Origin of the sequence: Pseudofrankia coriaricola, from assembly GCF_032027725.1 — a bacterium.
Classification (GTDB): domain Bacteria; phylum Actinomycetota; class Actinomycetes; order Frankiales; family Frankiaceae; genus Pseudofrankia.
Genome location: NZ_JASNFO010000052.1, coordinates 56,987 through 114,657, shown reverse-complemented (window position 1 = coordinate 114,657; position 57,671 = coordinate 56,987). Strand labels below are relative to the sequence as shown.

The 57,671-nt window shown below is 72.1% G+C and carries 42 protein-coding genes and 1 pseudogene (2 of these 43 running past the window's edge); 30 read left to right on the top strand and 13 right to left on the bottom strand.

The window, feature by feature from the left end; genetic code table 11:
- From QOZ89_RS27085 to QOZ89_RS27035, 11 genes are all read left to right on the top strand, one after another.
- Positions 1-271, top strand: partial view of an FAD-dependent oxidoreductase gene (locus QOZ89_RS27085; protein ID WP_071048158.1) — the 3' portion only. It extends 1,118 nt beyond the left edge of the window; only the last 271 of its 1,389 coding nucleotides appear in the window; its start codon lies beyond the left edge, outside the window; it ends in the stop codon at positions 269-271.
- Between the two features lie 141 nt (positions 272-412).
- A complete protein-coding gene (locus tag QOZ89_RS27080; protein ID WP_241841643.1) occupies positions 413-1,351 on the top strand; it encodes an MBL fold metallo-hydrolase in 939 nt (312 codons plus the stop codon).
- Positions 1,352-1,898: 547 nt separating this feature from the next.
- A complete protein-coding gene (locus tag QOZ89_RS27075) occupies positions 1,899-3,257 on the top strand; it encodes an FAD-dependent oxidoreductase (protein WP_071048157.1) in 1,359 nt (452 codons plus the stop codon).
- Between the two features lie 35 nt (positions 3,258-3,292).
- Positions 3,293-4,150 carry a thioesterase family protein gene (locus QOZ89_RS27070; RefSeq protein WP_071048156.1) on the top strand — a complete coding sequence of 286 codons (858 nt, stop codon included), beginning with the start codon at positions 3,293-3,295 and terminating at the stop codon, positions 4,148-4,150.
- Positions 4,151-4,223: 73 nt separating this feature from the next.
- On the top strand, positions 4,224-12,887 hold the full coding sequence (locus QOZ89_RS27065; protein ID WP_312626134.1) for an SDR family NAD(P)-dependent oxidoreductase: 8,664 nt from the start codon (positions 4,224-4,226) through the stop codon (positions 12,885-12,887).
- Positions 12,888-13,004: 117 nt separating this feature from the next.
- Entirely contained in the window at positions 13,005-18,539 is a 5,535-nt protein-coding gene (locus QOZ89_RS27060) for an SDR family NAD(P)-dependent oxidoreductase (RefSeq protein ID WP_312626133.1), read from the top strand.
- A 162-nt stretch (positions 18,540-18,701) separates the two neighbouring features.
- Entirely contained in the window at positions 18,702-19,577 is an 876-nt protein-coding gene (locus QOZ89_RS27055; protein ID WP_071048154.1) for a thioesterase II family protein, read from the top strand.
- Positions 19,578-19,613: 36 nt separating this feature from the next.
- A complete protein-coding gene (locus QOZ89_RS27050) occupies positions 19,614-20,399 on the top strand; it encodes a ferritin-like domain-containing protein (protein WP_312626132.1) in 786 nt (261 codons plus the stop codon).
- 29 nt (positions 20,400-20,428) lie between these two features.
- Positions 20,429-21,304 carry an acyl-ACP desaturase gene (locus tag QOZ89_RS27045; RefSeq protein WP_071048853.1) on the top strand — a complete coding sequence of 292 codons (876 nt, stop codon included), beginning with the start codon at positions 20,429-20,431 and terminating at the stop codon, positions 21,302-21,304.
- Positions 21,305-21,352: 48 nt separating this feature from the next.
- Positions 21,353-22,666 (top strand): cytochrome P450, encoded by a 1,314-nt coding sequence (locus QOZ89_RS27040; protein WP_083418618.1) that lies wholly within the window; start codon positions 21,353-21,355, stop codon positions 22,664-22,666.
- A gap of 23 nt (positions 22,667-22,689) precedes the next feature.
- Positions 22,690-24,003: a cytochrome P450 gene (locus tag QOZ89_RS27035; RefSeq protein WP_083418617.1), complete on the top strand. Its 1,314-nt coding sequence runs from the start codon at positions 22,690-22,692 to the stop codon at positions 24,001-24,003.
- 4 nt (positions 24,004-24,007) lie between these two features.
- On the opposite strand, the gene QOZ89_RS27030 is transcribed toward QOZ89_RS27035, so the two are convergent.
- Both QOZ89_RS27030 and QOZ89_RS27025 read right to left on the bottom strand, forming a co-directional pair.
- Positions 24,008-24,784 carry an SDR family oxidoreductase gene (locus QOZ89_RS27030; protein ID WP_071048827.1) on the bottom strand — a complete coding sequence of 259 codons (777 nt, stop codon included), beginning with the start codon at positions 24,782-24,784 and terminating at the stop codon, positions 24,008-24,010.
- 288 nt (positions 24,785-25,072) lie between these two features.
- On the bottom strand, positions 25,073-26,176 hold the full coding sequence (locus QOZ89_RS27025; RefSeq protein ID WP_083418616.1) for a pyridoxal phosphate-dependent aminotransferase: 1,104 nt from the start codon (positions 26,174-26,176) through the stop codon (positions 25,073-25,075).
- 64 nt (positions 26,177-26,240) lie between these two features.
- Here QOZ89_RS27025 and QOZ89_RS27020 point away from each other — a divergent pair, with 64 nt between their 5' ends.
- The 3 genes from QOZ89_RS27020 to QOZ89_RS27010 all read left to right on the top strand — a co-directional run bounded on the left by QOZ89_RS27020 (position 26,241) and on the right by QOZ89_RS27010 (position 28,749).
- Entirely contained in the window at positions 26,241-27,668 is a 1,428-nt protein-coding gene (locus QOZ89_RS27020; protein WP_071048826.1) for an aminotransferase-like domain-containing protein, read from the top strand.
- 146 nt (positions 27,669-27,814) lie between these two features.
- The gene (locus QOZ89_RS27015) at positions 27,815-28,255 is read left to right on the top strand and encodes a hypothetical protein (RefSeq protein WP_131803986.1); all 441 of its coding nucleotides are present in this window, start codon (positions 27,815-27,817) and stop codon (positions 28,253-28,255) included.
- A gap of 56 nt (positions 28,256-28,311) precedes the next feature.
- On the top strand, positions 28,312-28,749 hold the full coding sequence (locus tag QOZ89_RS27010) for a cupin domain-containing protein (RefSeq protein WP_071048825.1): 438 nt from the start codon (positions 28,312-28,314) through the stop codon (positions 28,747-28,749).
- A 130-nt stretch (positions 28,750-28,879) separates the two neighbouring features.
- Here the strand turns inward: QOZ89_RS27010 and QOZ89_RS27005 are convergent, their stop codons facing one another.
- Entirely contained in the window at positions 28,880-29,761 is an 882-nt protein-coding gene (locus tag QOZ89_RS27005; protein WP_071048824.1) for a tetratricopeptide repeat protein, read from the bottom strand.
- 303 nt (positions 29,762-30,064) lie between these two features.
- Entirely contained in the window at positions 30,065-30,919 is an 855-nt protein-coding gene (locus QOZ89_RS27000) for an SAM-dependent methyltransferase (protein ID WP_083418615.1), read from the bottom strand.
- A 469-nt stretch (positions 30,920-31,388) separates the two neighbouring features.
- On the opposite strand from QOZ89_RS27000, the gene QOZ89_RS26995 reads away from it, so the two are divergent.
- The 4 genes and pseudogenes from QOZ89_RS26995 to QOZ89_RS26980 all read left to right on the top strand — a co-directional run bounded on the left by QOZ89_RS26995 (position 31,389) and on the right by QOZ89_RS26980 (position 34,820).
- On the top strand, positions 31,389-32,543 hold the full coding sequence (locus QOZ89_RS26995; RefSeq protein WP_241841721.1) for an acyl-CoA dehydrogenase family protein: 1,155 nt from the start codon (positions 31,389-31,391) through the stop codon (positions 32,541-32,543).
- Positions 32,540-33,511 (top strand): acyl-CoA dehydrogenase family protein, encoded by a 972-nt coding sequence (locus QOZ89_RS26990; RefSeq protein ID WP_071048822.1) that lies wholly within the window; start codon positions 32,540-32,542, stop codon positions 33,509-33,511. Before QOZ89_RS26995 ends, QOZ89_RS26990 begins: the two co-directional genes overlap by 4 nt.
- A 17-nt stretch (positions 33,512-33,528) precedes the next feature.
- A pseudogene (locus QOZ89_RS26985) lies at positions 33,529-33,938 on the top strand (LLM class flavin-dependent oxidoreductase).
- A 63-nt stretch (positions 33,939-34,001) separates the two neighbouring features.
- Positions 34,002-34,820, top strand: coding sequence for an enoyl-CoA hydratase-related protein (locus QOZ89_RS26980; protein WP_312626129.1), 819 nt, complete (start codon positions 34,002-34,004; stop codon positions 34,818-34,820).
- Positions 34,821-34,965: 145 nt separating this feature from the next.
- On the opposite strand, the gene QOZ89_RS26975 is transcribed toward QOZ89_RS26980, so the two are convergent.
- The gene (locus QOZ89_RS26975; protein ID WP_312626127.1) at positions 34,966-36,192 is read right to left on the bottom strand and encodes an acetyl-CoA C-acetyltransferase; all 1,227 of its coding nucleotides are present in this window, start codon (positions 36,190-36,192) and stop codon (positions 34,966-34,968) included.
- A 143-nt stretch (positions 36,193-36,335) separates the two neighbouring features.
- Between QOZ89_RS26975 and QOZ89_RS26970 the strand changes: the two genes are divergently transcribed.
- Positions 36,336-37,631: an acyl-CoA dehydrogenase family protein gene (locus QOZ89_RS26970; protein WP_071048820.1), complete on the top strand. Its 1,296-nt coding sequence runs from the start codon at positions 36,336-36,338 to the stop codon at positions 37,629-37,631.
- A gap of 26 nt (positions 37,632-37,657) precedes the next feature.
- Here the strand turns inward: QOZ89_RS26970 and QOZ89_RS26965 are convergent, their stop codons facing one another.
- On the bottom strand, positions 37,658-38,647 hold the full coding sequence (locus tag QOZ89_RS26965) for a phosphotransferase family protein (protein WP_071048847.1): 990 nt from the start codon (positions 38,645-38,647) through the stop codon (positions 37,658-37,660).
- Positions 38,648-38,683: 36 nt separating this feature from the next.
- Here QOZ89_RS26965 and QOZ89_RS26960 point away from each other — a divergent pair, with 36 nt between their 5' ends.
- Positions 38,684-39,469: an SDR family NAD(P)-dependent oxidoreductase gene (locus tag QOZ89_RS26960; RefSeq protein ID WP_071048819.1), complete on the top strand. Its 786-nt coding sequence runs from the start codon at positions 38,684-38,686 to the stop codon at positions 39,467-39,469.
- Between the two features lie 18 nt (positions 39,470-39,487).
- On the opposite strand, the gene QOZ89_RS26955 is transcribed toward QOZ89_RS26960, so the two are convergent.
- Complete coding sequence (locus QOZ89_RS26955; RefSeq protein WP_071048818.1) at positions 39,488-40,708, bottom strand: acyl-CoA dehydrogenase family protein; 1,221 nt, start codon at positions 40,706-40,708, stop codon at positions 39,488-39,490.
- Positions 40,698-41,813 carry an acyl-CoA dehydrogenase family protein gene (locus QOZ89_RS26950; protein ID WP_071048846.1) on the bottom strand — a complete coding sequence of 372 codons (1,116 nt, stop codon included), beginning with the start codon at positions 41,811-41,813 and terminating at the stop codon, positions 40,698-40,700. The genes QOZ89_RS26955 and QOZ89_RS26950 overlap by 11 nt, the downstream gene beginning before the upstream one ends.
- A gap of 149 nt (positions 41,814-41,962) precedes the next feature.
- Between QOZ89_RS26950 and QOZ89_RS26945 the strand changes: the two genes are divergently transcribed.
- The 5 genes from QOZ89_RS26945 to QOZ89_RS26925 all read left to right on the top strand — a co-directional run bounded on the left by QOZ89_RS26945 (position 41,963) and on the right by QOZ89_RS26925 (position 46,850).
- Positions 41,963-42,760 (top strand): enoyl-CoA hydratase/isomerase family protein, encoded by a 798-nt coding sequence (locus QOZ89_RS26945; protein WP_071048817.1) that lies wholly within the window; start codon positions 41,963-41,965, stop codon positions 42,758-42,760.
- Complete coding sequence (locus QOZ89_RS26940; protein ID WP_312626122.1) at positions 42,757-44,415, top strand: class I adenylate-forming enzyme family protein; 1,659 nt, start codon at positions 42,757-42,759, stop codon at positions 44,413-44,415. The genes QOZ89_RS26945 and QOZ89_RS26940 overlap by 4 nt, the downstream gene beginning before the upstream one ends.
- Before the next feature lie 97 nt (positions 44,416-44,512).
- The gene (locus QOZ89_RS26935) at positions 44,513-44,920 is read left to right on the top strand and encodes a nuclear transport factor 2 family protein (protein WP_071048815.1); all 408 of its coding nucleotides are present in this window, start codon (positions 44,513-44,515) and stop codon (positions 44,918-44,920) included.
- A gap of 133 nt (positions 44,921-45,053) precedes the next feature.
- On the top strand, positions 45,054-45,479 hold the full coding sequence (locus tag QOZ89_RS26930; protein ID WP_071048814.1) for a nuclear transport factor 2 family protein: 426 nt from the start codon (positions 45,054-45,056) through the stop codon (positions 45,477-45,479).
- A gap of 456 nt (positions 45,480-45,935) precedes the next feature.
- Positions 45,936-46,850: a cyclase family protein gene (locus QOZ89_RS26925; protein WP_071048813.1), complete on the top strand. Its 915-nt coding sequence runs from the start codon at positions 45,936-45,938 to the stop codon at positions 46,848-46,850.
- Between the two features lie 87 nt (positions 46,851-46,937).
- On the opposite strand, the gene QOZ89_RS26920 is transcribed toward QOZ89_RS26925, so the two are convergent.
- The 3 genes from QOZ89_RS26920 to QOZ89_RS26910 form a co-directional block, all read right to left on the bottom strand.
- Positions 46,938-48,536 carry an AMP-binding protein gene (locus QOZ89_RS26920; RefSeq protein WP_312626116.1) on the bottom strand — a complete coding sequence of 533 codons (1,599 nt, stop codon included), beginning with the start codon at positions 48,534-48,536 and terminating at the stop codon, positions 46,938-46,940.
- Positions 48,537-48,721: 185 nt separating this feature from the next.
- The gene (locus tag QOZ89_RS26915; protein ID WP_312626114.1) at positions 48,722-49,492 is read right to left on the bottom strand and encodes an SDR family NAD(P)-dependent oxidoreductase; all 771 of its coding nucleotides are present in this window, start codon (positions 49,490-49,492) and stop codon (positions 48,722-48,724) included.
- Positions 49,489-50,094 (bottom strand): hypothetical protein, encoded by a 606-nt coding sequence (locus QOZ89_RS26910; RefSeq protein WP_071048811.1) that lies wholly within the window; start codon positions 50,092-50,094, stop codon positions 49,489-49,491. Before QOZ89_RS26910 ends, QOZ89_RS26915 begins: the two co-directional genes overlap by 4 nt.
- A gap of 304 nt (positions 50,095-50,398) precedes the next feature.
- Between QOZ89_RS26910 and QOZ89_RS26905 the strand changes: the two genes are divergently transcribed.
- The 5 genes from QOZ89_RS26905 to QOZ89_RS26885 all read left to right on the top strand — a co-directional run bounded on the left by QOZ89_RS26905 (position 50,399) and on the right by QOZ89_RS26885 (position 55,700).
- Positions 50,399-51,565, top strand: coding sequence for an Rv3169 family protein (locus tag QOZ89_RS26905; protein WP_312626112.1), 1,167 nt, complete (start codon positions 50,399-50,401; stop codon positions 51,563-51,565).
- Positions 51,562-52,770: a cytochrome P450 gene (locus QOZ89_RS26900; protein WP_312626110.1), complete on the top strand. Its 1,209-nt coding sequence runs from the start codon at positions 51,562-51,564 to the stop codon at positions 52,768-52,770. The genes QOZ89_RS26905 and QOZ89_RS26900 overlap by 4 nt, the downstream gene beginning before the upstream one ends.
- Positions 52,771-52,821: 51 nt before the next feature.
- Entirely contained in the window at positions 52,822-53,922 is a 1,101-nt protein-coding gene (locus QOZ89_RS26895) for a phosphotransferase family protein (RefSeq protein ID WP_071048808.1), read from the top strand.
- Between the two features lie 55 nt (positions 53,923-53,977).
- The gene (locus tag QOZ89_RS26890) at positions 53,978-54,832 is read left to right on the top strand and encodes an SDR family oxidoreductase (RefSeq protein WP_071048844.1); all 855 of its coding nucleotides are present in this window, start codon (positions 53,978-53,980) and stop codon (positions 54,830-54,832) included.
- A gap of 196 nt (positions 54,833-55,028) precedes the next feature.
- Entirely contained in the window at positions 55,029-55,700 is a 672-nt protein-coding gene (locus QOZ89_RS26885; protein ID WP_071048843.1) for a TetR/AcrR family transcriptional regulator, read from the top strand.
- A gap of 150 nt (positions 55,701-55,850) precedes the next feature.
- Here QOZ89_RS26885 and QOZ89_RS26880 read toward each other — a convergent pair whose 3' ends face one another.
- Together QOZ89_RS26880 and QOZ89_RS26875 are read right to left on the bottom strand one after the other, a co-directional pair.
- Positions 55,851-57,194, bottom strand: coding sequence for an ABC transporter substrate-binding protein (locus QOZ89_RS26880; RefSeq protein ID WP_312626108.1), 1,344 nt, complete (start codon positions 57,192-57,194; stop codon positions 55,851-55,853).
- A 324-nt stretch (positions 57,195-57,518) separates the two neighbouring features.
- Positions 57,519-57,671, bottom strand: partial view of an amidohydrolase family protein gene (locus tag QOZ89_RS26875; RefSeq protein ID WP_198543235.1) — the final stretch only. The gene runs 765 nt beyond the window's last position; the window shows 153 of its 918 coding nt (coding positions 766-918); its start codon lies off the right edge, out of view; its stop codon occupies positions 57,519-57,521.

The window sequence follows — 57,671 nt, the reverse complement described above, 5'->3', positions numbered from 1 at the left end:
TTTCTACCGCGAGGCCGGCCGCGTGGTCGACACTGCCTGGCAGACCTCGACGGGCGCCGACCTCGCGCATCCCGCCGTCGAGGGCCGGCGTACCACCCGCGGCCGGCTGATGAACGCCTATGTGAAGCGGATGCTGATCGCCTCGCACGTGGACCCGGTCGTCGCGCGGACGTTCATGCGGCAGATGCACATGGTGGACCCCCGGTCGGCCCTGCTGCGGCCGGGCATGGTGTTCCGCATCCTCCGGCGCGGGAAGCTGCCGGCCCAGTAGGTCCGACGGTGTCGGCCCTCGTCGCCGTCGGCGACACACCTGCGCGACATACCTGCACACCTGCGCGGCACATCGGTCGACGGCACATCTGCCGACGCCGCGTCCCGCCTCGGCGAGGCAAACCTTCGTCACCGCCCACATGTGGCGGTGGTCGCATTACCGGAAATGACGTCAGTGGACCAGCGATTGGATGTCATGATGCGCCTGACTGTGCTTGGTTGTCGTGGTGGGGTGCCCTCCGAAGGCCATCCCAGCTCGAGCTATCTCACCACGACGCCAGGGGCGCATATCCTGCTGGACTGTGGCCCTGGCGCGGCGACCGCGTTGGGCGCGGTACTCCGGCCCCGGCAGCTCGGCGCGGTCGTGATCAGTCATCTTCATCTCGACCACTGTTATGACCTGCTGCCGATCGGCAGGCTGCTCATGGCCCTCCGGATGCGCGGCGACCACGGGGTTCCGAAAGAGGTGGTCGACGGCGCTGGCGCGGAGGCGGACCCGCCGATTCCGCTGTACGTACCCGAAGGCGGCCGTGCCCTGCTCGACCAGCTCATCCGCGTCTTCCCGATCCCGACGCTGCCGATCCTGGAAAGGGCGTTCGAGGTGGCCTTCGATACTCGGGAGTACAGGCCGAACGACTCCTTCGTGGTCGGCGACTGCGAGGTGAGCCTTCATCCGTTGCGACACGCCATTCCCAACTGTGGAATCCGGGTCGAGAGCGAGGCCGGAACCCTCGCCTACACCGGGGACACCGGAATGACCGACGGGTTACTGCCGCTGGCCCGCGACGTGAACGTGTTCCTGGCCGAGGCGACACGGGCGACCACCGACAACGGTGCGCACGGGCACCTGAGCGCGACGGAGGCCGGGCGGGCGGCCGCCGAAGCCGGTGCCGACACGCTGATTCTCACCCATCTGGTCTCGGCGGCGCCCTCCTGGGTCGACGCCCAGCGGGAAGCCGCGCAGTCCGTGTACGGCGGCCGGGTGCTCACGGCGGAGCCGGGCGCCGTCTTCGATGTCCGCGCGCCGGAAAACCCCTCAACCGTGCCCGGTGAAGATCCGGCAGACTCTATTCTGACCTGACCCCGCCAACAGGCAGCTACCTGGTTCACCCGTTCTATTAAGCTGCGATTCTCCTGGGTCGCGTATGCTATCGGCGCGGCTGTTCGACGAACATTGACTCCTCGTAGGACAGATCGAAGGATGACGGCGAGATCGTGACCTGGCCAACAGCCCCGATCATAGCACTCTCGATCACTTCAATGCGCCGGCCGCCGAGCCGGTGACATCCCAGTAGACATAGTCGGACCCGGGTCCCGGTAAGGATCTGGAACGGGTTCCTGATTTACCTGCGGCCGGGTGATCCGCCCGGGTGATCCGCTCGAGCGCGGTCGATTCAGTCAGTTGCCGCCGATCGGCAGCTGGGACGATGCCTCAGGACGCCCCGCTCCTGGGCAAACGGTTCTGGTCAACCGGACATACCTGGCCGCCTCTATTTTGGCCTGCCCGCGACAGCCGCCGATGTGGTCGGCATCGCCTTGTCGGGCCCTGTCCAGGAATTCGGCCTCCGTTCGGAGAAACAAACGGCTGTGGCTCCGGCCGCGGCATGTCCTCGTGGGAAGGTGACCGCATGACCAACGATCCTGACGTGATCGTGGTGGGTGCGAGCGTTGCCGGCTGCACCGCGGCCGCGCTCTTTGCCCGCGCGGGAGCTCGTGTACTGCTCCTGGAAAAGCATTCCAACATCGAGACGTACAAGGTGCTCTGTACGCACACCCTGCAGCCCTGCGCGGTGCCCGTGATCGACCGCCTCGGGCTGCGGCCTCGGCTCGAGGCGGCCGGCGCGGTGCCGCACGTGTCCAACTACTGGACGCAATGGGGCTGGATCTCGCCCAAGGCGGCGCCGGGCGGCACGTTGCCGCACGGGTTCAACCTCCGGCGCAAGATCCTCGACCCGATGCTGCGCGAGCTCGCCGCTCAGACGCCCGGCGTCGAACTGTGGCTCGGGCAGTCGGTGACCGGCCTGATCTCCGAGGACGACCGGATCGTCGGCGTTCGGACCCGGACGACCGGTGGTCAGGAGGCGTCGCTGCGAGCCCGACTGGTCGTCGGCGCCGACGGCCGGGACTCGACGGTCGCCCAGCTCAGCGGCGTCCCCGTGCGGGAGGCCCCGAACAACCGGTTCGCCTACTTCGCCTACTTCCAGGACCTGCAGCCGGGCGACCATCCCCCCACCCAGATCTGGTTCCTGAACCCGGACGGCGCCTACTGCATGCCGAACGACAACGGCATCAGCGTCCTCATCGTCGCGCCGGAGAAGACACCCAAGCACCTGGCGGCGTTCCGCGAGGACGTACCGGGCGCCTTCCACCAGTACGTCCGCGAGCTGCCGGACGCTCCGCCGATCGACGATGTCCCGCTGGTGTCCAAGTACATCGGGATGAACGACATGCCGCTGCGGTCGCGCGGGGCGTTCGCGCCCGGGCTCGCGCTGATCGGCGACGCGGCGCTGTCGACCGACCCGATGTGGGGCATCGGCTGTGCCTGGGGGATGCAGTCGGCGGCGTGGCTCGTCGACGCGCTCGGTCCCGCGGTGCTCGGCGAGGGCGACCTGGATGGAGGACTGGCGGCGTACGCCGGCCGCCATCAGGTCGAGGTCGGCGGCTACCAGCGGATATTCGAGAGCTTCGCGACGGCCCGTCCGCTCAACGCGTTGGAGCGGCTGATGTTCTCCGCGTCGGCACGGGACGAGGCGACCGCCCGCCACGCCTACCTCTTCGGGTCGCGGCTGATCAGCGTGCCGGAGTTCATCGCGCCGCCGGCGATCGCCCGGGCGGTGCTGGCTCAGGACGACCTCGCCGTCGACACGGTCCTCGAGAACCTGCGCGAGGTCGAGTTCCTCAACGTCGACGAGATCAGCAGGCTGGTGCACGCCGGGCCGTCGCTCGTCGACGTCTCCGAGCCGGCGGGGCACGCGGCGGACGCGTGACCCGGCAGGCATCGCGGGCAGGAGGCGAAAGAACGATGGCAGGCGTCCCCGAGTCCGGCGTCGCGGGCGCGAGCCGCGCGACCGACGCCCGCGATGCCGGCGGCCCACCCGTCGGCGTGCGCGGCGGTGCGGCATCGAACGGCGGTGACCTCGACATCCCTCCGATCGACCGGAGCTGGTGGTCGTGGAGCGGCGTCCACGGCGGCCTGACGGTCGCGTTGCTGCTGCGCCACGCACGCGCCCACGCCGGCGGGCTCGACGCCCGCACGGTGCACGCGTCCCTGCTTCGGCCCGTCCAGGACGGCGGGCTGCGCCTGTCGACCGAGGTCGTGCGGCGAGGCGCCGCGAGCGTCGTCACGCGCGCGGCCCTGATGGAGGGCGGCGCGCCGGCCGTGCTGGCGACGACGCTGCTGGCCGCGCGGGCGGCTCCGACCCACCTGCCGACCCGGCCGCCCGCCGTGCCGCCGCCGCGGGACTGCCCGGATGCCGGGTTCACCACCGAGGTGGTCCCCTTCGTCCAGCACCTGCGGGTGCGCATGGCCGGCGACGCGCGGCCGCTGAGCGGCGGGACGGATCCCAGCCTGGTCGCCTGGATGCGGCTCGAGGAGCCGGGATTCGACCCCGCCGAGGCCGCCGTCGTGATGCTGGACTCGATGCCGCCGGCGATCTACGCGCTCACGACCGAGCCGGTCCCGGTTCCGACGGCGGAGTTCTCGGTGCATTTCACCGACGGTCTCGACCGGCTCGGCGAGCGGGACGGCTGGTCGCTGATCGAGGTACGTACCGAACAGGCGAGCGACTCCTGGAGCGTCGACTCGAGCAGCCTGTGGAGCCCATCCGGCACGTTGCTCGCCGTCGGCCGGCAGACCCGCCGAATCCTGCCGGCCGGGTGACGAGTACCGCCGTGTCCACCCCTGATTCCGACTCCGTACTGACACACCTGATCGATCGGAGGTGGCTGTCCAGATGACGACGCAATCCGCGAACCTGATAGTGCGTAGTGCGCCGGGTGGACCGGTGCGGGTCGAGCCCGTGGCCGTGATCGGAATCGCCTGCCGACTGCCCGGAGCCGCTAACCTGGCCGAGTACTGGCGGTTGCTGCGCGAGGGAGTCGACGCGGTCGGCAAAGCCCCGGTCGGGCGGGTCGACGGCCCGGGAACCGTCGGCTCGCCCGCCGGCTTCCTCGACCAGGTCGACCATTTCGACCCTGAGTTCTTCGGCGTCTCGCCCCGGGAAGCCGACTCGATGGATCCCCGGCAACGGCTCGCGTTGGAGCTGGCCTGGGAGGCCCTCGAGGATGCGCGGACCCCACCCGTCTCGGTGCAGGGCACCCGGACAGGGGTCTTCGTCGGCGCCACCGGCGACGACTACGCGATTCTCGCCGCACGTCGCGACAGGAGCCTGACCGACCGTTTCACGATGACCGGGCTCGCCCGAGGCGTCATCGCCAACCGGGTCTCGCACGTCCTGGGTCTTCGCGGTCCGAGCCTGGTCATCGACACCGTCCAGTCGTCGTCGCTGGTGGCGGTTCATCTGGCCTGCGCGAGCCTGCGCTCCGGCGAGTCGGAGCTCGCCCTGGCCGGCGGCGTGCAGCTGAACCTCGCCGCGGAGAGCGCCCTCGCCGCCCAGCGTTTCGGAGCGCTGTCGCCCGACGGGCGCTGCTTCACGTTCGACGAGCGCGCGAACGGCTTCGTCCGCGGTGAGGGCGGCGGCCTGATCGTCCTCAAGCTGCTGTCGGCGGCGCTGGCCGATGGCGACCGCGTGTACTGCGTCATCCAGGGCAGCGCGGTCGGCAGCGACGGCGGTGGTGGCTTCGCGGTAACCGGCGGCGCGAGCCTCGCCGTACCCAGCGCCGACGCGCAGGAGGACGTGCTGCGCCGGGCGTACGAGGCCGCCGGCGTCCAGCCGTCCGCCGCGCAGTACATAGAGCTGCACGGGACCGGCACCCCGGTCGGCGATCCCGTCGAGGCGGCGGCGCTCGGCGCCGTGGTCGGGGCGGGACGTCCGGCGCGGGCGCGGCTACCCGTCGGCTCGGTCAAGACCAACATCGGTCACCTGGAGGCCGCCGGGGGGATCGCCGGCCTTATCAAGGTGGCGCTCGCCCTGGTTCACCGCCAGCTCCCGGCGAGCCTGCACTTCGTCCGGGCCAACCCACGGATCCCGCTGGACCGGCTCGGCCTGCGCGTCAACACCTCGCTGAGCCCGTGGCCGCGGCCCGGCGAGCCGTTGGTCGCCGGGGTCAGCTCGTTCGGCGTCGGCGGGACGAACAGCCATGTCGTGCTGACCGAGGCGCCAGGCGAGCCGGCACCCGCCGGTGGCGACCCGGGCGACGGCGCACTGTCCACCGAGCCGTCCGAACCCGCGGCTGGCACCGCCACTCCGACGCCCGAGCGGTCCGTGCCCGACGCCCCGGCCGTGCCGTGGATCCTGTCGGCGCGTTCGACGGCGGCTCTGCGCGCGCAGGCCGACCGGCTCGCCGCCCTGCTGGACGAGCGGCCGGAGCTGGACGCCGTCGCCGTCGGACGGTCGTTGCTCACCACGCGGTCGGTGTTCGACCGGCGCGCGGTGGTGCTGGCCGCCGACCGCGCCGGGCACCGCGCCGGCCTCGCCGCCCTGGCCGCCGGGCGGGCCACCGAGCACCTCATCGAAGGCACGGCGCCCCGCGAGGAGGCGCCGGTGCTGGTCTTCCCGGGGCAGGGCGCCCAGTGGGACGACATGGCGGCCGACCTGCTCGTCTCGTCGGCGCCGTTCCGCCGCGCACTGTCCGACTGCCACGACGCCCTGGCGCCCCACACCGACTTCTCGCTCATGGACGCCCTGCGCGCCCGCGGGTCCGAGGGCGGCGGCGAGCGGGACGACCACGAGCGCGACGACGTCGTCCAGCCAGCGCTGTGGGCCGTGATGGTGTCACTGGCCGAGGTGTGGCGCTCGATGGGCGTGGTGCCCGCCGCGGTCGTGGGGCACTCCCAGGGGGAGATCGCCGCGGCGACCGTCGCGGGTGGGCTGTCGCTGTCGGACGCGGCGCGCATCGTGGCACTGCGCAGCCGCGAGCTCGCCGGCATCCGCGGGTCGGGCTCGATGATGGCGGTCGAGCTGTCCGCCGAGGAGCTGGCCGCGAGGATCGACGCCGCCGGCGGTGAGCTCCACCTCGCGGCGGTCAACGGCCCACGCTCGGCGGTCGTCTCGGGCACGACCGAGGCTCTGCGGCTGCTGCACGCGGACCTGGAGCGCACCGGTCACCGTACCCGGATGATCCCGGTCGACTACGCGTCACACTCCCCGTTCGTCGAACCGCTGCGGGAACGCCTGATCGACCTCCTGGGGCCTGTCACGCCGCGCGCGGGCGACATCCCGTTCGTGTCGGCACTGACCGGCGGGCTCCTCGACACCACCGCGCTGGACGCGAACTACTGGTACGCCAACCTGCGCGGCACCGTGCGCTTCGACCTGGCGGTCCGTGACCTCGTGGCGCGCGGCCATCGACTGTTCCTGGAATCCAGCGCGCACCCGATGCTGGGCGCCAGCATCCTCGACATCCTGCACGACGCCGACGTGGACGGTGTGGCGCTCGGCACCCTGCGGCGCGGGGAGGGTGGGCCGGACCGTGTCCGTCGCGCGGCGGCGGAAGCGTACGCGCACGGCGTGCCCGTCGACTGGCTGTCGGACTACCCGGCCGGCCCAATCGTCGACCTGCCGACCTCCGCGTTCCACCGGTCCCGTCACTGGCTCGACATGCCACGTTCCGCCCGCACCGCCACGACGTCTCCGGTCGCGACGTCTCCGAGCGAGACGTCTCCGGCTGTGACACCGTCCGCCGTGACGCCCACCGCCACGGTGCCGTCTGCGGCGCCGCGGTCGGCGGACACCGCGAAGGCGGCGCGGGAGCTGGTGCGATCGGCCATCGCCGACGTCCTCGGATATGACGGGCCGGGCGCGGTGCCCATGACGCGGACGTTCCACGCGCTGGGAGTGGACTCGCTGGGCGCGGTCCAGATCCGGGGCAGGCTGAGCGCGACGACGGGCCTGCGGTTTCCCGGCTCGCTCGTCTTCGACTATCCGACACCGGAGCTGCTGTGCGCCCATGTGCGTGAGGCCCTGGACGAGGCGGCGGCCCGCGGCGCGCGGCAGACAGCGGCGGCCACGGAGGCCGACGCGTCGGTCGCCGGTCAGTTGGCCGCTCCCGCCAGCTCCGGCGGCCGTGGCGCCGCGGCCGCGGCGGAGGCGGACGACCCGATCGTCATCGTCGGGATGAGCTGCCGGTTCCCCGGCGGGATCACCAGCCCGGAGCGGCTGTGGGAGGCGGTCGCCGACGGCGTGGACACCGTCTCGGAGTTCCCCGACGACCGCGGCTGGGACGTCGACGGCCTCTACGACCCCGACCCCGACCGCGTCGGGACCTGCTACACCCGCCACGGCCACTTCCTCGAAGGCCCCGACCTCTTCGACGCTCCGTTCTTCCACATCGGACCGCGCGAGGCCGCGGCGATGGAGCCGCAGCAGCGGCAGCTGCTGGAGGTGTCCTGGGAGGCGCTCGAAGGCGCCCGCATCGACCCGTCCACGCTGCGCGGGCGGCCGGTCGGCGTGTACGTCGGCGCGATGATGCAGGAGTACGGCCCGCGGCTGCACGAGCCCGTGGCCGAGACCATGGGCCACCTGCTGACCGGCGTCCACTTGAGCGTCGCGTCGGGCCGGGTCTCCTACGTCCTCGGGCTCGACGGACCGTCGCTCACGGTCGACACCGCGTGCTCGTCGTCGCTGGTGGCGGTGCATCTGGCGGCGCAGGCGCTGCGTTCCGGGGAGTGTGAGCTCGCGCTGGCCGGCGGTGTGACCGTCATGCCCGGGCCGGGCCTGTTCGTCCAGTTCAGCCGGCAGCGGGGACTGGCCACCGACGGGCGGTGCAAGCCGTTCGCGGCCGCGGCCGACGGCACCGCGTGGTCGGAGGGTGTCGGTTTCCTGGTACTGGAGCGGTTGTCGGACGCGGTGCGCCTCGGTCACCTGGTGCGGGCGGTGGTGCGGGGTTCGGCGGTCAACCATGACGGGGCGAGCAACGGGTTGACGGCGCCGAACGGTCCGGCCCAGCAGCGGGTGATCAGGCGCGCGTTGGCCAACGCGAGGTTGTCCGGCGACCAGGTGGACGCCGTCGAGGCGCATGGCACCGGTACGCCGTTGGGTGACCCGATCGAGGCCGGCGCGCTGCTGGCGACGTACGGGCAGGGACGGCCGGCCGAGCAGCCGTTGTGGCTCGGCTCGATGAAGTCGAACATCGGCCACACCCAGTGCGCGGCCGGCGTGGCGGCCGTCATCAAGATGGTCCAGGCGATGGAGCACGGCGTGCTGCCGGCGACGCTGAACGTCGACGAGCCCTCGCCGCACGTCGACTGGTCGGCGGGCGCGGTGTCCCTGCTCACCGAGACCATCACCTGGCCCGACCACGACCGGCCTCGCCGCGCGGGCGTCTCCGGCTTCGGCATCAGCGGCACCAACGCGCACGTCATCGTCGAGCAGGCACCTTCCGCCGTCGACGGGCCGGCCATGGGCGATGACCCAGCCGCGGGTGACGCCGGTGCCGACGGGTCGGACTGTGCTCCCGATGTCGTCCCGTGGGTCCTCTCGGCCACGAGCGAGCCAGCGCTGCGCGCCCAGGCCCGGCAGCTCGCCGACTTCGTCGAGGCCAGTCCCTCGGCCGAGGCGCGGGACGTCGGACTGTCGCTGGCCGTCACCCGCGCGACCTTTGACCATCGGACGGTCGTTCTGGGACGTGAGCGCGCCGACTTCCTGCGCGGGCTGCGGGCACGCGCGGACGGCGAGGCCGCCGAGGAGGTCATCCAGGCCGTCGGGTCCGGTGACACCGCGCCCGTCCTCGTCTTCCCGGGGCAGGGCTCGCAGTGGCGCGGCATGGCCGCCGACCTGTTCGCCGCCTCGGCGCCGTTCCGCCGCGCGCTGTCCGCCTGCCATGACGCGCTCGCTCCCCATGCCGACTTCTCGCTCCTCGACGTCGTGCGGGGGACCGGCGACCCGCGGGCGTTCGAGCGGGTGGAGGTCGTGCAGCCCGCGCTGTGGGCGGTCATGGTGTCGCTCGCCGAGCTCTGGGCGGCGTACGGAGTGCGGCCCGCCGCCGTCGTCGGACACTCCCAGGGCGAGATCGCCGCGGCCACGGCCATCGGCGCGCTCTCACTCGACGAGGGCGCGCGGGTGGTGGCGCTGCGCAGCCAGCTGCTGGCCTCGCTCGCCGGCACCGGGACCATGGCATCCATTCCCGCGTCGGCCGACGAGGTGCGGGGGCTGCTGGCGGGGCGCGCCGCGCGCCTCGACATCGCCGCCGTGAACGGCCCCCGGGTCACCGTCGTGGCCGGTGAGCCCGGCGCGGTGGACGCCCTCGTCGAGGAGTTCGTCGCCAGGGGCGTGCGCGCCCGGCGTATCCCCGTCGACTACGCGTCGCACTCCGCTGACGTCGAGGCGCTGCGCGAGCCGCTGCTGCGTCGCCTCGGTCACGTCGCGGCCAGCGGCTCGGACGTCTCCTTCGTGTCCACCGTGACCGGGGAGCCGATCGACACGAGCCGCCTCGACGCCGCCTACTGGTTCCGCAACCTGCGCGAGCAGGTGCGTTTCGACACCGTCATCCGGGCCCTCGTCGCCGACGGGCATCGGCATTTCGTCGAGGCGAGCCCGCACCCGGTGCTCACGATCGCCGTGGAGGACGTCCTCGACGACGCCGACGTCGACGGCACGGTGATCGGGTCGTTGCGTCGCGACGACGGCGGGATGTCCCGCTTCCTGACCTCGGTGGCGCAGCTGAACACCAGCGGGGGCCGGGTGGACTGGGCCGGCGCCTTCGGTCCGTCAGCCCGGACGGTCGACCTGCCGACCTACCCGTTCGAGCATCGGCGGTACTGGCTGGCACCGGCCGCCGCCGCCGCCGAGAGCGCCGCCGGACCCGGAGGTCCGGCCGCCGGGCACCCGCTGCTGAGCACGGTGATGGACGTCGCCGGCCGCGACGAGACGGTGCTGGCCGGGCGGATCTCGCTGCGCTCCCAGCCCTGGCTGCGGGATCACGGAGTCAACGGGACGGTCCTGCTGCCAGGCACCGCCTTCGTCGAGCTCGCGCTCGCCGCGGCCGGACGGTCGGGGCCGGCGCGCCTGGAGGAGCTGACGCTGCAGGCGCCCTGCGTCCTGCCATCCGACGGCGCGATCGCGATGCAGGTCGTACTCGGCGCGGCCGACGGCCCGGACGGGTCCCGGCCGGTCAGCGTCTATTCCAGGCCCGACGGGGATGCCGGTGACGCGCCCTGGACCTGCCACGCGGTGGGGCGGGTCGCTCCCGCCGGGGCCGGGCCGGCCGTGGCCGACTGGGCGGCCGCCTGGCCGCCACCGGGCGCGGACCCCGTCGATCTGACGGACGCCTACAGCACCCTGGCTGCCCGTGGCTACGACTACGGCCCCGTCTTCCAGGGCATGCGGGCGATGTGGCGGGCCGGCGACACCCTGTTCGCCGAGGTCGCGCTGCCCGGCGGCCAGGAGGCGGCGGGCCGGCGGTTCTCGCTGCACCCCGCGCTCCTCGACGCCGCCCTGCACCCAGTCGTGCTCACCGGCCTCGGCGCGGACGACGCGACGCAGATCCAGCTGCCCTTCGTGTGGCACGGCGTGCGGGTTCACGCCGAGGGCGCCACGCGGCTGCGGGTCCAGCTGACGCCCGAGGGCGAGGCGGGGGTACGGGTCGCCGTCGCGGATCCGGAAGGAGCCCTGGTCGCCCAGGTCGACGCGCTCGTCCTGCGGGGAATACCCGTCGCTCGGCTGCGGGCGCTCGCCGCGATGCTCCGCGACCCGCTGCTGGGCGTCGAGTGGACGCCCGCGGGCGGGCGGGGCTCGGCGGTGCCGGCCGCGCCTGATGCGGGCTGGGTGTATCTGGGCGCCGGGACGCGGGCGCCAGGCACGCCGGGCGGTGCCGGCGGCGCCGCGGCGGCCGACCTGGCGGCGCTCGCCGGTGACGTGCCGGCGGTCGTCGTCGCCGACTGCGCCAGCCCGACGGACCCGGCCCGGCCCGCCGACTCGGTGCGCGAGGCCGCCGAGCGCGTCCTCGCCCTGCTGCAGGGGTGGCTCGCCGACGACCGGTTCGAGCGGTCACGGCTCGTGGTGCTCACCCGCGGAGGCGCGGTGACCGGCGACGGGGCGGGCGCCGCCACGGAGCGGATCGAGCTCGCGGCCGCCGCGGTGTGCGGCCTGGTGCGTTCCGCGCAGACGGAGAACCCGGGCCGGTTCGTCCTCGTCGACGTCGAGAACGACGCGCCGCCCGCCCTGCTGGCCGCCGCGCTGGCGACCGGTGAGCCGGAGCTGGCGCTGCGGGCCGGGGCCGTCAGGATCCCGCGTCTTACCCAGGCACGGCCGACGCGGACCACCCCGAGGTCCGCGATCGACCCGAGCGGGACCGTTCTGATCACGGGCGGCACGGGGACGCTCGGCGCGTTGCTTGCCTGCCACCTCGTCGATCGGCACGGGGTTCGCCATCTCCTGCTCACCAGCCGTCGGGGCCCGCGGGCCGGCGGCGCGACCGAGCTCGTCGCCGAGCTGGCCGAGCGCGGCGCACGGGCCGAGGTCGTCGCCTGCGACGCGGCGGACCGGGCGCAGCTCGTCGAGCTGCTGGAAGGGATACCGGCCGACCGGCCGCTGACCGCGGTCGTCCACGCGGCCGGGGTTCTCGACGACGGTGTCGTCGGGTCGCTCACCTCGGCGCGGCTCGAGGCGGTGATGCGCCCGAAGGTCGACGCCGCGTGGAACCTGCACGAGCTGACGGGCGTGGCCGACCCGCCGCTGCTCGCGCTGTTCTCGTCGGTGGCCGCGACCCTCGGCAACGGGGGCCAGGGCAACTACGCCGCCGCGAACGCGTTCCTGGACGCGCTCGCGCACCACCGGCACGCCCTGGGGCTGCCGGCGGTGTCGATCGCCTGGGGCCTGTGGGAGCCCAGCAGCGGGATGACCCAGAACCTGGACGCGGCGGGTCTCGCCCGGCTGCATCGCTCCGGCATCGAGGCGATGCCCGCTGACGGGGCGCTGAGCCTCTTCGACGCCGCGCTGGAACTCGGCGCGGCGCACGTGGTGGCCGCCCGCTTCGACCTGGCGGGCCTGCGGGCCGGCGGGGACGACGCCGGCGACCGCCCCATCCTGCGGCTCCTGACGGGCGGAAGCTCGCCGCACACCGCCGCCGCCGCGCACGAGGCCGATCGGACGGAGACGCCCGAGACGCCGCCGCTGTTGCTGCGCCTCACGTCGAGCGCGGCCACGGAGCGCAGGCAGGTTGTCCTCGACCACGTCCGCACCACGGTCGCGGCGGTGCTCGCGCACTCGAGCCCGGACGCTGTCGACGTCAGCCGGCCGCTGGCGGCGCTGGGGTTCGACTCGCTCGGCGCGGTCGACCTGCGCAACAGGCTGGGGTCGGCCACCGGGCTGCGGCTGCCGGCGACCATGGTCTTCGACCATCCGACGGTCGCGGCCATCGCCGAGTACCTCGACAGCCGCCTGCCCGCCACCGCGGGCCCCGCCTCGCCCGCGTCCCCCATGCCGGCCAGCGGGATTCCCAACCAGATCGAGGCAGCATCCGACGACGAGATCTTCGCGCTCATCGACAACGAGGCCTGATACCGGAGCCTTCGAGCCTCCGGGTGCGCGCGGCTTCGCCATTGGCGCGCACCCTTCGGCCTGACGGCCTCACCGACGTCGAGATATCCAGCACCGCCGAGACGACGGGTGAACGCCATGGCAGACGAACAGAAGCTGCGCGATTACCTCAAGCGGGCGACCGCCGAGCTGGTCGAGGTCCGCCGCCAGCTCGCGGAACGGGACGGCGCGGGCGGCGCCGAGCCGCGCGGCGACGCGGCGGGCCAGGGCGAGCCGATCGCCGTCGTCGGGATGGCCTGCCGGTTCCCGGGTGGCGTCGCCTCGCCGGAGGACCTGTGGGAGCTGGTCGCCGCCGGCATCGACGCGACCAGCGAGTTCCCGACCGACCGGGGCTGGGATCTTGCCCACCTGTACGACCCTGATCCGGCCAACCCCGGCACGTCCTACACCAACCGCGGTGGCTTCCTCGACGCGGCGGACCAGTTCGACGCGGGCTTCTTCGGGATCAGCCACCGGGAGGCCGTCGCGATCGACCCGCAGCAGCGGCTGCTGCTGCAGACCGCGTGGGAGTCGCTGGAGCGGGCCGGGCTGGACCCGACCCGGCTGCGCGGATCCGCCACCGGGGTGTTCGCCGGGGTGATGTACCACGACTACGGCTCGCGCGTGCGGTCGATCCCGGCCGCCGTCGAGGGATATGTCGGGATGGGCAGCGCCGGCAGCGTCGCCACCGGGCGACTGTCCTACCACTTCGATTTCAAGGGGCCCGCGGTCACGGTCGACACCGCGTGCTCGTCGTCGCTGGTGGCGGTGCATCTGGCGGCGCAGGCGCTGCGTTCCGGGGAGTGTGAGCTCGCGCTGGCCGGCGGTGTGACCGTCATGGCCACCCCGGCCGCCTTCGTCCAGTTCAGCCGGCAGCGAGCGATCGCGGCCGACGGGCGGTGCAAGCCGTTCGCGGCCGCGGCCGACGGCGCCGTCTGGTCGGAGGGCGTCGGTTTCCTGGTGTTGGAGCGGTTGTCGGATGCGGTGCGCCTGGGTCATCGGGTGCGGGCGGTGGTGCGGGGTTCGGCGGTGAATCATGACGGGGCGAGCAATGGGTTGACGGCGCCGAACGGTCCGGCCCAGCAGCGGGTGATCAGGCAGGCGCTGGCGAGTGCCGGGTTGAAGGGCGACCAGGTAGACGTCGTCGAGGCGCACGGGACCGGTACGCCGTTGGGCGACCCGATCGAGGCCGGCGCGCTGCTGGAGACCTACGGGCAGGACCGTCCTGTCGAGCGGCCGTTGTGGCTCGGGTCGCTGAAGTCGAACATCGGCCACACCCAGGCGGCCGCGGGCGTCGCCGGCCTGATCAAGATGGTCCAGGCGATGGAGCACGGCGTGCTGCCGGCGACGGTGAACGTCGACGAGCCTTCGCCGCATGTCGACTGGTCGGCGGGCGCGGTGTCGCTGCTCACCGAGACCGTCACCTGGCCGAGGACCGGACGACCTCGGCGGGCGGCCGTGTCGGGGTTCGGCATCGGCGGCACGAACGCCCACGTGATCATCGAGCAGGCACCGACGGCCCAGACAGCGCCGGCGGCTTCGTCGGCGGGCGTGGTGGCCGGGGCGACGCCCCCCGCGCCGGCCACCACTCCAGCCGACGACTCCCCGGTAGAACCCGCCGCGGTGCCCTTCGTGCTGTCCGGACGCGACGCCGAAACACTGGGTGCCCAGGCCGCGCGGCTACGCGCCCATCTGGGGGAGCGGCCGTCGCTCGAGCCCGCCGACGTGGCTTACTCCCTCGCCACCACTCGCGCGGCGTTCGACGAGCGGGCGGTCGTCGTCGCGGCCGGCCTGGACGACCTCCTCGCCGGGCTGGACGTGCTCGCCCGGGGAGGCAGCTCCCGCGATGTCCGGCGCGGTCGGGCTCGCGCCGTCCGGCCGGTGTTCCTGTTCAGCGGCCAGGGCAGTCAGCGGCTCGGGATGGGCCGTGGACTGGCCGCGCGGTTCCCCGTGTTCGCCGCCGCTCTCGACGAGGTCTGCGCCGAGCTGGACGCCCACCTGACCCGCCCGCTGCGCAGCGTCATGTGGGCGGCGCCCCAGGCGCCGGAGGCCGCCCTGCTCGACCAGACCTCCTACACCCAGCCCGCGCTGTTCGCGCTGCAGGTGGCCCTGTTCCGGCTGCTGGGCTCGCTGGGAGTCCGCCCGGACGTCGTCACCGGGCATTCGGTCGGGGAGATCGCCGCCGCGCACGTCGCCGGCGCGCTGTCGCTCGCGGATGCCGCGCTACTCGTCACCGCGCGGGGCCGGCTGATGCAGGCCCTGCCGGCGGGCGGTCTCATGGTGGCGGTGCAGGCGAGCGAGACCGAGGTCGCGCCACTGCTGGCCGGCGTGGAGGATCTCGTCGGCATCGCCGCGATCAACGGTCCGGACGCGGTCGTGCTCTCCGGAGCGGCGAGCGCCGTCGAGCCGATCGTGAGTCTGATCCAGGGCTGGGGCCGCAAGGTACGGCGCCTCACCGTGTCACACGCATTCCATTCGCCGTTGATGGCGCCGATGCTGGACGAGTTCGGCGACGTGGTGAAGCGGCTGACCTTCCACCCGCCGACGCTGGAGATCATCTCCGCTGTGACGGGAGCGCGCGCCGACGACGGCCTGCGCTCGGCGCGGTACTGGGTCGAGCATGTCCGGTCCCCGGTCCGCTTCGCTGACGCGGTGCTGGCCTGCGGCGCGGGAGACCACGACGTCTACGTCGAGCTCGGCCCCGACGGCACGCTGACGGCGATGGCGCGGGCGTCGCTGCCCGAGGACGCCGGCGCGGCCCTGGTGCCGGCGCTGCGCCGCGACCGGTCCGAGCCGGCCGGCCTCGCCGCCGCGCTCGGCGAGCTGCACGCGTGCGGAGCGGCGCTCGACTGGCCCGCGTTCTTCACCCCTCGCACGCCGAGCGTGGTCGACCTGCCGACCTACGCCTTCCAGGCACGGCGGCACTGGCTGGACGCCTCCGACGACGGTGGCCCGTCCGGGCCGGGAGTCACCGCCGCGGACCATCCGCTGCTGAGCGCCGCCCTCGAGCTGGCCGAACCAGGTCGGTTCGTGTTCACCGGCGAGGTGTCGGCGGGGGCACACCCGTGGCTGCTCGATCACGCCGTCGCGGGCACCGTCCTGGTACCCGGTGTCGCGCTGGCCGAGCTCGCCGCCTGGGCGGGCGGTAGGGCCGGGTTCCCGGTCGTCGACGAGCTGACGCTACAGGCGCCGCTGGTGCTGCCGCCCGACGGCGACGTCAGCATCCAGGTGTCGGTGGACGCCGACGAGCTGCCGGGCCACGCCCGGATCACGGTGTACGCGCGGGCCGGGGCCGAGTCCGTGGACGCCGAGCCGTGGACCGTGGTCGCGGCGGGCTCCCTCGCCAAGGCGTCGGCGGCCCAGCCGGCTACCGACGGGTCACCGGGTGTCGCGGCGTCGTGGCCGCCCGCCGGCGCAGAGCCGGTGCCCGCGGACCGGATCTACGACACGTTGGCCGGGCTCGGACTCGACTACGGGCCGGTATTCCAGGGCGTGCGGGCGGCGTGGCGATCGGGACCGGACGTCTGGACGGAGGCCGCGCTGGACGAGGACGTCGCTGTCGAGGGGTTCGCACTGCACCCGGCCCTGCTCGACGCGGCGCTGCACGGCGCGGTCATCGCCTCGGGCGTCGAGGCCGACGACCGCACGCGCCTGCCGTTCTCGTTCCGCGGTGTCCGTTTCGACCACACCGGCCCCGACGGCGCCGGACCGCGAGCGGTGCGGGTGAGGCTCAGCCGGACGGGCGGTGACACCGTCCGCGTCCAGATCGCCGACGCGGCCGGGCGCCCGGTCGCCGCCATCGAGACGCTGGTGACCCGACAGGTCCGGACGGACGCTCTGGCGGGGACCGGACCCGGCCCCCGCGGCGCGCTGTACCGGGTGCGGTGGAATCCGGTCCCGCCGGCCCAGCGGCCCGCGGTCGACGTCCGCTGGTCGATCGTCGGGGACGACGCAGCAATGCTCGCCGGGCTGCCGCGGAATGTCGAGCGCCATCCCGACCTCACGCGGGCGGCCACGGCCGGCACGCCGGTCGTCGTCGTGGCCCTCACCGACACCTCCACCGGCACCGGCGAAGGCGGCGACGTCGCGGCGGTCACCCACGCGGAGGCGCAGCGGGCGCTAGGCACGGTGCGGGACTTCCTCGCGGACGAACGCCTCACCGCCACCACCCTCGTCATCGTGACCCGCGGCGCGGTCCGGGCGGTGGCGGGCGACCGGGTGAGCGACCTGGCCGGGGCCGCGGTGCGGGGACTTGTCCGGTCTGCCCAGTCGGAGCATCCCGGCCGGATCGTGCTGCTCGACATCGACGACGACGGGGCCTCGCTCGCCGCCGTGCCAGGCCTGCTCGCCCTGGGGGAACCGGAGCTGACCCTGCGCCACGGCACCGCCCACGTGCCCGAGCTGGTCGTCGCGACGGCGTCCGCGCCGGGTGACCCGGCGGCCTGGGATGCCGACCCGGCGGGGACCGTTCTGGTCACCGGCGGCACCGGCGGGCTCGGCGCGACGGTCGCGCGCCACCTGGTGGCGCGGCACGGCGTGCGCCATTTGATCCTCGTCAGCCGGCGCGGCGCGGCGGCGCCAGGTGCCGAGGAGCAGCGCGCCGAGCTGGTCGCCGCCGGCGCCGAGGTCACCGTGGCCGCCTGCGACGTCGCCGACCGCGAGGCCCTCGCGCGGCTGCTGGCCTACGTTCCCGCCGAGCACCCGCTGAACCTGGTCATCCACGCCGCCGGCGTGCTGGACGACGGGCTGATCGCCTCGCTCACCCCGGAGCGGGTGGGCGCCGTCCTGCGGGCGAAGGTCGACGCCGCCTGGAACCTGCACGAGCTGACCGTCGACGGCCCGGGAACCCGGCTGGTGCTGTTCTCCTCCCTGGCGGGCACCCTGGGCAACCCGGGACAGGCCGCCTACGGCGCGGCCAACGCCTTCCTCGACGCGCTCGCGGCCCAGCGGCACGACACGGGCCAGCCCGCGGTCTCGATCGGCTGGGGGCTGTGGGCGGCGGACGCGGGCATGAGCGGTGGTCTCGCGGAGGCCGACCTGGCGAGGATGGCCCGGTCCGGCATAGCCGCGATGGCACCCGAGGACGCGCTCGGCCTGCTCGACGCCGCGCTCGCCGGCTCCGAGCCGGTCCCGTTGGCCGTGGCCTTCGACCGGGCGGCGTTGCGGCGGCGATCCGCCAAGGCCGCCATGCCACGCCTGCTGCGTGGACTCGTCCCGTCACCTGGCCGTCGCACGGCCCCGGCCACCGGAACCTCGGCATCCGTGTCCACCCCGGCGGCCCTGCGGCAGCGGCTGGCCGGCCTCGACGCGCCCGAGCAGCACCGGGTGTTGTTCGGGCTGGTTCGCGGGGCGCTCGCCGACGTCCTGGCGCATCCCAGCCCGGAGACGATCCCGCCCGACGATCCGTTCACCGATCTCGGCCTCGACTCGTTGACCGCCGTCGAGTTCCGGAACCTGCTCGCGGGCGCGACCGGCCTCGTCCTGCCAGTGACGCTCGCCTTCGACCATCCGTCGGTGACGGCGGTCGCCGACCACCTGAGCACCGAACTGGCGCCGCGGACAGAGTCGCGCCAGGCGCCGGTGGGGGCCGGCCAGCTCTTCGCCCTCATCGACTCCGCCGCGGCGGCGGCCTAGAGGGCCAAAGGAGGTGCGAAAATGCTCGTCCTTCGCACCTCCGGAGGCCCCGTCCCCAGAAGCACTAGAGGGCCAAAGGAGGTGCGAAAATGCTCGTCCTTCGCACCTCCGGAGGCCCCCGTCCCCAGAAGCACTAATGGGAGTGGGGCAGTCCGAATGCCTATGACAACCGCACGCGACCTGTGGATCCAGAACTTTCACCCCGCGCCACTCGCCCCCTGCCGGCTGGTCTGTTTCCCCCATGCGGGCGGCTCCGCCAGCTTCTACCACCCGATATCCCGGTCACTCGCGCCCGCGGTAGAGGTGCTGGCCGTTCAGTATCCGGGAAGGCAGTTCCGCCGGGCAGAGAAATGCATCGAGGACATCGGCGAGATGGCCGACCGGATCTGTGACTCCCTGGCTCGGCACGCCGACCGCCCGATGGCCCTCTTCGGCCACAGCATGGGGGCGGTGCTGGCGTTCGAGGTCGCGCTGCGCCTTGAGCGGGCAACGCCCGACACGGTCATCCACGTGTTCGCGTCGGCTCGGTCCGCGCCCTCGGTTCACGGCGGCGAGGCGATACACGAGCGCGACGACGAGGCCCTGCTGGCCCACCTGCGGCAGCTGGGCGGAACGCAGTTGAAGCTGCTCGGTGACACCGAGCTGCTGCCGTTGATCCTGCCGGCTCTGCGTAGCGACTACAGGGCGGTCGACCGCTACCGTCACCGCGCCGGTGAGCGGTTGCGCTGTGCCGTCACGGCGCTGACCGGAGACGCGGACCCCGCCGTCTCGGTCGACGCCGCCCGCGGATGGCGTGACCACACACAGGGGTCATTCGACCTGTGTGTCCTCCCTGGTGGTCATTTCTACCTGGACTCGCAGTCGGCGGCGGTCGTCGAGGTCATTCTCGGCAAGCTCCGAGGTCTCCCCGCCTCGGAGTTCCAGCACGCCGCGGGTCCGCGGGCGGCGGTCGACATCCCCACCCCACGCACCAGACGGCCCGGGGATTCGCCCGGCCGCGGGCCTGGTGACCGGGCCGCGGCCGGGGACCGGCCGTAGCCGGATGAGCCCCGATCTCGACGGAGGTTGAGCCCAATGCACGGTTATGACGTCTTCCGGCACTACGAACGCAAGCGTTGGACGCTCGACGAGCTCCCGTTCGACGAGATCGACCAGGATCTGGTGCGGCCCGAGTACGTGACCATGGTCAAGAGTGCCGTGATGGGTGAGGCGAACTCGATCGCGGCCCAGCACGGCTTCCTCAACGAGTTCGACGACTACGACTTCTCGGCGTTCGTCGCGGTCTGGGGCTACGAGGAGCTCCAGCATCATTTCGCTTTCCGGACCTGGCTGGACGCCGTGGGCGTGGTGATGCCGGTGGCGCCGGTGGAGGCGATGCGTGCGCCGTATGCGCCGGGTACGACGCCGAGCGCGACGCTCGCGACGAACATAATTTCGGAGCTGACGGTCAACCATGTGTACCGGTCGGTGGCCGCGTGGGTCCAGGAGCCGGTTCTAAGCGGGCTGATGACGCGGGCCAGCCGGGACGAGGCCGGGCATGCGCGGGAGTTCCTGCACTACGCCCGCCGCCGCCTGGACGCGCATCCGGGGGAGCTGCCCTCGGTTCTGGAGACGCTTTACGTCTACACGTCCGAGTCGCGGATCAAGCATCCGGTCGGGGTGTTCAAGAGCGGGCTGGAGGAGCTCGCGAACCACGAGACGATCGACACCGCGTTCGAGCTGTTCCTCGCCGGTATCGCCGCCGACGGCGAGCTCGACCGGCTGCAGGACAACATCCGCCGCGCGTTCGCCGCGTTGACGGGGCTGGACGTGAGCACCAACGGCCGCATCCGCCGCCGTCTCGCGGAGGCGCTGGCGTGACCGCCGCCGACCTCGGCCCCGACCTTCCGCTGTCGGCGCGCCCGGTCCCGGTGCGCTCGGTGGGGCTGCCCGCCGACGACCTCGACAGCGCCGTGACCGCCTTCATGACCGCGTCGCCGGTGACCCGTCGCTGGGATGTCGAGCACGACTTCGACTGGGCCGCCGCCGACGCCAATCGACTCACGGAGGGCCAGCGGTCCGCGGTCCAGTTCATCACCTTCATCGAGGACCACCTGCCGGGTTACTTCGCGCTCTACGGCAGCCGGTTCCCGCTCGACGCCGACGTGGACCTCGAGACCTTCCTGGTCAACCGCGAGGTCTATCACTTCACGGTGCGGTGGGCACAGGAGGAGGACAGCCACGCCCGCGCGCTTTTCCGCTACCAGGTGGAGTCCGGGATCGCGCAGGCGTCGTCCCTGCGGCGCGAGCTCGCCGCGGAGGGGCGCAAGCGCTTCAGCCTGCCGCACGAACATCCCGCGGCGCTGTTCGCCTACACGCTCGTGCAGGAGAAGGCGACCCAGATCTACTACCAGAACCTGCGGGCCGTCGTCGGTGACCCGGTGCTCGCCGACGTGCTCGGCCGGCTCAGCCGGGACGAGGCGCGCCACTTCACCTTCATGGCCGACATGGTCGAGGCCTATCTGCGCCGGTACGGCGACGCCGTCGTCGAACCGATGCGCGAGGCCATCGCGCAGTTCCGGATGCCGCTGGCCGACACGCTCAAGGGCTACTGGCGCTGGGCGCTGCGGATCGCCGACACCGCCCGGTACGACCACACCGAGGCCTACGACCACCTCGTGCGGGTCGTGCGGCGCGCGGTCGACGCGCCGTCCGACCGCGTCGACGAACTGGAACGGTTCGTGCGCGCCTGCCGGGTCCTCCCGACCGCAGCCGCGCCGCACTGACCCGAGCCTCCGCCGGCGCCCCGTCCGACCAACGAGAAAGGCCTGTCCGTGGACGATCTCACCGCCGCCGCCCCGACCACCGAAGCCCCGACCACCGAAGGTCCCACCGCCGCGGGCGTCGCTGCGTCGTCCGGTGGGGGTCCGGCCGCGCTCACCGTGGAGCAGGCGGTGGTGAACATCTTCGATCCGGCGTGGCATCACGACACGTTCCCGAACTACAAGGTGCTGCGCGAGGCGGGGCCTTTCGCGCCGGGTCCGCTGGGGATGCGTCTGGTGACGCGATATCGGGAGATCGAGGAGATCCTGCAGGACCCGGCGTGGAGCCACGCCGAGGAGCGCGACACCATGCATCCGGACAGTGACGGTTCGGACCTGCCGACCTCGTTTCTCTGGATGGAGCCGCCGGACCACACGCGTATTCGCAAGTTGGTCAGCCGGGCGTTCACCGTGCGGCGGATCGATGCGACCCGGTCACGGGCCAGCCATCTGGTGGACGAGCTGGTGGACGCCGCGATCGCGGCGGGTGAGGTGGACCTCATCGAGGCGATCGCCTACCCGCTGCCGTTGACGTTGATCGCGGAGCTGATGGGTGTGCCCGTGGCCGATCACGCTGCGGTGCGGTCGTGGTCGTCGGGGCTCTCGCGAGGCCTGGACCCGGACGTTCTGCTGTCCGCGGCGGAGGTCGACCATCGGCAGAGCTCGGCGCGGGCGATCCGGGACTACATCACCGAGCTGGTGGCGCGCCGCCGGGCGGAGCCGGTGGATGACCTCATCAGCGCGCTCGCGCTGGCCGAGGCCGAGGGCGACCGGCTGACCAACGAGGAGATGCTCGCGACGCTGGTCGTACTGCTGGTCGCCGGCCATGAGACCACGGTGAGCCTGATCGGTGGCGCGCTGGATGCCCTGATGCGTCATCCGGACCAGTTCGCGGCGTTGCGGGCCAATCCCGATCTCGCCGGGCCCGCGGTCGACGAGCTGATGCGTTTCTGCTGCCCGGCGCATCTGACCACCCGGCGGGCGGTGCGTGACACCGAGGTGTCCGGGCAGCGGTTCGCCGAGGGCGACACTGTGATCATCCTGCTTGCGTCAGGTAACCGGGACGCGGAGGCCTTCGCCGAGCCCGACCGGCTGGATCTGGCCCGCTACGCGGGGCAGGAGTGGGTGCCACGCCATCTCGGGTTCGGGCGGGGGCATCACTACTGCATCGGCGCGCCGATGGTGCGCCTGGAGGTGGAGCTGCTGCTGCGGGCGCTGGCCCGGCGCGCACCCCGGATGACACCCCTGGCGGACCCGCCGCCGTACCGGCCCAACCAGATCGTGCGGGGGATCCAGGAACTCCGCGTCCAGATCACCGAAGACTGACCAGCTCCGCGAGGGACTGCGACATGACGACCGAATCCAGCGATCTGATCGATGCCGACGTCGCGCCGGAGGCCGGTGGCGCTGTGGGGCCGGCCGAAGTCCCCGGGCCGGACGCCACAGTCGCGGGGGGTGCGCGGGCGCTCGACATCTTCGACTCGCGCAAGCGGTCGGACCCCTACCCGGCCTACCGGGCGCTGCTGGAGGCGGGACGCTTCCACTGGCTGTACCCGGGGTCACCGCGCATCGCGGTGGTCACCCGATACGCGGACTGCATGCGGGTCCTGCAGGATCCGGCCGTCGGGCACGTGTCGATGGCCGACAGCGCCTTCCGCGTGGACACCGAGGCCGACGAGGGGCTGCGGTCGATGCTGCGGGCGAACCCGCCGACCCACACCCGGCTGCGCCGGCTGGTCAGCAAGGCGTTCACCGCGGGGCGCATCGCCCGGTTCGGCCCGCTGGCCCGCCAGCTTGCCGCCGACCTGCTCGACGACGCCGTCGGGCGCGGTGAGGTCGACCTCGTCGGGTCCTTCGCCCGGCCTGTCCCGCTGCGGGTCATCTGCACGCTGCTCGGCGTGCCGCCTCGCGACGAGGTGGTCTTCGGCGACTGGGCGTCCGCGCTCACCCGCGGGCTGGACCCCGACCAGCTGCTGTCTCCCCCGGAACGGATCCAGCGGACCGAGGCGACCCGCGGGTTCGTCGACTACTTCGGCGACCTGATCGCGAAGCGTCGTGCCGCGCCCGCCGACGACCTGCTGAGCGACCTCGTCGCCGTCCAGGAGCAGGATGACCGGCTGTCGGATCGCGAGCTGCTCGACCTGTGCGTGCTGCTGCTGGTCGCCGGCTACGAGACGACCGTCAACCTTGTCGCCAACGCCGTCCTCGCGCTCGCCCGGGATCCCGAGCAGTACGCCACTCTGCGGGCCGACCGCGCGCTCGTGCCCGCGACGATCGAGGAGACCCTGCGGTTCGACCCGCAGATCCAGTATGTGGGGCGCACGGTGCTGGCCGACGTGGACCTTGGCGGGCAGACGCTGCGGGCCGGAGACGGCGTCATCGCCCTGTTGGCCGGCGCCCAGCGTGACCCCGAGGTGTTCCCGGACCCTGACCGGTTCGACATCACCCGCTACGCCGGACCGGCCGCGCGCCATCTCGGTTTCGGACTGGGCATCCACTACTGCCTCGGGGCGCCGCTGGCCCGGCTTGAGGCGGAGATCATGCTGGCGGCGCTGCTCGACCGGGTCGAGCGAATCGAGATCGCCGCGGAACCACTGCCCTATCGGCCGCACCTCTCCGTCCGCGGCGTCTCCGCGCTCCCCGTACGGTTGACCCCCGCCTGACCGCTTACCAGACGCTGTCGCCACGCAGAACGGCGTCCGCGCCGCCATCGACGAAGATCACCTGCCCGGTGACATGGCTGTTCTGCGGGCCGGCCAGCCAGGCCAGCAGGGGGGCGATCTGCTCGGGGCGGGCGTGTCCTCGAAGCGGCATGGGCACGGCCCTGTCCAGTTCCTCGCGGGCGGCGTCGTCATCGTCGAGGTGGCGGGTCATCGCGGTTCGGACGATGCCCGGCGCGACCGCGTTCAGCGGGATGCCAGCGCCAGCCCAGTCGTCGGTGGCGGCGTTGCGCCGGACCCAGCGGGCCAACGCCACCTTGGACGACGTGTAGAGGAGATGTCCCTCGCCACGGTCGACGGCGGCTTGCGCGGCGGTAACGGCGGCCGGCTCGTCCGCGGCGAGGCAGCCGGCCACGACCGCCGGTTCGGCCGGATGCACGCAGGCCAGCGAGTTGACGACGACCGCGGCCGGGCTCGTGCCCGCGGCCAGCAACGGACGCAGACCGGCGATGGTGGCGACGGCGCCGAAGAAATTGACGCGCACCGTCCGCGGATCGCGTTGGGAAATGCCGGCACAGGCGACAAGCGCATCCAGCCGGCCCCCGGTGAGCTGGCGAACCCGGTCGACCAATTCCCCCCGCCCCGCCCTGGTGGCCAGGTCGACCGTGACCTCGGTGTGCTTCAGATCGACACCGATCACGGTTGCGCCCTGACCGAGGAGGAGGTCGGCGGTGGCCCGACCGATACCGGAGGCAGCGCCAGTGACCACGTAGGTGCGGGACATGGACCGTTCCCTTTCCGTCGGCGGTGACGTTGAACGGGAATGAGATCAGCCGTGTGCAGTTAGGCTACATGATAACTCGACATCAATGTGATCGAGAATGAGCTGACGGTGTCGACTGGGAAATCTGGCGCTGCTTTCCGAGGGAGTGCCCGACGTTCGGCCCTGCCTGGGAAACGTTTCAAGATCGGCTCTGCCGTAAATTCGGTGGTGACGGTATTCATCGGAGGGTTCGGGAGCGCCGGCGTCGTCTCCGGCGCCGAAGACCAGTTGCGGGGCCCGCGGGGAGCCTCAGCCGGCGAGGGCGGCGGCGAGCCGGTCGAGTGCCGCGCTGAAGTCGTGGGCCGCCAGGTGGCCGAAGCCGACCCGGAACACCCGGTCGTGCTCGCCGAACCAGGAGCCCGGCGCAACCCGGGTCTCGAGCGTGGCGAGGCGGGCGTAGAAGCCGGCGACCGCGCCGTCCGGGAACCGGTCAGTGGGCAGGCGCAGGCAGCAGATGGCCCCGCCGTCCGGCCGGACGACCTCCACGGGCTGGTCCCGTGCCCAGGCCGACAACTCGGCGAGCGCACGCTCCAGCCGCCGGGCGTGGGGCGCGAGGATCGCGGTCCGCTGGCGCAGCAGGTGCACGGCCAGTAGCTCGTCGAGGGTGGGGCAGGCGATCGTGGTGACGAATTTGGCCTCGCGCAGGCGTTCGGACAGGTCGGCGTCGGTGGTGGTCAGCCAGCCGAGCCGTAGCCCCGGCGCGCCGTGGGCCTTGGACAACGACGAGCAGGTGACGACCCGCGCCGACCGGGCCGCGGCGGACGGCGGGACTGGCGCGTCGCCGTAGGTGGACTCACGGTAGGTCTCGTCGACCAGGACGACCGCGCCGGGCGCGCGGTCGGCCACCGCGGCGAGCAGGGCGCGCACCTCGTCGTCGGTGAGCCGGACGCCCGACGGGTTCTGCGGCGAGGCGACCGACACCAGCCGGGTCCGCTCGGTGAGCGTCTCGGTGAGCGCGTCGAGCGGGAGCCGGTAGCCGTCGTCGAACGACGACGCCACCAGATCCACCCGGGCGCCCAGGCCTTGCGGAACGCCGCGGGCGGGCGGGAAGCACGGCGTGACCAGGGCGACCCGGTCGCCCGGCGCGCAGGTCGCCTGGGTGAGCAGGAACATCGCCTCGATCGCGCCGACCGTCACCAGCACCTCGTCGGCGCTGACCCCGGCATCCGCGGCGATCAGCCCCCGCAGCTCGTCGTCACCGCGCGTGGTGCCGTAGCCGAGCACGACATCCTTCAGCTCGGCCGGTTCGACGAGCTCGCCGAGGCTCAGCGGCGGACAGGTGCTCTCGCCCAGGTCGTAACGCACCGGGCTGTCGATCAGGGCGGAGATGGCGCTGGGCGCGAACGTCGTCATGGCGTCCATCGTCGGAAGGGGCCCGCCGCCGGAGTAGAGCCAATCCCGCTAGATTGGACCGCCGATGGAGCCAATCGCGTGGGTGGAACGCCTCGGCCGGTGGTCGTCGGGTCGCGGGCCGCTGTATGTGCTGCTCGCGGCGCGGATACGGGCGCTGATCGACGACGGCGAACTGCCACCCGGGTCGCGGCTCCCGCCGGACCGCTCGCTGGCGGCGGCGCTCGCCGTCGGCCGCGGCACGGTCGTCACCGCCTATGACCTGCTGGCCGTGGAAGGCCGCATCACGCGCAGGCAGGGCAGCGGAACCCGGGTCGCCGGAGACACCTGCGCGCCGCCACGGGCGACCGCACAGACGCCGGCGTTCCTGCACCTGCTCGAGCCGAGGGACGGCGTGCTCCTGCTGGCATGCGCCGCACCCGACGCCCCGCCCGCCGAGCTGGTCGACGCCTACGCCCGGGCCGTGCCGCGGCTGGCCGACATCACCGGCGACATCGGCTACCACCCGATGGGCCACCCCGCGCTGCGCCGCGCCATCGCGGAGCGCTACCAGCGGCGCGGCGTGCCCACCGCACCCGACCGGGTCCTCGTCACCAGCGGCGGGCAGCAGGCGCTGTCCCTGCTGGCCCGCGCGCTGCTGCGGCCGGGCGACCGGGTACTGGTCGAGACACCCACCTATCCCGGCGCGCTGGAGGCCTTCCGGGAGCAGGGCGCGCTGCCGCGTGGGCTGCCGGTCGGGCTCGACGGGCTCGCGGCCGCGGCCGCCGAGCACCGGTCCGCCCTCGCCTACGTGATCGCCTCCTTCCACAACCCCACCGGCGCGGTCCTGCCCACCCTGCGCCGACAGCGCCTCGCCCGGACCGCCGCCGCCGCGGGCGTCGCCCTCATCGACGACGAGGCCCTCGCCGACCTCGGCTTCCCCGGTGCCCAGCAGCCACCACCGCCGCTGGCAGCCCACGACGACCAGGTGATCACGATCGGGTCGCTGAGCAAGGCTGTCTGGGGTGGCCTGCGAATCGGCTGGGTACGTGCCCCGGTGCCGCTCATCACCCGGCTGGGCCGGCTACGAGCGGTACACGACCTCGGCGGCAACATCCCCGCCCAGCTCGCCGCCGCCGACCTGCTCGGGCACCTCGACGCCATCCAACGCCGCGAGGCCGCGCGGCGACAGGCCCGCCACGACCACCTGCGCGCCGAGCTCGCCCGCCACCTCCCCGACTGGGACGCGCCCGCTGTGCCCGGCGGCCAGACGCTGTGGGTCCGCCTTCCCCGCGGCGACGGCACCTCGTTCGCCCAGACAGCGCTGCGCCACGGCATCGCGATCCTCCCGGGCACCGGCCTGGACGCGGGCGTGGGCAGCCACGAATACCTGCGCCTGCACTTCCTCGCCACGCCGGAAGACCTCAGCGAAGCCGTCCGCCGCCTCACCGCCGCCTGGCGCGTCTACCACCCGCAGCCCCACCGCACCCCCTCCACCCCGACGCTGGCGATCTGACCGCCGACCCGGCCATCTGATCGCCAAGCCGGCGGCGGCTCCGCACGCCCGGGCTCCTCACGACGTAACTGCCCGGCAGGCACGCACCGCCTCCGCTATTCTCGGGGCCGCGAGTGCGGGGCGCGTTCACTTAGTAGCGGGGAGAAATGAGCCAGGAAGCGGGGATCGACCCAGGGGCGCTGATGGGAACCGCGCTGGCCGCCTTTCTCGCGCTTATCCTGGCATCCGGTCCATGGAGAGCCCTCTCGATAATTCTTGGAATTACGCTGACATTGCTGTTGCTTGCAAGCTACCGGGTGGAAGACTGGGGAATTCCACGGGAAACGGCTATAGTGCGTGGGGCCGCGCTCGGCGCGGTATCCGGCCTCTGCGCGGATCTCATCGTCGCCTATCCGCTTCAAGAATGGTGGGCGCGCAGGAACTTCGCCGGCTGCTATCAATCGCAGGACATCGACGGCTGCTTTGCTCATCACACCACGGATACCCTATGGCTACCTTGGCTCGTGGTGTTCGTTACCGTAAGCGGCATATATTTCCACCGTTGGCGGCGTCGGCAGTCGAATCGCCGGTCGGTAACGAAAGAATAGATCAACAGTTCGATGCGTGGTGATCGTCTTTCATGTGCGGATCTGGAGGTCTTTCTATGTCGGACATTGAGTCGACGACCGCCCGGCAGAAGCCGCGATCGGACGCGTGGCGGTCAGCGATCACCGTGGTGCAGGAGGCGGAGCCTCCTTTCATCCCGGCGGGTGCGCACGCGATGACCATCGTCGTCGAGTTCCCACCGGGCGACCCTGGTACCCCTCCGCATCGGCACTCCGGACCGGCCTTCGGCTATGTGCTGGCCGGCGAGATGGTGTTCGAGCTCGAAGGCGAGCCGGCGCGCGTCGTCCGGGCCGGCGAGGCGTTCTGGGAGCCGGGTGGCGACGTCATCCACTACCAGGACGGCAACAACCGCGACGACATCCCCGTGCGCTTCACCGTCACCATGCTCTGCGAACCGGGCAAACCGATGCTTACGCTCGTGGACGAGGGCGAACTCATCCGACGTCAGGACCGCCGAGCCTCGCGCACCAACTGACGGCAGCAGGGCCCGCCGACTGGGAAGTAGCGGTAGGCGGGCGTTCCGTCGGGAGCTGTTCATGCGATTCATGGCGCTCGACCTCGCGGGCATTGGTCGGCCAGCGCACCGGCGCCAGGTGAGCGAACGGTCAGGCACGCCGGGTTTCCTCGTGACGAGCGAGGGCTTCCAGGATTTCGCCGCGGTTCTGGCGGTCGATCGGGGTCGCGCCGCCGCCAGCGATCGCGGCGTCGACCGCAGCCAGCGCCTCGGCGTGCTGGCCGAGGTCGAGCAGGATCGCCGCCTTGATGCTCTGGCCGGTGGCACGGTTGGTCCGGTCTGGCAGCGAGCCGACTCCCGTGCCGTCGCGCTCGATCTCCAGGCCGCGCGTGCAGGCGGCCAGGGCCTCGTCGAGGCGGTTCATCAGGTGCAGGACGACCGCTTTGTCGAGGTGGCCGAGCACGAAGTTCGGCTCTGAACGCAATGTCTGCTCGCAGACGGCCAGCGCCTCGTCCAGCTGGTCACGCCGCAAGTACAGCCGCTCCAGGTTGAGCAGGGTGCCGAGGTGGCCCGGGTCGATTCCGAGGGCCTGGCGGTAGGCGGTGGCTGCCTCGTCTGTACGGCCGAGATCGTTGAGCATCAGGCCCTGGTAGAAGTGCGCGTCGATGTAGCGCGGCCGCAGCTCGATCGCCTCGGTAAACGCGGCGAGCGCCTCGGTGTCGCGGCCGGAGCGGGCCAGCTCGTTGCCTCGCTCGACGAGGTCGATCTCAGCCGGTATGGCCCGGTCCTTGACCTGCGGCCAGTCGGCGGGGTCGGTGAGTGTGCCGAGACACCGGGGGCACAGCGCGGCGTCGAACCACCGCGCCTTCGCCTGCACACACTGGTGGCAGAAGCGGCGTTTGCAGTCGCCGCAGATCATGTGCTGGCCGGCGAACGATCCCGGGTTGGCGTGGGCCACCGGGTTGCCCCCGGGCATCATCGAGACCGAGATCATCCGGTCGCAGAAATAGGCGGAACAGTAGTAGACCGCCACACTCGCCTCCAGCGGTGCGCCGGGACCACCCACCCGATGTGGATGCGGCCCCGCGCCGATCGACGTCGCAAGACTCCCACGCACCAGCAGAGCTTCAAGGTCGGCGTCAGCTGCGCGACAGGCAGCATCATCCCGCGTCCCGCTCCGCCCGGACAGGCGACAAATCACGCCACAACTCGATCGACATCCCGGTCCTTGTCGCCCGCGCGCTGGACGACGGACGCCAAGCAACTCAGGTACGTCCCGCCGGATACGCCCGGCGGGGTGAGGCCGAGAAGGCCGGTGATCGGCCGGCCGCCGCGGCTACGGGACGCGGGCGACCGCACCGTAGACGGCGGTCTCGGCGGCGGTGGGGCGGGGCTGGCTTTCATCGTCGGCGCGCCAGTGGGCGACGGAGGTGATTCCCGGGGGCACGAACTCAAGGCCGTCGAAGAACCGGGCGAACTCGTCGCGTCCGCGGAACTGGAACGTGACCTTTGTGGCTGTGTCGGCGTCGTTTACGCCTGTCGCGGTGCTCGGCGGCATGAAGTCGCTGGTCGCGTGGGACAGCACGACATAGCTGCCCGACGGCAGCTCGGAGACCAGGCGCGACACCACCCTGTATGGGTCGTCGGCATCCGGGACGAAGTGCAGAACGGCCACGACCATCAGCGCCAGCGGCCTGGAGTAGTCCAGCGCCTGGCGGACGTCGGGATGACCGAGGATGTCGTCGGGCCGGCGGATGTCCGCGTCCAGGTAGGCGGTGGACCCGTTCGGGTCGGAGTCCAGGCGGGCGCGCGCGTGCGCGAGCACGATCGGGTCGTTGTCGACGTAGACGACCCTCGCCGTGGGGTTGAACGACTGGGCGATCTCGTGCAGGTTCGGCGAGGTGGGGATGCCCGTGCCGATGTCAAGGAACTGGTCGATCCCGGCCTCGCCGGCGAGGAACCGCGCGACCCGGCGCATGAACGCCCGGTTCTCGATCGCGGCGGTCCGCACCTCGGGGAACGCGGCGGCCACGGCATCCCCGGACTCACGGTCGGCCTTGAAGTTGTCCTTGCCGCCGAGCCAGTAGTCGTAGCGCCGAGCCGGGTGCGCGGTCGAGGTGTCGATCTCGGCCGGCAGCCAGGTGGGGTCGGTCCGTTCCGGCGACCTCGCGGCTGGCTCGGACGGTGACATCCCTACCTCCACGTTTCGATGACAAATCGAACTTAGCGAGCGCTGATCCAGCTTGGTCAGGGCGGTAGCCGGCGTGGTCTGCCCGTTGTGGTTGGCCCGCCGGCCCGCTCCCCGGGCTGGGACAGCGACGGGTCGGATGATCGTGGGGTGGCGGAGCGGGCACGGCGCCGGCTCAGGCGAGGTGTCCGTGATCAGGGGGTCAAGCTCACGTCGGGGCGCGGTGGGCCCTCGGTGGTTCCGGGGTGCTGTTCGGTGCTGTGTTCGGTGGTGTCCGGTCTGGCCGGGTCGAGCGCGCGCGGTCGAGCCTGGCGTATGCCATACTGTCGAAGTCGACGTCGACCTCGACGTTCGGTCGAGATGGGGTGCGACGATGACGGTGTGGCCGGACGGATCGACAGTGAGCAACAGCGCGGGCCGCCGGCGTCGCTTCGAAGCCCGCTAGTCCGGCCGGTAGACGCCGATGCTGGACATGACATCCGGTAACAGTCGTGGCTCGTTCCGCGCCGAGGTGCCTACCTACGCCGCCGCGGTCGAGGCGTGGCTGGCCTCCCGCCCCGCCGCGTTCGTCGCGGCGGCCCGCCCCGTCGCGTCCTATGCGGAGCGGGTCGCCGTCACGTCCGACCTCATGCGCGTCCTGTTCGATGAAGGCTGGGCGCGCTACGGGTGGCCCGAGGCGGTCGGTGGCCTGGGTGGCGACATCCTGCACCGGGCGGCGATGTGGGAGGCGCTGGCGCGGCATGGGCTTCCCGCCATGGCGCTGTTCGAGCACCTGGAGATCCTGGCTCCGACGCTCGTGGCCATGGGTGACCAGGATTTCGTGGCGGGGGTGCTGCCGCGTTTCCTGAGCGGCGAGGAACGCTGGTCGCAGGGGTTCTCCGAGCCCGATGCCGGCTCCGACCTGGCCAGTGCCCGTACGCGCGCCGTCGCGGTCGACGGCGGGTACGCCATCACCGGCCGGAAGATCTGGACGAGCTGGGCCCGGTACGCCACATGGTGCCTGGTCCTCGCGCGGACCGGGACCACCCAGTCACGCCACCGTGGCCTGACCGCGTTCGCCGTCGACCTGCGCTCCCCGGGCGTCGAGGTCAGGGCGATCGAGCAGGCGAACGGTACCGACGAACTGGCCGAGGTCACCTTCGACGAGGTCCTCGTCGGGCCGGACCGGATCGTCGGTGAGCGCAGCGGCGGCTGGCGGGTCGCGATGCACATCCTCGCGCACGAACGCGGGACGTTCGGCTGGTTCCGGCACGGCTTCCTGTACCGCCAGCTGTTCGACAACCTCGCCCAGGGATCGCCGTCGCCGGCGGGGGACACCCTGCTCGGCAACGCGCTGCTCGACCTGGCCGCGGTCCGGGCCAGCAGCCACGCGGGGCTGCGGGCGCATGCCGCCGGCGCCGCGCTTGGTCCCCAGGCCGCCTTCGTGAAGCTGATGCTGGCCGCCGGCGAGCAGGCGGTCAACGACTGGGTGCTGGCGACCGACCCGGACCTGGCGGTCGGGATGCAGGACGACTACGTGGCCGTGCGCCGGCAGGACTACCTGTTCTCCCGGATCGTCACCGTCTACGGAGGCTCGCAGCAGATGCAGCTGGACACCATCGCCAAGCAGATCCTGCGGCTGCCATGACGTCGGTGACGGAACAGGCCGACCGCGAGTTCGTCGACGCCGCCTGCCTCGCGCTGCGCGCCCCCACCGACGGCGGCGACCCGCTCGACGCGCTGGGCTGGTGGGACCTCCTGTCGGAGCTTTCCGACCGGGACGCCCGGGCGGCGGCGCTGGCGCTGTTCCGTGCCCAGGGCCGGGAGCTCTTCGGCTCCGCCGCGCTGGGTGGCCTGATGGCCCAGCCCTTCCTCGTCGCGACCGGCCTGCCCCCGGGCTCGCTGGTCGCGACGGTCAGCCGCTGGTCGCCACGGCGCGGGGAGCGGCTGGTGGTTGTCGGGGATGTCGCCGGTGCGGCCCTGCTCATCGACCGGCCGGGCCACGGCGCGGCGGTCGTCGCGAGCGACCAGGTCGAGCTTCACCCGGTCGCCGTCGCCGGGCGCCTGGCCATGTACGAGGTGGAGCTCGGCCCTTGCATCTGGACGGCCACCGTCGCGGAGCGGACGGCCGAGCCCGCGCGCGCCCGCGGCCGGTTTCTCGGCCGTCTCGCGATGGCCCTGGAGATCCTGGGCGCGGCGGAGGGCGCCCTGGCGCTCGCGGTGGCGCACGCCGCCACTCGAGAGCAGTTCGGCCAGCCGATCGGCGCGTTCCAGGCCGTCCGCCACCTGCTCGCCTGGGCGCGGACCGACTGCGTCGCGCTGGAGGCGGTCACCACCGTCGCCGTCCGCCTGGACGAGGCGACCCCACCCCGTCACGACGAGATCGTCAAGGCCCTGGCGGGCCGCAACGGCCGCCGGGTCTGCGAACGAGCCCTACAGGTGCTGGGCGCCATCGGGTTCACCACGGAGCACGATCACCACCACTTCCACAGCCGGGTGCTCGCCCTCGACGCACTGCTCGGGACATCCGCGGAGCTGACCCACGCGCTGGGTGCCTGGTTCCGCGAGACGGGCACCGACCCGGCCGCGCCCGCGGCCGTGCTGCTGTCGGAGTAAGGAGAAAAGGGGAGAAAGTGCCGGTGTCGAAGGTCGAGCTGGGGCTGAGCCTCGCCGGGATCCCTCGGGACGCGGCCCCGCTCGCCGCGGTGGCGCGGGGAGCCGAGGAGTCCGGATACGGCTCCGTGTGGACCGGTGAGGCGTGGGGGAGTGACGCCTTCACGCCGCTGGCCTACGTGGCCGCGGTCACCAGCCGCATCCGGCTGGGCACGGCCATCGCGCAGATGCCCGCGCGGACGCCAGCCGCGACCGCGATGACCGTGCTGACGTTGCAGCAGCTGTCCGGGGGCGTTTCGTGCTCGGGCTGGGAGCGTCGGGGCCGCAGGTCGTCGAAGGGTGGCATGGCGTGCCCTACCGCACGCCGGTCCAGATAACGCGTGAGTACCTGGCCGGCGTTCGCTGGACCGGCCTGGCCGGGACGCGGTGACTTCCGGGCCGCCGCGGACGGCGCTACAGTGCTCGACCGCGGGCAGTGATCGGGGATGGTGGCGTGTCGCGGGTGTCCAGGTCTGAGGAGTCGACGTCGCGGGACGCGGCGCCGGTGCTGCTGGTCGACCGGTCCGAGGGCGTGGTCGTGCTGCGACTCAACCGTCCCCACCGCCTCAACGCCCTCGACGCGTCGCTGGTGGCCGCGCTGCGCGAGACCTGCGCGGCGATCGCCGACGATGCCGACGTCCGGGTGGTCGTGCTGACCGGGGCCGGCCGGGGATTCTGCTCGGGCATCGACGTACGCGACTTCGGCGGCGACGTCCCGGACGCGGCGGCGCCCGCGATCGAGCGCCTGCGGTTCCAGGAGATGATGGCGGCGCTCCCGCAGGTCGTGCGGGACCTGCCGCAGCCGGTCGTCGCCGCGGTCAACGGGCCGGCGTTCGGCGGTGGGCTCGCCCTCTGCCTCGCCGCCGACGTGCGGATCTGCGGCGCGTCCGCGACGTTCGGCAACGCCGCGATCCGCCTCGGGCTGTCCGGGGCGGAGATGGGGATGAGCTACCACCTGCCGCGCGTCGTCGGCACCAGCATCGCGGCCGACTGGATGCTCACCGGGCGGACGGTCGCGGCCGACGAGGCCCTGCGCAGTGGGCTGGTGAGCGCCGTCCACCCCGACAGCGAACTGTGGGAGCAGGCCATGCGGACCGCCGGGCTGATCGCTTCCCACGCGCCGCTCGCCGCGCGGATGACGAAACGCGCCCTCGCCCAGAACACCGACGCACCCAGCCTCGCCGCGGCGGTCGAGCTGGAGAACCGCAACCAGGTGATCGCCCACGCCACCGACGAGGCGGCCGCGGCGCGCGTGACGTGGAGCGCACGGTGATGGCGGCGGGCGGGGACCGCGGGGACCGCGGGAACTGACCGCTGACGGCGTCGGTCCGGGAACGCGGACCGCGTCCCGCCCGTGACGCCGACCGTGCCGGGCGGCCGGCCGCCCGGCCGGCCGGCACGGTCAGCGTCGTGCCATGTCAGACCCGCTCGATGATGGTGGCGGTGCCCATGCCGCCTCCGGTGCACATGGTGACCAGGCCCGCCGTCAGGTCCCGGCGCTCCAGCTCGTCGAGGACCGTGCCGAGCAGCATCGCGCCGGTCGCGCCGATCGGGTGGCCGAGCGCGATGGCGCCGCCGTTCACGTTGACCCGGTCCGGGTCGAGTCCGAGGTCGTCGATCGTCGTGAGCGCGACCGCGGCGAACGCCTCGTTGATCTCCCAGAGGTCGATGTCGCCGATCGCCATCCCGGCCTTGGCCAGGCAGCGCCGCGCGGCGGGCGCGGGAGCGGTGAGCATGATGACCGGCTCGGACCCGACCGCCGCGGTGGCGTGGATCCGGGCCCGCGGGGTGACGCCGTTGGCCTTCACCCACGCGTCGGACGCCACGACCACGGCGGCGGCGCCGTCGACGACCCCGGAGGAGTTGCCGGCGTGGTGGACGTGCTCGACGTGGTCGGCCCGCGGGTAGCGCCCGAGGGCGAGCTCGTCGTAGGTGCGCGCCTCGCCGTCCGGCCGGGTCGCGCCGGCCGCCGCGAACGCCGGCCGCAGCCGGGCGAGCCCCTCGATCGTCGTCCCGGGGCGCGGGTGCTCGTCGTGGTCCAGGAGCACCGTGCCGTCCGGGCCGGTGACCGGGATGATGCCGCGGTCGAACCGGCCCTCGGCGACCGCCCTGGCGGCGCGGTCCTGGCTGGTGACGGCGAAGGCGTCGACGCCCGCGCGGCCCAGCCCGGCGAGGGTGGCGATGAGATCGGCCGAGATGCCCTGCGGCACGGTGGGGAACCGCGCGCGCAGCGCGGGGTTGTGGCCGTCTATGGTCACCGACCCGGCCGCGAGGTCCCAGCGCGACATCGACTCCACGCCGCCGGCGACGACGAGGTCCTGCGCTCCGCTCGCCACACCGGTCGCGGCGATGGTGACGGCCTGCTGCCCGGAGCCGCAGAAGCGGTTCAGCGTCATGCCGGGCACCGTCTCCGGCCAGCCGGCGAGCAGGGTGGAGAGCCGTCCGATGCAGTCGCCGTGGTCGCCGGAGAAGATGCCGTTGCCGGCGACGACGTCCTCGACGTCGGCCGGGTCGAAGCCGACCCGGCGGGCGAGCGCGCGCAGGCACTGCGCCAGCAGTTCCTGCGGGTGCACGCCGTGCAGCGCGCCGTCGGGCCGTCCCTTGCCGCGCGGGGTTCGCACGGCGTCCACGATCCAGGCGTCCATGTCAGTTGACCTCGTGGTCCCGGCCTAATCCCCGCCCGGCGCCGGTGACGATGCAGGTCCGGCCCTCGCACATGTCGGCTTCACTCATGGTAGACAGCCAATATCGATGTCGATGTTGGTGCAAGCGAAGGGGCTGGGCGGGCATGGCATGGGACTTCTCGACCGATCCGGACTACGCCGAGCTCCTGACCTGGGCCGACGCGTTCGTGCGCGAGGAGTGCGAGCCGCTGGACCTGGTGGTTCGGGAGTCACACGATCTTGGTGATCCGGTCCGCCAGGCGCTCATCCCGCCGCTGCAGGCGATCGTCAAGGAGAAGGGGTTATGGGCGACCCATCTCGGCGCCGAGCTCGGCGGGCCGGGCTTCGGGCAGGTGAAGCTGGCCCTGCTCAACGAGATCCTCGGCCGGTCGGTCTGCGCGCCGATCGTCTTCGGCTCGCAGGCGCCCGACTCCGGTAACAGCGAGATCCTCGCCCGCTTCGGCACGCCGGAGCTCAAGAAGCGCTACCTCGAGCCGTTGCTCGACAACCGCATCGTCTCGTCGTTCTCGATGACCGAACCGCAGGGCGGCGCCGACCCGAAGATCTTCACGACCACCGCGACGCTCGACGGCGACGAGTGGGTCATCAACGGCGAGAAGTGGTTCACCTCGTTCGCCGCCCTCGCGTCGTTCCTGATCGTGATGACGGTGACCGACCCGGACGCGCCGCCGTACCAGCGTCAGTCGATGTTCGTCGTCCCGGCCGGGACACCCGGCGTGAACATCCTGCGCAACGTGGGGATGGGCTACGAGCCGGTCGGCCAGGGCAGCGAGGGCTACGTCCGGTACGAGAACGTCCGCGTCCCCGCCGACCACATGCTCGGCCCGCGCGGCGGCGCGTTCATGGTCGCCCAGACCCGCCTCGGCGGCGGCCGCATCCACCACGCGATGCGCACGGTCGGGCTGGTCCGGCGGATCTTCGACATGATCTGCGAGCGCGCGGTCTCCCGCTTCACCCAGGGCGAGGTGCTGGGAGACAAGCAGCTCGTCCGGCAGATGGTCGCCGACTCGTGGATGGAGATCGAGGCGTTCCGCCTGCTGACCCTGCAGACCGCGTGGAAGATCGACAAGTTCCAGGACTACAAGGCCGTCCGCGCGGACATCTCCGCCGTCAAGGCGATGATGCAGAAGGTGCTGCACGACGTCAGCTCGCGGGCGCTGCAGCTGCACGGCTCGCTCGGCACGACCCACGAGATGCCCTTCGTGCACTACCTCGTCGAGTCGTTCGTGCTCGGGCTCGCCGATGGGCCGACCGAGGTCCACAAGGTCACCCTCGCCCGCGAGCTGCTGAAGGGGTACTCGCCCGCCGAGGGCCTGTTCCCGTCGGGCCACCTGGTGCGCCTACGCGCCGAGGCCGAGGCGAAGTTCGCCGACCGCCTCGCCGGCATCCCCCGGGCCTGATGCGCGCCGGCCGCCGGTCGCGACCGTCAGCCCAGCAGGTCGGCGGCCCGGGTGAGCAGCCCGGGCAGCGCGCCGGCCACCTCCTCGGCCATCGGGTCCGGAGCCGGCCGACGCCGGGAGTGCTTCACGATCAGCGACCAGGTGGCGGCCGACTTGAAGCAGGCGAGTGCCTGGAACCAGCCCAGCGCCGGGACGTCGCGGCCCAGGTGCTCGGCGTAGGCCGCCGCGAGGTCGGCCGGCGTCGGGAGCGCCGCGGCGTAGCGGGTCCGCCGGCGGTAGGTGGCCGGGTCGGCGTTGATGAGGAACCACCCGAGGTCCACCCGAGGGTCGCCGACCGACCAGATCTCCCAGTCGATGACGGCGGTGACGGCGGGGCCCGTGGCCAGCAGGTTGCCGAGGCGGAAGTCGCCGTGGACGACGGCCGGCCGGGCGGCGGCCGGCTCGGTGGCGAGCAGCGCCTTCGCGACCGCCTCCCAGCCGGGCACGAGCGTCGCGTCGACGGTTCCCAGCGCGCGCGTCCAGCGACGCACCTCGTCCGTGAGGCCGACCCGGGGCTCGTCGGCGAGCCCCAGCGCGGCGGGGTCCAGCCGATGCAGCGCGGCGAGGGCGCGGGCGGCGTCAAGCATGCGGTCGGCGACGACCGCCGGATCGTCGCGGTCATCGCCGCCGTCGCGGTCGAACAGCGGCTCGAAGGAGGAGCCCGGCACGAACGACATCACGAAGACCGGCGGTACCTCGGGTGGGTCGCCGGGGTCCTCCCACAGGACCGTGGGCACCGGCACGGCGGTCGCCGCCAGCCGGTGCAGCAGCGACGCCTGGCGCAGCACATCACGGTTGCGCACCGGTTCCAGGCCTGGGGGCGCCGCTTTCACGACGACCGCGCGAGAAATGCCGTCGACGGTCGCGGTTCCCGCGTACGACAGGCTGGACGCGCCGCCGGACAGGCGACGCAGGCCGGTGAGTCCGATGACCGCGAGCCGCGACTCGAGCGTGCTCAGGTCGATTTCTATCGTCATCACTCCCCGTCGTAGGGCTGATATTCGGGAGACAGCATGTCAGGGCTGTGCGAAGGCAAGGTAGCGCTGGTCACCGGGGCGAGTCGAGGACTCGGAAAGGCGATCGCCCAGCGGCTCGCCGCCGAGGGCGCCACCGTGGTCATCACGGCGCGGACGATGGAGCCGGACGACAAGTACGTGGGTTCGTTACGGGAGACGGCGGAGGAGATCAGGGCCGCGGGCGGATCGGCCGTCGCGATCCAGTGCGACCTTTCTCAGAACACCGACCGCGAGCGTTTCTTCGCCGCGGCCGTAGAGGCCGCCGGCCCGCCCGACATCCTGGTGAACAACGCCGCCGTGACCTTCTTACGTACCCTTGAAGGATTTCCCGAGCGGCGCGCCCGGCTGATGTTCGAGATGCATGTGCTCGCTCCGATGCACCTCATCCAGCTCGCCGTCCCGGGCATGCGCGCCCGTGGCGGCGGCTGGATCCTGAACCTCACCTCGATCGCCGGGCAGCGGCCGGTCGGGCCGCCGTTCTCGGAGTTCGACCGGACCGCCGGATTCGGTGTCTACGGCACCGTCAAGGCCGCGCTCGACCGGCTGACCGCCGCCTTCGCCGCCGAGCTGTACGCCGACCGGATCGCGGTGAACGCGGCCGCGCCGTTCCAGCCGGTGTCCACGCCGGGCGCCGGGACGCTCGACCTGGCCAAGGAGGACACCGAGGAGATCGACCTGATCACCGAGACCGCGCTCATCCTCTGCACCGCCGACCCCACGACGACGACTGGCAGGGTCGTCTACACGCAGCCGTTCCTCCAGGAGCTCGGCCGTCTGGTCTGAGGTTTGAGGACCTGGGGTCTAAGCGCGCGGCAGACCGAGCAGCTGGCGACCGATCAGCCCTCGCATGATCTCCGACGCGCCGCCGGAGATGGTCAGGGCCCGGCCCCAGAGGAAGTTGTGGTGCCATCGGTCAGCCACTTCGGCGCCCTCGGCGTCGATCGACGCGGCGGACGCGATGATCTCCATGGCGAGCTCTGTCAGGGCGACGTTGGTCTCGGAGTAGGCGAGTTTGGCGACGGGCCCGTCGCTCGGGTGCTCGTCGTCGACGAGGATCCGTTCGACGGTGTCCCGGACGATGAGCCGGACCTCCTCGACACGGGCGAGCGCGTCGGCGAGCTTCGCCTGGATGTCCTCGTGCTCCAGTGCCGCGCTCCCGTCCGGGAGGCGGGCCGTGCGCGCGAGGGAGACCAGGTCGTCGAACATCCGCTCGAGCTGCACCGCGTTGGCACCGACGAACGCCCGTTCGGAGGCGAGGCCGGACGTGATCACCTTCCAGCCGCTGTTCACCTCGCCGAGCACGTGCTCGGCGCCGAGCCGGACGCCGTCCAGGAACACCTCGCAGAATTCGGCGTAGCCGGTCATCTCGCGGATCGGGCGCACGTCGAGGCCGGGGAGGCCCATCGGCACGACGAAGGCGGTGAGGCCGGCGTGCCGGCCCGCGGCCGGGTCGGTGCGGGCGAGGAGCAGGCCCATGTCGGCCCACTGGGCGTCGGTGCTCCAGATCTTCTGGCCGGTGACGAGGTACCCGTCGCCGTCCGGGTCCGGCTCGGCGCGGGTGCGCAGCGAGGCGAGGTCGCTGCCGGCCTCGGGCTCGCTGAACAGCTGGCACCAGACGTGCTCGCCGGCCCGGATGCGGGGGAGCAGCTCCCGCTTCTGTGTGTCGGTCCCGAACTCGATGATCGCGTGAGCGGCCAGCATTACCTGGTCGAGCGGGCGGTAGGCGTCGCCGCGGATCAGCTCCTCCATCAGCACGAGGTCGTGGATGGGGAGGTGGCCGGCTCGGCCGCCCCACTCGGCCGGCCAGCCGGCGCCCAGGTGGCCGGCCTCGTGGAGGGAGCGCAGCCAGCCCCGGATCGCCTTCTCCTCCTCCGCGTCCCGGGGGACCCGCACGCCCTCGCCCTGCATGGGCACGCCCCGCCCGGCGATGAAGGAGCGGACCTGTGCGCGGTACGCCTCGATGTCGGCGCCCGCCTCGACGACGTTCGCCTGGACGTCGTTCGTCCTGACGTCAGCGGCCATCGGTCCATCCCTCCACGTCAGCGAGTGATCTCTGGGCGGCGCGCGGGTTCGCGGCCAGCCGGGCGTCCTGATGGGCGCGGCGCTCGTAGAAGTGCAGCCCGTACTCCCAGGTGAAGCCGATGCCACCGGTGAGCTGGAGCAGGTCGTGCAGGAGGCGCGGGGCACCGGAGCTCACGCTCACCGACGCCAGGGCGACGTCGCGCCGGGTCTGGCTCGGCTCGTCGTCGAAGCGCCGGGCGGCCTCGGCGACGACGAGCGTCATGCCCCGCGCGCGGACGGCGTGGTCGGCGAGCCGGTGCTGGACCGCCTGGAAGCCGCCGATCGGCCTGCCGAACGCCTGGCGCTGTCCGGCGTAGGCGACGGTGCGGTCCAGCATCCGCCGCACGCCGCCGACCGCGTCCGCGGCGAGCAGCAGCTCGTACAGGGCGACGGCCCGCCGGGCCGCGTCGCCCGGCACGGCGACGCGGTGGCCGCGGCCCGCCACCGGCATGACGTCGGCGCAGGTCCTGGTGATGTCGAAGCGGTGGCGGGACGGGTCGGCGGTCCAGTCGGCCGGGTCGAGGAGGAGCACCAGGTCATCCCGCGAGTCGTCCAGTAACAGCAGCGCGTCCGCCCCCGGCACGCCGTCGACCAGCCGGGCGACCCGCTCGTTCTGGCCGACCCGCCCGTCCCGGCCGAGGCGTCCGAACGCGCAGACGCGCCGGCCGGTGAGGACGCCGGCCAGCAGGGCGTCGGCGACCGGGTCGTCGGCGGCGTGGGCGAGGGCGTGGACACTCGCCGTGAGCCCGGCGAACGGGCCGCCGTGCAGCGCGGCGCCGAGTTCCGTCGCGGCGGCGACGGCGGCGTCGGCCCGCAGGCCGAAGCCGTCCTTCTCCTCCGGTGCGCAGAGGGCGGGCAGGCCGAGCTCGGCCAGCATCGGCCAGCTCGTGCGCCAGTCGGCGTCCACCGCCGGCGCGAGATCCTGACGGGTGGTGCCGAGCGCGCCGCGCAGGGCGTCGCGGAGCGCGACGACGTCGTCGGTGGTGACGACATCGTCAACGACAGTGGTGGTCAGAACGGCGTCAACTCCCGCGCCTGGCTGGGCCGCCGAGGCCGACACAAACATCGACATTGGTATCGAGTTCGATATTCTGGTCGCTATGTGCCCGGCGTCAAGCCGGGTCCGACGATGATCGGGACACGCGACGTCCGGCCACCCGGCCGCGCGGAGACGACGCGGGAGTTCTCGATGTCAGCAGACCACCTAGGAGTGACATGGTCGACGGTCCGAGCACGCCGGGCCCCCTGTTCGTCGAGGCGCGCGGGGCCGTGCGGGTCGTGACGCTGAACCGCCCCGACGCGCTCAACGCCGCCGACGAGACGCTGCACCCGGCGTTGGCCCAGGTGTGGCCGGAGCTGGACGCGGACCCGGAGGTCCGCGCGATCGTCCTCACCGGGGCGGGCACGGCGTTCTCGGCGGGCGGCGACCTCGGCCTCCTGGACAGGATGGTCAAGGACGTCGAGCTGCGTGCCCACATCATGGCGGAGGCGGCGGACATCGTCCGTGGGATGACGTCCGTGCGGGTACCGATCGTCGCCGCAGTCAACGGGCCGGCGGTCGGTCTCGGCTGCAGCCTGGCCGCCATGAGCGACCTGGTGGTCATCGAGGAGCACGCGTACTTCGCCGACCCGCACGTGGCGCTGGGGCTGGTCGCCGCCGACGGCGGGGCCCTGACCTGGCCGTTGCTGACCAGCCTGCTGCGCGCCAAGGAGTTCATCCTGCTGGGCGACCGGCTGCCGGCGCAGGAGGCGCTGCGCCTCGGCCTGGCCAACCGGGTGGTCCCGACGGGGACATCGGTCACCACCGCCGTGGAGCTGGCGACCCGGCTGGCCGCGCTGCCCCCGCAGGCGGTCACCGAGACCAAGGCGATCCTCAACGGCGCGCTGCACCACGCGATGACGTCCTCGCTGTCGGCGGCGCTCGACCGGGAGACGGCGTCGTTCGACGAGCCGGCGTTCCAGCGCAACCTCGCGGCGATGCTGAGCCGGGCGGCCGGCCGGGCGAGCCGGTGAGCGCCCTGGCCGGGCTTCCGCGCGCCCCGGCCGACCGCGCCGCGCGCCACCGTGCGGACGGGCTGTGGGACAACCGCCTGCTCGCCGACGGCGTCGAGGCGGGCGCGGACCGCCGTCCCGACGTCGTGGCGGTCGTGGACAACGACCGCGGGCTCTCCTATGCCCAGCTGGCGACGGCCGTGGCGGCGGGCGTGACCGCCCTGGCCGCGCGGGGCATCCGGGCGGGCGACGGCGTCGTGCTCGTCAGTGGCAACACCCGTCATGGAGTGATCGCCTACCATGCGCTGCTGCGCGCCGGAGCGACAACGATCCTGCTGGACCGCCGGTGCGGGGTCGCGGACCTGCGCGTCGCCCTCGACGCGCTCTCGGCGCGGCCCCGGGTGATCGTGCCGGCGGCCGAGGCCGAGCGGCTCGCCGAGCCGTTGGCCGAGGCGGCCGAGGTCGTGCCGCTGGAGCTGTTCGACGAGGTGAGTGGGCCTCCAGGCGAGCCTTCCGGATCGGCCGAACCTTCCGAACCTTCCGAACCTTCCGGCTCGGCCGGCTCGCGGCCGCCGTCGCCGTGGGCGCGGGCCTGGGCGGAGCCCGACCGCGACCGCGCCGCGGTGGTGCTGTTCACGTCGGGCACCACCAGCCGGCCTAAGGGTCTCGTCCACTCGCTCAACACGCTCACCGCCGGCGCCGACAACATGGCATGGACCACGTCCGCGGACGAGAGCACCGTGGTCTTCCTCGTCAGCCCGCTCACCAGCATCACCGGCCTGTCGCAGATCCACCTCGCGGCGGACCGGCACGCGACCCTGGCGCTGGAGGACCGGTTCGAGCCGGAGCGGACGCTGCGCCAGATGAACGCCGTCGGCGCGACCCTGCTGGGCGGCGCGCCGGTCATCGCCGAGCGCCTGCTGCGGGCCGCCGTGGCCGCCGGGCCGGACGGCGCCGGGATCGGCCTGCGGACGCTGGCGCTGGGCGGCGCGATGCTGCCGCGCCCCCTGCTGGAGCTGGCGACGGACACCTTCGGGATCGAGATCGCCCGGGTCTACGGCTCCTCCGAGGCGCCCACCTTCTCCGGGAGCCTGCCGGGCGACGACCGTGAGCGGCGGCTGTCCGACGACGGCGCGCTCCTGCCGGGCAGCGAGGTGCGCGTCGGCTCCAGCCAGCACCCGCGGGAGGGCCTGTTGCGTGGCCCCAACCTGTTCCTCGGCTACCTCGACGCGGCGGACAACGAGGCCGCGTTCGAGGACGGCTGGTTCCGCACCGGCGACCAACTCGAGCTGCATGACGGCCGGCTGACCGTTGTCGGCCGGCTCAAGGAGGTCGTCAACCGCAACGGCCTCAAGATCTCGCTGACCGAGATCGACGCCGCGCTGGCCGACCTGCCAGGAGCCGTCGAGGCCGCCTCCTTCGGCATGCCCGACCCGTCGACCGGCGAGCGGCTCGCCGTGGCCGTCTGGCCGGACGGCGGCGCCGCCGTCACCCTCGCCGCCCTCGTGGCCCACCTGGTCGCCCGGGGAACGGCGACGCGCAAGCTGCCCGAGCAGCTCGTCCGCTGGGACGCACCGCTGCCCCGGACCGCCTCGGGCAAGGTCGTCCGGTCCCGGCTGGTGATCGAGACGCCCGGCAGGGACAGCGACCTGGCCGCCCGGCTGACGGGCGGCTGACTCCGAGACCCCGGTCGGGTCGCCAGCCCCGCGGCCCGACCGGTCGGAGATCATCACATATGTCGAAGTCGACGTCGATATTTACTACACTGGCGCCGTGACCGGCCTAGCGATCGAGGACCAGTTCGCCGTGCGCGCGACGCTCGCCCGGTACTGCCACCGCTGCGACGACGGCGATCTCACCGGCGTCGTGGCGCTGTTCACCGCCGACGGCGTCCTCATCCACGGCGACCGGACTGCCCGTGGCACGGCCGAGTTGCTGGAGTTCTTCCAGAGCACCCAGAGCAGACCCAGCCAGCGGGGCAAGCATGTGACGGTCAACGCGGTGCTGGAGCACGGTGGGAGGGGCCTGGTCCGGGTGGTGGCCGACTTCGTGTTCCTGCGCTTCGCGGGCGACCGGCTGGTTCCGGCGATCACCGGCCGCTACCACGACGAGATCGTCCGGGTCGACGGCGCCTGGCGGTTCGCCCGGCGCGAGGTACACACCCTGGAGAAACCCGGGTGACCGGCCCGGGCCGGCGCGGCACCTCGCCGAGCCGACGGCCGGCGCCGCAGCCAGCCGCGACGGGCTGGTCGGCCGGGCGACCGGCCGGCCAGGATGTTCCGTACACCTCTGACGGCCGCCAGGAGGAGTTCTGATGCTTCCCTCACCCGAGGACCAGGTGGCCATCGGCGGCCTGCTGGCCCGCTACTGCCTGACGCTCGACCTCGATGACGTGGAGGGCTGGGTCGGCCTGTTCACTCCGGACGCCAGCTACCTGGTGTACGGGCGTTCCTTCGACGGTCATGACGCGCTGCGCGCCATGATGGCCGCGGCTCCGGGCGGACTGCACCTCGGTGGACCGCCGGTCATCGACATGGTCGGTCCGGACGAGGCCCGTACGAGCCGCAACCTGCTCTTCGTCGACCGTTCCGACGGCGTCGCGCGGCACGCCGTATACAGCGACGAGCTCGTCCGGACCCCGGATGGCTGGCGTATCAGCCGCTGCCGGTGCCAGTTCATCACGCCGGACGGTCTGTCCGACCGGCCCGCGCGCCCTAAGAAGCCCGCCCCGAAAGCGTGACGGCCACCAGCCCCGCCCTGACGACGTCGCCCCGCTCCGCTGACGCTTGATTGTGATTTCTGCCCTCCGATGGTCGTGCCCGCGGCCCTTTCACGACCACCGGAGGGTGCGAACGGCGATCACGTCATGGGTGGTCGCGGTAGTGGTCGTCCGGGGTGGGCTCGGACCGGCGGGGACTTCCGCGGTTCGATAGCGACCCGGACGAGAAGGTGCTCACGGCGGTCTGATCCCTCCGGGCGGTCTCGCCAGTGGCGAATGTCGAAGTTGACATCGATATTGCTACATGGGACAGTGTATTCACCGTCAGCCCGGTCAGACGGGACGGCCCTACGGCCGTGGCGGGGGGCCGAGGCGGGTTCAGCGACGCCGGCGCTGCCTGCCCCGGCTCGCCCACCGGTCGTGCAGGCTCCTGGTAATCGCCGCGAGGCGGCCAGGGTGACCGCACGAGGGGAAACGATGAGCACCGATTTCCGCACTGTCGGCCGTGGGCTGTCGAACTGGGGACGTTGGGGGGCCGACGACGAGGTCGGCACGCTGAACCTGATCACACCGGCTCGGGTCGCCGCGGCGGCCGCGCTGGCGCGCACGGGTCGCGTCTTCGACCTCGGCTACACCCTCTCGGCGAACGGTCCGCAGATCGGGTTAGGGGGGCGGGTCAACCCCGTCCATCTCATGTCGATGACCGGGCAGCCCCCGCTCCCCGACGGTGCCGGGATCGCCGACGACTTCGTCTTCATGCCCCTGCAGTGCGCCACGCAGTGGGACGGCCTCGCGCACGTCTCCTACGACGGCCGCTGCTACAACGACGTGCCCGCATCGTCGATCACCGCGCGGGGAGCCGAGCGGCTCGCCATCGACCGGCTGGCGCGGGGCGTCGTCGGACGCGCCGTGCTCGTGGACGTCGCCCGCGTCCACGGCGTCGCCTGCCTGGCCCCGGACCACGGGATCGGCCCGGACGAGCTCGACGCGGCCCTCGACCGGCAGGGCGTGTCGCTGGAGGCGGGCAGCATCCTGCTCGTGCGGACCGGCTGGACCCGGAGGTTCACCGAGGGCTCGGCCGCCGAGTTCATGAGCGGTGAGCCCGGGCTCACGCTGGAATGCTGCCAGTGGCTCCGAGAGCGCGACGTCGCGGCCGTCGCGGCCGACAACTGGGCGGTCGAGCGGTATCCGAGCGGCGACCCGAACGCGATCATGCCGGTGCACTACGTGCTCATCCGGGACATGGGCATGACGCTCGGCGAGATGTTCGACCTGGAGGTCCTCGCCGCCGACTGCGCGGCGGACGGTGTCTACGAGTTCCTCCTGTGCGCGCCGGTCCTGAAGGTCGCGAAGGGTGTCGGGACGCCCCTCAACCCGCTGGCGGTGAAGTAACGCCGGTCCACCGGGCCCCGCTGGCGGCAGCCCGTCGCCGGGACCAGGCGGCTGTCGGCGGGCGGAACGAGCGGGCGGAACGAGTGGTCAGCCGACCTTGCGGTCCGCGCCCGCCCAGTAGCGCTGGCGCAGGGCCTTCTTGTCCGGCTTGCCGACGGCGGTGAGCGGGAGGGCGTCGGCGAACTCGACGCTCTTGGGGGCGTGGTGGGAGCCCTTGCGCTCCTTGACCAGCGCGGCGAGTTCCGTCGCCAGCTCGTCGGACGACACCGCCGTGCCGGCGCGGAGCACGACGACGGCCTTGACGGCCTCGCCCCATTTCTCGTCGGGCACGCCGATGACGGCGGCCGCGGCCACCGCGGGGTGCGTGGAAAGCACGTCCTCGATCTCACGGGGAAAGACGTTGAAGCCGCCGCTGACGATCATGTCCTTCTTGCGGTCCACGATCGAGTAGAAGCCGTGCTCGTCCTGCCGGGCGATGTCGCCGGTGTGCAGCCAGCCGCCAGTGAGGGTCTCGGCGGTCTGCTCCGGCTTGTTCCAGTAGCCCTTCATGACCAGCGGCCCACGCACGCAGATCTCCCCGGGCTCGCCGCGCGATACCTGGTGCCCCTCGTCGTCGAGCAGCGTGACCTTCAGCCACGGCACCGGTCGTCCGCAGGACGCCAGCCGGGACAGGTCGTCCGGGTCGTGCTCCTCCTTGCGCAGCACGAACACCGTCTGGGGCGCCTCCGTCTGCCCGTAGAACTGGAAGAAGACCGGCCCGATCCGCCTGATGGCCTCCCGCAGCCGGGTGGGCGACATCGCCGAGGCTCCGTAGAAGACCGTCTGGAGGCTGGAAAGGTCGGTCTGGTCGAGCCGGGGATGGTCGAGGATCGCGTAGATCATCGCCGGGACGAGGAAGACCGACGTGATGCGGTGGCGTTCGATGGCGTCGAGGACCGCGCCGGCGTCGAACCTGGGGAGCACGACCACGGAACCGCCCTGGTGCAGCACCGGGACGATGAAGGGCGCGCCCGCGTGGCTCAGGGGTGTGCAGACGAGGTGGCGCAGATCGGTCGGCCACTGCCATTCGGTGAGCAGGATCTGCGTCATCGCGGCGCTGCTGCGGTAGGTGGCCATCACGCCCTTGGGCTGCCCGGTCGTCCCGCCGGTGTAGGCCACCGCGGAGATCCCCTCCGCATTGAGGCGGGGCGCGACCAACGGCAGCGGGTCGTGGTCTTCCGCGAGCGCGCTCAGATCCTCGCCGACGTCGCACGGCCCGAACGACAGCAGCCGCTTCAGGGCCGGCACCCGCTCCTGGAGCCGCGCGGCCCGCTCGGCGAAGGACGGGTCGAACACCAGCGTCTCGATCTCGGCGTCCTCGATGACGTACGCGTGGTCGTCGAGCGATCCTAGGGGATGCAGCGAGGTGTTGCGGGCGCCCGCGACCATGTAGGCACCCATCGCGTACAGCACCTCGGGGCGGTTCGTGGAGAGCATGGCGACGCCGCTGCCGGGCCGCACCCCCTTCGCCGCGTAGACCTGCGCGTACCGGCTGATCCGCGCGCTGAGCTGGGCGCCGGTCAGGACGCTGCCCCCGAGGTGGATCGCGGGCCGGTCAGGGTGGCGGCGCAGCGCGGCGATCAGCAGATCAGGAAGGAAGGCGCCGCGGTACAGGTCCGCCGCCTCGTCGGGCAGTGCGCCGCTCATGGTGGTGCGACCTCCTGCTTCTAGGCCCGTCTTCCGCACATGGGTCCGTGACCTGCGGCGATGCATCGATTGATCAACATTGTCAGGCCGCTGACCTGCGGTGATGCGCTTATGTGCGGAGAACAGGTCTAGGCGTGTCACGTGGACACGTGGTCACTTGCTCACGTGGTCACTTGCAAACGTGGTTACTTGGCGGGGAACCGCTGCGCGGCGTCGAGCCGGATGTTCTCCCCGTTGAGATAGGGGTTGCGGACGATCGCCTCGACCAACAGGGCGAACTCGACGGGGCGGCCCATCCGGGGCGGGAAGACGATGCTGGCGACCAGCTTGTCCTTCAGCCCCTGGGAGGCGCTGAGCATGAGGTCGGTGCCGATGGTGCCGGGCGCGATGCCGCACACTCGGATACCCAGCGGCGCCAGGTCACGGGCGAGGGGCAGCGTCATCCCCAGGATGGCCGCCTTCGCCGACGCGTACGCGACCTGGCCGGCCTGTCCTTCCAGCCCCGCCAGCGACCCGGTGTTCACCACGACGCCGCGCTGACCGTCCTCGTCCGGCGCGTTCGCTCCCATCGCGGCGGCCGCCAGCCGGGTCACGTTGAACGTGCCGAACGCGTTCTTCGCCATCGTGTCGACGAACGTCGCCATGTCGTGCGGTGCCCCGTCGCGGCCGACGGTGCGCGCCGGGCGGGTGCCGCCGCCGGCCACGTTGACCACGATCGACAGGGTGCCGAGCGACCGGGCGGCGTCGATCGCGGTCCGCACGTCGGCCTCGGCGGTGACGTCGCCGACGATCGCCGCCGTCGCGGGCCCAAGCTGGGCCGCGAGGTTCCTCGTGCGCTCGCCGTCCCGGTCGAAGATCGCGACACCGATGCCGAGCTCGACGAGGTGGCGGACGGTGGCCGCGCCGAGGCCGCCGGCGCCGCCCGTCACGATCGCCGACGTGTCTGTCAGGTTCATGAGCCGCCTTCCGTGGCAAGGCCCGCCGTCAGGCTCACGCCCCCGCCGTCGATGAGCCTGAGGCAGTGGTCCGGGTCGGGCCGCGAGCCGTTCGTCAGGACCGTCCGTTCGCTCGCGTCGGCGGCCAGATGCAGGACCTCGGACGCCATGAGGTCGCCCGCGAAACGAATGAAGAAGGCCAGCGGGATGGTCGTGAGGCACAGGTCGGCCGGGCCGATGTCCCGCCAGCCCTGCCGCTGGGCCAGCGCGGCGGTCAGCAGCGTGCGCAGCACGCCCTGGCCGGCGATGACGTCGCGCTCGACGACCAGGTCGTCGAGCCGCAGCCAGGTCATCGCCGCGCCCTTCGCGCTGCCCTGGCGGTGGATCGTCTCCACGAGGGCCGCCCGGTCGGTCCTCGTGACGCTTCCGCCCGCGTGCGTCACGAGGGTGAACGTCGGACCCAGCGTCGTCCCCACGCGGTCGGCGTCACCGATCAGCTCGCCGGCGAGACGCTCACGGAGCAGCCGCAGCCCGCTGTGCTCGGGTGTCTCGACCAGTCGTTGCTCGATGAGCCGGAACGCCTGCAGAACATCGTCCTCGTCCGGTCCGGTGTCGGTCGTCATGCGTGGTCTCCCACTGCTCCGGTGCGACGTCAGGCCCGCGGCGGCGCGCCGGGTCGCAACAGAATCTATTGACTGTCTCATGCTGAGTCGATTGATTGCTCCTGTCTCGCCATGCGACCAGGCTTGGCCCGACGGCGCACCAACGCGGGTTCACGTCCCGATCTGGCCGGCGGCTTGCGGTGCCACTGGTTGGTGCCCGTCCACTTCTTGAGGGAGATAAGACATACATGCCATAGTGTGTCGCCATGCGACATGCGTGTCGTCGTGAGTCGCAGTCGCGCTGCGTCGTAAGGGGACAGGACAGATGGCACCTAAGGACATCGGCGCGCTGCGTGGCGCCGACGAGACCCTCAACCATCAGTTAGCGGACACGTTCGCCACCGTGGCGGAGTCCGATCTCGCCTGGACCGAGAAGATCTGGGGCTCGCTGGCGAGCACCGACGGATCCCTGCAGGTCGACTTCGGGCTGGGCAAGTACCACAACCGGGGCATCATCGACGGCTTCGCCGGCGTCTCCCGGGGCCGTGCGCAGTGGACGGTCCGAGGCAGCCGGGAACTGCGGAGCGACCCGGAGGAGACGGCCGTCGGCCCGATCCACTACGAGATCGTCGCGCCGCTGAACCAGGTGCGGTTCCGGCTGGAGCCCAACGACGTCCAGCCCATCTCCTTCGACCTCGTCCTGTCCGGGGTGACGCCGCCGTTCTTCGAGGACCGCAACCTCGTCCGCAACCGTCGCACCGGCCGGGTGGACGTCAACGTCATCCGCTACCACCAGGGCGGCTGGGTGTCGGGCACCGTGACGGTCGACGGCGAGACCCACGAAGTCCGCCCCGAGGCGTGGTTCGGCTACCGGGACCACTCGTGGGGTGTCCGGCAGGCCGTCGGGGCGCCGCCGACGGACCTGATCCGGAGCCGGACGCCGCGACAGGAGACACAGGTCAAGGGCGGCATGAAATGGACGCCGGCCTTCCTGCGCCGGCCCGACGGCTCCTACTACGAGACCGCTATCTTCATCGCCGAAGGCGCCTGGGGATACACCTCCGCCTATCTGAACTCCTCCGACGGCACCCAGCTGAAGATCCGCGACGCCGAGCCGCGCATCGAGTACGACACCCGTACGCGGTTCGTGAAGGGCGGGGAGCTGCGCCTCACGATGGACTCCGGCGAGAAGCGGGTCATCGAGGTCGAGGCCCTGGGCGAGTCCGGCTTCTTCCTGAAGACCGGGGGATACGGCTCGTGGGGTGGGCACATCCACGGGTCGTGGCTGGGAAAGCTGCACCTCGACGGCGAGTACTTCGAGGACTGCTGGAGCGAGGAGAACCTGGGCGTCCTCGGCCAGCTTCGCGACACGCCGGTCCGGGTCCGGGAGGGCGACGCGGTGGGCTACGGCATCCTGGAGAGCCTCATCTACGGCGAGTGGCCCGAGCTCGGCCTGACGGCGGACTCCGACCACCAGGTGTCCTTCGCGTGACGGGCGCGACGACGGCGACGGCCGCCGAACGGCGGGTCAACGTTCTCGACCCCGAGTTCTACGTGGACCCGTGGGACTCGTACCGCTGGCTGCGCGACGAGGCCCCGGTCTTCTGGGACCCGGCACAGAAGCTGTGGGTCGTCTCCCGTTTCCAGGACGTCCTGGCGGTGGAGAAGGACGGCGCCCGGTACTCGTCGTTCTACGGCTCCCGGCCGCACATCGACCTGCGCGAAGACCAGTCCATGATCAATATGGACGACCCGGACCACCAGGCCCAGCGCAACGTGGTGGCCCGGCGCTTCACGCCGCGCGCGGTGCGCAGTCACGAGCAGCATGTCCGCGGCCTGGTCTCGGAGATCCTCGACGCCGTGACACCGCTGGGGGAGTGCGAGGCGATCGAGTCCATCGCCTCGCGGCTTCCCGCCATCGTGATCGGCGACCTGCTCGGGTACCCGCGGGAGATGTGGGAACGGGTCCGGTACTGGTCGGAGCAGATCATGCTGCTGTCCGGCAAGACGTCGCCGGACGGCCCGCCGCACGTCACCCACCCCGGGCTCATCCCCGTCATCAAGGACTTCATCAGGACCACCGCGCAGATCATCGAGGCCCGCCGAGCGGAGCCCCGCGATGATCTCATCTCGCTGTGGGTGACGACCCCGGAGTGGGACACCAGGCGCGTTCTCGACGAGACCATCCTTGTCCTCGACGGCGGGGCGGAGACGACCCGGACCGTGATCGGCACGATGATCCGTGACCTCGCGTTGTACCCCGAGCAGCGGCGGCTGCTGCGGGAGCGGCCCGAGCTGCTCGCGCACAGCGCGGTCGAGGAGTTCATCCGGTGGGTGTCGCCCGTCCTGAACATGAGGCGCACCGCGACGGAGGACCACGAGCTGCACGGGCAGCACATCCGCGAGGGTGACGAGATCCTGCTGCTCTATCCCGCCGCGAACCGTGACCCACGGGCCTTCACCGACCCTGACGTTCTCGACGTGTCGAGAACGTCCGCGCGGCATCTCGCCTTCGGATTCGGTACCCACGTGTGCCTCGGCGCCCATCTCGCCCGCCTCGAGATCCGGGTGATGTTCGAGGAGCTGCTGCGCAGGATGCCGGACTGGGAGCTGGTCGACCCGGACGAGCCCGCGATCCTTCCGGCCACCTTTGCCAGGGCGTACGACCGCATCCGCATCCGCTTCACCCCGAGCTGACCACGGCTCACCCGAGCTGACCGGCCGCGAACACAGGGAGCATGTCGAGCGATGCGAACCGAGGACGCTCTCGAGCGGCTCACCTCATGGTTACGGGAGCGGATCCCGTCCGCGACCGACGTCCGGGTCGAGAATTCCAGCCGCGTCACCTTCGGCCACTCGGCGGAGATGCTGATGCTGGCGCTCGCCTGGCGCACCGGAACCGAGCATCATCGCCGGGATGTCGTGCTGCGCCTGCGCCCGCCGTTTCCGGGCCTGCTGGAGCCGTACGACATGACCCGGCAGTTCACCATCCTGCGGGCACTGGAGAACACCGACGTCCGCGGTCCCGCCGTGCTGTGGCTCGACGAGTCGGGCGAGGTGCTCGGGCGGCCGTTCTACGTGATGGAACGGGTCGTTGGGGACGTCTACGAGCAGGAGACACCGACGGAGTTGGTGGAGCGTCCGGCGACGCTCCACCGTATGACCCAGGCACTCGTCGAGCAGCTCGCCGCGATCCACTCGGTGGACCTGTCCGGTACGGGCCTTGCGGCCCTGGGCGACGGCCGGTCGTATGTCGACGACCAGCTCGACCACTGGACGGCCGAGATGCGCCGGGTCCAGCGCGCCGAGCTCCCGTCGCTGGAACGGCTGCTCACCGAGCTGCGGGACCGGAGGCCCACTGCGTCCGAGCGCGTCACCCTGGTTCACGGCGACCCGAAACCCGGGAACTTCGCGTTCGTCGACGGCGAGGTGACCGGAGTGTTCGACTGGGAGATGGCCGGGATCGGGGACCCGCTCGCCGACGTCGGATACCTCGACCTTCTCTGGAAGACACCCGTCTTCTTCACGAGCCGGCCGTCGGCCCTGACCGCCGACGAGGCGCTCGCGTACTACGAGGAGCTCACCGGCATACCGGTCCGGCATCGAGAGTGGTACCGGGCGTTCCAGTCGTTCAAGACCTGCGTGATTCTTCTCGTCGGCGCCATGCTGTTCGACGCGGGCGACACGGACGACCTCAGGTTCGGCCTGATGGGGATGGGTATTCCGCCCTACACCCGGCGGGCGCTGCGCGGATTCGGCATAGACGAGCCGCTGCCTTCCGGGCCCGTCGAGCCGCGGCCGGAGCGTCTCCTGGCGGTCCGTGGGACCTCCGCGGGCCCAACTCGCTGACCACCATCGGACGTGAGCCGACGAGCCCGCGATCAAGGAAGACGGAGGCATGGAGATGACGAACGAGGTTGACGGGCTGTCGGTGCTGGTCACGGGCGGCGGTACCGGCATCGGCGCGGGCATCGCGCGGCGGCTGGCGGCCGAGGGCGCCTGGGTCACCGTCTGCGGCCGCACGCAGGCCTCCCTGCGGTCCACGGTGGACTCGATCAACGACGAGGCCGGCCGTGAGGCGGTCCGATACGAGATCGCGGATGTCACCAGCGAGCCGGATGTCCAGCGGGTCATCGAGGCCGCGGCCGGCTGGCGCCAACGCCTCGACGGTGTGGTCGCGAACGCCGGCGGCGGTGGCGCGCTGGCGCCTCTACATGCCCAGAAGGTCGACGAGTTCACCCGCGTCCTCACACTGAACGTCGTCGGCACGCTGCTGCTGGTCAAGCATTCGGTTCCGCTGTTCGCCCGGGCCGGCGTGGGCTCGTTCGTCGCCATCTCCTCCATCGCCGGGCACGTCACCCACCCCTACTTCGGGGCCTACCCGGTGGCGAAGGCCGCCGTGGAGGAGCTCATCCGCAACGCCGCCGACGAGTACGGGGCCGCGGGTATCCGGTTCAACGCCGTCCGCCCGGGACTCACGTCGACGGAGATCATGAGCTGGGCGACACCGGGCTCGCCGGTCTACGAGAGCTACGACGAGAACACCCCGCTCGGAGGCGCATCCGATGTCGACGACGTCGCGCAGCTCGTCAGTTTCCTGCTGTCGTCCCGCGCCGGGCGGGTGACCGGGCAGATCGTCAACGTTGACGGCGGCCTCAGCCTGCGCCGGGGCCCGGACTACTCGGCCCTGGTCGCGCCCCGGTTCGGGGGGAGGGACGCCCTGCTGGGGAAGGCGGAACCGGCCCGCGCCGGACCGTGAAACGGGCGACGAGTGGCTGGACGATGCGCGTCGGGTCTCCCGCCAAGGCGTTCCCGCCGGGCGTCGGGCCTGCCGTGCGCGGCGCGGTGCGCGGCGGTCCGCTCCCACCGCGGGCCGTGCGGGCCACGGACTGGTCGGGGGTGTCGGCCCATGTCACGGGGACGGACGGATGCCGCGCCGCCTCTACCATGGCTCCATGACGGTGGTCGCCGAAGAGGATGGCGCGGGACAGCGCACACCAGGATGGTGGGGGAGCGACAGCGCGCTGCTCGACGACGAGGAGGCACGCCGGCGCCTGGTCGCGGCCACGGGTCGCTGCCTCGCGCGGCGGGGCACCAGCCGGATTCGCGTCGAGGAGGTGGCCGTCGAGGCCGGCGTCTCCCGCTCCACGGTCTACCGGTACTTCAAAGGCCGCAATGAACTGATCCTCGCTGTTCTGCTGAGCAGGGTCGACGTCGCCATGCAGGGCGTTGTCAGCTCTCTTCCGCGGCCAGAAGACGCGTCGAGCTCGATCTGTGACGTGTTCCTGAAGTGCACGGACCTGATCAACGGTGACGCCATCAACGAGGCGCTCTTCGCCACGGGAAGCCGACCGCTCGCGGAGTCGCTGGAACTGACCGAGGAACCCATCGTCGACGCCGTGTACCGCCACCTCCGGCCGCTCCTGCGGCAGTGGCAGGAGGGCGGACAACTCGCCGCCGACCTGGACCTCAAGGAGACCGTCCGCTGGATGATGGCCGCGGGCGTCATCATCATGAGCCCCCCGTGGTCCAGCTGGTCGCCGGCAGGGAAGCGGGAGTTCGTCGACAGATACATCGTGCGCGCACTCGTCGGTCCGTACAGCGCGCGGGAGACCAACAACGCCTGATCCGAGGCAAGGAAGTAGACGACGCTCGCGATCTTGTTGGCTCCGCGAACCGGCCCAGCGGCGCGTTCTCGACGCGAGCGACGCGGTCACGGTGTGCCGGAGGGCGGGCTGGTGGTTGAGCGTTGCCCGTCCTCCGGCTCCCGTGGGAGGTCAGTCCGGGATCGGGGTGTTGGCGAGGACCTTGTATTCGGCGGGCTGGCCCTTGTCGTCGAAGGTGGTGGACAGCCCGCCGCGGACGCAGACGGCCTGGGAATCGGTGACGGCCTTGCCGTTGCAGCGGAACTTCATCCCGCCAGCACCCGGGAGCTCGATCTCCTTCATGGCCTTGATGGTGGAGGTGATGGCCGGCGGGGTGATGTCACCCGAGATGCCATCCGTGGCTGCCTGGAGGCCGGAGAGCAGCGTGAACATGATCATGCCGTCCTGGAAGCTGAGGTCGATGTCCTTGCCGTAGGTCTCGGCGACCTGCGTGTAGAGGCGCATCGAGGGGCTGTCCGGGCCCAGTGGCGCGGTGGCGGCGACGACCATGCCCTTGAGAGTGCTGCCGGGGACGGACTTGCGGGTGGCGTCGGTGATGCACTGGGAGATGCCGCTGATGGTGCCGGTGAAGCCGACGGCCTTGAGGCCGTTCATGGCGCTGATGCAGAACGCGTCGTTGCCGATGATGAACACCTGGTTGGAGCCGTTCGACACGACCTGCTGCATCTGCGGCGTCATGTCGGCGGTGCCCGGCGCGACCCGGACGAGCTCGTAGCCGACGCCGGCCTTCGCGAACAGCGGCGGCGCGACCTCCTGCACGGAGTGCAGCGCGGCGGGGACGTCGATCACGATCGTCGTGACCTTCTTGTTGCCCTTGTCCTTGGCGAGCTGGATCGCCAGGTCGACGAAGCCGAAGGTCGGGTTGCCCAGGACGAAGGTCGTGGGGCTGGTCAGCAGGGCTGGTTCGCCCGAGGTGTAGAGCATGACGGGGACCTTGGCGTCGTTCAGGGGCTTCCAGGCGGCCTCGACGACGGCGGATGTGCCGATGACGGCGGCGGAGACACCGTCCTCGACCAGTTGGTTACCGCAGTCGGCGGCCTTGGACAGGTCGCCGAGGGTCTCGCAGACCGTCAGCTCGATGGGTCGGCCGCCGATGCCGGCCTTGTGCTCGTTGAGGTACTTGACGGTAGCCTGGGCCACCTTGTTGTCGTTGGTGTGGTCGGCGGTCGGGCTCGCCCCTTCGGTGATGACACCGATCTTGACTGGCGCGCCGGATGCCTTGTCGATCGGGCCGAGAATGTCCGTGGAGCCCGCGGAGCCGCTTGCCGAAGCGGTCGGGCCGCTCTGGTCGTCGGAGCCGCCACCGCAGGCCGAGACGAAGGCGAGGCCCGCGGCCAGGACGGCGATGCCAGCCAGCCGTCGCCCGGTCGGGCGGGTGGAGGATCGCGCGGACGCGATGGCCCAGCGCGGTCGGGCACCCGCCCGCCGACCGGTCGTTGTGCGGGTGTGCGGCATGTTCTTCACCTTGTCGTCGGACGTCGAGTCACTGTGAGGATCGCTGATTTGTTCGCCTGAATCGACCGAAGGCCCGCCGGATGATGCGCCCCCGGATTTCCTGTTCGCTCGTGGCGACCCACGCAAAGGGCTGCGGGGGCCTGCGTATATCGTTGTTCGGATCCCCTGGGGGAGTCCGGCGGAGCGGACTGGTCACCGCGTCCGTGGGCACGCGCTTTCCGGGCGCGCCGCTAGAAGCCGCGTCTCATCTCGGCCACGCCGGCGTGGGTGCGCACGGTGGCGGCGACGCCGCTGTCGCAGACGTTGGAGCTCAGGTGTTGGAGCTCAGGTGTTGGCGGTCAGGCCGAGGACGCGGGCGGCGTTGTGGCGCAGGAATTTGGGCCAGACGTCGTCCTTGAAGCCGACGTGGGGGAGCTCGGTCATGATGCGGTCGAGGGTGAGGCCCATGGGGAAGTAGCCGCCGTAGAGGATTTTGTC

Coding starts and splice junctions, on each gene's coding strand:
- QOZ89_RS27075 (WP_071048157.1), top strand. CDS start 1,899: ATGACCAACGATCCTGACGTGATCGTGGTGGGTGCGAGCGTTGCCGGC.
- QOZ89_RS27070 (WP_071048156.1), top strand. CDS start 3,293: ATGGCAGGCGTCCCCGAGTCCGGCGTCGCGGGCGCGAGCCGCGCGACC.
- QOZ89_RS27065 (WP_312626134.1), top strand. CDS start 4,224: ATGACGACGCAATCCGCGAACCTGATAGTGCGTAGTGCGCCGGGTGGA.
- QOZ89_RS27060 (WP_312626133.1), top strand. CDS start 13,005: ATGGCAGACGAACAGAAGCTGCGCGATTACCTCAAGCGGGCGACCGCC.
- QOZ89_RS27055 (WP_071048154.1), top strand. CDS start 18,702: ATGACAACCGCACGCGACCTGTGGATCCAGAACTTTCACCCCGCGCCA.
- QOZ89_RS27050 (WP_312626132.1), top strand. CDS start 19,614: ATGCACGGTTATGACGTCTTCCGGCACTACGAACGCAAGCGTTGGACG.
- QOZ89_RS27035 (WP_083418617.1), top strand. CDS start 22,690: ATGACGACCGAATCCAGCGATCTGATCGATGCCGACGTCGCGCCGGAG.
- QOZ89_RS27030 (WP_071048827.1), bottom strand. CDS start 24,784: ATGTCCCGCACCTACGTGGTCACTGGCGCTGCCTCCGGTATCGGTCGG.
- QOZ89_RS27025 (WP_083418616.1), bottom strand. CDS start 26,176: ATGACGACGTTCGCGCCCAGCGCCATCTCCGCCCTGATCGACAGCCCG.
- QOZ89_RS27020 (WP_071048826.1), top strand. CDS start 26,241: ATGGAGCCAATCGCGTGGGTGGAACGCCTCGGCCGGTGGTCGTCGGGT.
- QOZ89_RS27015 (WP_131803986.1), top strand. CDS start 27,815: ATGAGCCAGGAAGCGGGGATCGACCCAGGGGCGCTGATGGGAACCGCG.
- QOZ89_RS27010 (WP_071048825.1), top strand. CDS start 28,312: ATGTCGGACATTGAGTCGACGACCGCCCGGCAGAAGCCGCGATCGGAC.
- QOZ89_RS27000 (WP_083418615.1), bottom strand. CDS start 30,919: ATGTCACCGTCCGAGCCAGCCGCGAGGTCGCCGGAACGGACCGACCCC.
- QOZ89_RS26995 (WP_241841721.1), top strand. CDS start 31,389: ATGACATCCGGTAACAGTCGTGGCTCGTTCCGCGCCGAGGTGCCTACC.
- QOZ89_RS26990 (WP_071048822.1), top strand. CDS start 32,540: ATGACGTCGGTGACGGAACAGGCCGACCGCGAGTTCGTCGACGCCGCC.
- QOZ89_RS26975 (WP_312626127.1), bottom strand. CDS start 36,192: ATGGACGCCTGGATCGTGGACGCCGTGCGAACCCCGCGCGGCAAGGGA.
- QOZ89_RS26970 (WP_071048820.1), top strand. CDS start 36,336: ATGGCATGGGACTTCTCGACCGATCCGGACTACGCCGAGCTCCTGACC.
- QOZ89_RS26965 (WP_071048847.1), bottom strand. CDS start 38,647: ATGACGATAGAAATCGACCTGAGCACGCTCGAGTCGCGGCTCGCGGTC.
- QOZ89_RS26960 (WP_071048819.1), top strand. CDS start 38,684: ATGTCAGGGCTGTGCGAAGGCAAGGTAGCGCTGGTCACCGGGGCGAGT.
- QOZ89_RS26955 (WP_071048818.1), bottom strand. CDS start 40,708: ATGGCCGCTGACGTCAGGACGAACGACGTCCAGGCGAACGTCGTCGAG.
- QOZ89_RS26950 (WP_071048846.1), bottom strand. CDS start 41,813: ATGTTTGTGTCGGCCTCGGCGGCCCAGCCAGGCGCGGGAGTTGACGCC.
- QOZ89_RS26945 (WP_071048817.1), top strand. CDS start 41,963: ATGGTCGACGGTCCGAGCACGCCGGGCCCCCTGTTCGTCGAGGCGCGC.
- QOZ89_RS26930 (WP_071048814.1), top strand. CDS start 45,054: ATGCTTCCCTCACCCGAGGACCAGGTGGCCATCGGCGGCCTGCTGGCC.
- QOZ89_RS26925 (WP_071048813.1), top strand. CDS start 45,936: ATGAGCACCGATTTCCGCACTGTCGGCCGTGGGCTGTCGAACTGGGGA.
- QOZ89_RS26920 (WP_312626116.1), bottom strand. CDS start 48,536: ATGAGCGGCGCACTGCCCGACGAGGCGGCGGACCTGTACCGCGGCGCC.
- QOZ89_RS26915 (WP_312626114.1), bottom strand. CDS start 49,492: ATGAACCTGACAGACACGTCGGCGATCGTGACGGGCGGCGCCGGCGGC.
- QOZ89_RS26910 (WP_071048811.1), bottom strand. CDS start 50,094: ATGACGACCGACACCGGACCGGACGAGGACGATGTTCTGCAGGCGTTC.
- QOZ89_RS26905 (WP_312626112.1), top strand. CDS start 50,399: ATGGCACCTAAGGACATCGGCGCGCTGCGTGGCGCCGACGAGACCCTC.
- QOZ89_RS26895 (WP_071048808.1), top strand. CDS start 52,822: ATGCGAACCGAGGACGCTCTCGAGCGGCTCACCTCATGGTTACGGGAG.
- QOZ89_RS26890 (WP_071048844.1), top strand. CDS start 53,978: ATGACGAACGAGGTTGACGGGCTGTCGGTGCTGGTCACGGGCGGCGGT.
- QOZ89_RS26885 (WP_071048843.1), top strand. CDS start 55,029: ATGACGGTGGTCGCCGAAGAGGATGGCGCGGGACAGCGCACACCAGGA.
- QOZ89_RS26880 (WP_312626108.1), bottom strand. CDS start 57,194: ATGCCGCACACCCGCACAACGACCGGTCGGCGGGCGGGTGCCCGACCG.